This window comes from Glaesserella parasuis, assembly GCF_017352235.1.
Classification (GTDB): domain Bacteria; phylum Pseudomonadota; class Gammaproteobacteria; order Enterobacterales; family Pasteurellaceae; genus Glaesserella; species Glaesserella parasuis.
In genome coordinates, this window is sequence record NZ_CP071487.1 from 344,180 (window position 1) to 401,850 (window position 57,671).

Here is a 57,671-nt window from a genome sequence, read left to right on the forward strand (position 1 = left end):
TAACATTCGAGGATCTGCACTTCAGCACCTCGTGAAGTTGCTTGTTCAGCAAAAAATTCTCGCCCTGTATCTGCGCGTAAAATCAGCACATTTTTTCCAGACAACTGAGCCATTTCAGGCAGTGCCAGTAGCCCTTCACTGTTTTCTGATTGAATAGGGTAACGTACCGCTTGTTCAATTTGGGAAGCGAAATGGTTTGCTGAACGTTGCCCAACGGCAAAATAGAGTAAATCACTTCGCCAGTAAAATCCCGTTTGCTTTAAGGTTTCAGTTGCAAAATCAACGGCATTTTTTGACACGGCAAAAACATAATCACCCGAATTTAAACGAGATAAACTACTTGGCAACGTTGGCAGATCCGCCCCTGCTTCAACTCGAAACAGCGGTTGATGAATGGCAAAAATTTGCTGTTCTGCCAACATTTCAACTAATTGTAGCCCACGTTGATCGGGGCGTGTGACTAAAACATTCATACTATTCGCTTTGATAAACGGCTTTTAAAATGTGATCAGCCCCTTTTGCAAGTAACGCTTCTGCCACTTCAACACCTAATTTCTCTGCCTCTTTTATGTTGCCTTTTGCTGACGCTCTTACAATGGTTGAACCGTCTAATGAACCGACGAGGGCATTTAATTCAATTTCATCACCTGTTAATGTTGCAAAACCGCCGATAGGCACTTGGCAACCGCCTTGTAAACGGCTGTTCATTGCTCGCTCTGCTTGTACACAGTAAGCGGTCGGTTGGTGATTTAATTCTGCAAGATAGGCTAACACTCGCTCGTCATTCAAACGGGTTTCAATCCCAACTGCCCCTTGCCCACAGGCTGGCAGTGATGTTTCTACAGGGATAAAGGTGCGGATACGTTCGCTTAAGCCTAAGCGGATTAAGCCTGCTGAAGCTAAAATAATCGCATCATATTCACCATTATCTAATTTGCTCAGGCGAGTTCCGACGTTGCCTCGTAAGGATTTGATCTGTAAATGCGGATATTTTGCCATTAGCTGACATTGACGGCGTAGGCTTGATGTCCCCACAACAGCCCCTGCTGGTAAGGCTTCAAGGTTTGCATAGTGATTAGATACAAACGCATCTCTTGGATCTTCACGCTCACAAATGACCGCAAGCCCTAGCCCTTCAGGAAAAGTCATCGGTACATCTTTCATTGAATGGACGGCAATATCTGCTCGGTTTTCGAGTAAGGCTAACTCTAACTCTTTGACAAATAAGCCCTTTCCACCGATTTTTGCTAACGGTGTATCTAAAATGATGTCGCCTTTTGTTACCATTGTAACCAGCTCGACTGATAATTGTGGAAAACGCTGTTCTAATGCGTCTTTAACGAAATTTGCCTGCCAAAGTGCTAGAGGACTTTGACGAGTAGCAATGCGTAAAATCTCTTTCATTCGTTTACTTTTCTTTAAATAAAGATAGCCGTTATCCTACCACTATTTGCCCTTTCTTGCCAAAAAAATTGAACAGTGATCTTGACGACAATAAAAGAAACATTAAAATTCGCAACGCTTTAAAAAAGCAGTTCGGATGAAGATAGCTGGAGAGTGGGGAATAACCCTACACCGACGAGGTAAAATCTTTCAGGTGCGACAGCGAGGACAGCTATTGGACGAACCCTTGGAGAGATCCACTCTGCATAGCAGAAAATGGACGCCGAAGGCGAAAGCAATGAATGCGAAACGCTCAGGCAAAAGGACAGGGGAGAAAAGTAACCATCATTTCAAGCGGTGGGATTATATTTATTGCTTTTGTGTGAAACAGCATGGGGTCCCTACAGAATGCAAAAAATTCATCACATCATTCCGCTTGTCTTATTGCTTTTCTTTCCTTGTAAGTTATTTTTACGAGGAATTATTTATGTCAATTGACACTATTCTTAGCTCAATTAATAGTATCGTTTGGGGACCACCACTGTTGTTATTAATTTCAGGTGTGGGGATCTACTTCACCCTTAAACTCAAATTACTGCAATTTTTCCACTTACCTCGAGCCTTTTCTTATATGTTCAAATCAGAAAAAGGCGATAATCAATCAGGGGATATTTCTGCCTTTGGAGCATTAGCCACTGCACTTGCCGCCACTATCGGCACAGGTAATATCGTCGGGGTCGCCACCGCTATCCAAGCTGGAGGGCCAGGAGCGGTATTTTGGATGTGGATCATTGCCCTGTTTGGTATGGCAACTAAATATGCCGAATGTTTATTGGCGGTGAAATTCAGAGGCAAAGATAAAGACGGCTATATTGCTGGCGGGCCGATGTACTATATCGAAATGGGTATGGGGCAGAAATGGAAATGGCTGGCAAAACTGTTTGCGATATTTGGGGTAATGGTGGCTCTCTTTGGTATTGGTACTTTCCCACAGGTCAATGGAATTACCACATCATTGCAAGATACGTTCAACATTCCGATTAGCATTACCGCCGTTATCTTAACGCTTACCGTTGCGGCAATTACGCTCGGCGGTGTAAAACGTATCTCAAAAATTTCAATGGTGATCGTGCCTTTTATGGCGGTTAGCTATGTTGGGGCTTCCCTGCTGATTTTAGTGCTTCACGCCGATAAGGTGCCAGATACCATTGTCTTTATCGTAAAAGCAGCTTTTAACCCCGAAGCTGCATTGGGTGGTGTATTTGGTTTTACCGTATTACAAGCTATTCAAGCTGGGGTTGCTCGTGGGATTTTCTCTAACGAGTCGGGCTTAGGCTCTGCACCTATTGCCGCAGCGGCTGCACATACTAAAGAGCCTGTTCGTCAAGGGTTGATCTCAATGACTGGCACATTCCTTGATACCATTATTGTCTGTTCAATGACAGGCTTAGTGATTGTATTAACTGGGGTATGGACAGGTCCAACACAAGGGGCAGTTTTAACTAACTTAGCCTTCTCAGAAGGTTTAGCAAGCTCTATCGGAGCAATGATTGTCACCATCAGCCTTGTATTTTTTGCATTCACCACAATTTTAGGCTGGTGTTACTACGGCGAACGTTGTTTAGTCTATCTGACAGGCGGACGCACCAAAAGGATTAAACTCTACCGCTTGATCTTCATTATGCTGATTGCCGTGGCACCATTTATCAAACTCAATACGATTTGGACAATTGCAGATATTGTAAACGGCTTAATGGCATTCCCTAACTTAGTCGCTTTGATCGGCTTACGCCACGTTGTGATTGAAGAAACCAGAAGTTATTTTGAGAGATTGAAGAAAGGGTTGGTGGAGTAGTTATGATAGATTTTAAATATCTATAGGAATTTAAAGTCTTATGTGAAACGGGCTGTATTAAGGGAATACAGCCCGTTTATTATAATCTAATCAATTAGTTTACGCTTTTGCCTGCGTGCGTTTACCTAAAATCACCGTCACCACAAACGCAATACTTGCTGAAATTGCCATACCAACACAGTACATCGCAAGGCTTTCAGGTTTAATTGATGGAATACCTGGTAAACCTGTCGCACCTAATGCAATCGCTTTTACATTGAATAGTGCGATAAATGCACTTGATGTACCCGCTGCAATCATTGCTGCGATAAATGGATAACGGTAACGTAAGTTCACACCGAACATTGCTGGCTCTGTGATACCTAATAATGCTGAGATACCTGATGGAACAGCCATACCACGCACTTTCGCATCTTTCATCACGAATGCTGCACCTAAACACGCTGCACCTTGAGCAATGTTAGACATTGCAGCGATAGGGAAGATAAATGTACCGCCAGTGTTCGCCACTTCTGCTAATAATTGTGTTTCTACCGCAATAAAGGTTTGGTGCATACCTGTGATAACGATTGGTGCGTAGAATGTACCGAAGATCGCACCGCCTACAAAGCCTAAGCTATCGTATAACCAAGTTAAACCTGCAGAGATTAATGAACCTGCTTCACGACCTAATGGACCAATGATAGTGAACGCTAAGAAACCTGCGATGAATAATGAGAATAACGGCGTGATTAAGTTATCCAAGAATGATGGAACAACTTTACGGAAAGCTTTTTCTAAAGTTGCTAATACCCATGCAGAAACTAAAGTAGGGATAACAGTACCTTGATAACCTACTTTCTCAATTTCTAAACCAAGTACATTCCAGTACTGGATTTTGCCATTTGCAAGGGTTAATGCATAGTTCCAACCGTCTGCCAATGCAGGGTGAACTAATAACATACCCAGTGCGGCCCCTAAGAATGGGTTACCACCGAATTTAAGGGTTGCAGAGAAACCTAAAAGAACTGGCAAGAACACGAATGGTGCATTTGCGAAAGTGTTCATTAAGTCCACTAAATCTGCAATACCTGGGTACATATCAACAACGTTCACACCTTCTGCAAAGAAGCCTTTTGCAGTAAGCATTGAGTGAATACCCATTAACAAACCGCCTGCGACGATAGCTGGAATGATAGGTACGAAAATATCCGCTAAACCTTTTACAACGCTTTGTAAGAAACCTTGTTTGTCTGCACCAGCACTAGCAACTTCAGATGTTGTCATATCGCCAATACCTAAGATTTTCGTCAATTCAGCGTGAACTTTATTTACTGTGCCAGAACCAAAAATAATTTGGTATTGACCTGCAACCGAGAACTGACCTTTAACGCCTTCAATGTTCTCAATGCCTTCTTTATCGATTAAAGTTTCATCTTTAACCACCATACGCAAACGGGTTGCACAGTGTGCTGCGGCAGAGATGTTATCTTTGCCCCCGAGTTTATCAATCACTTGTTGAGCGATTTGAGGAAAGTTCATAGTTACCACCTATTTTTTGTGCATAGAAATACTAAAAATTAAACAGTGGTATTTTAACTAAAACGGTTTAGCTAAGAAAGTAAATTTTGCTAAAACGTTTTAGTTTTGTAATCTAGATCACATTTTTAGCAAGTTTAGCTATTATGAGAATAATGCGTCTGATAGCATATGAAGGATTTGTTATAATTGAACATTCTCAGTGTTACAAATTAGAGAGAACAAATATATTTTTTAGGAAATATGGAACTTATTTTTAAAATGCTTCTCTAATTTATGCAGAAGTTAATTCTATTTTCTTATAGAACAGGAGAAACAATGAAAAAATCATTATTAAGTTACAGTTTATCGTTAATCTTAGGCTTAGGAGCGGTGGCTTCCTTGCCTGTTTTTGCAAATTCTGCAACCCAACCTACCGCTATCACAAATACTCAACAGCAGTTAGGCTTTGAACTAATCAAAACAACCATCAATAAAAGCCCAACGGATAAAGCTATCTATCAAGGTATTCGCCTTGCGAATGGAATGGACGTGTTACTGATTTCAGATGACAAAGCAAATAAATCGCTAATGTCTGTCGGTTTGCCTGTCGGTTCAATGGACGACCCAGTTAAGCAACAAGGTTTGGCTCACTATTTAGAACATATGATTTTGATGGGGTCAAAAGCCTTCCCTGAAACCAACAGCTTAGATGGCTTTTTAACGAAAAACGGGGGCTACAATAATGCCTTTACTGCGTCAGATCGTACCGTTTATTATCTTGAAGTAAATAACAACGCCTTTGATGAAGCGGTGGCTCGCCTTGCCGATGCTTTTGCTCAACCGTTGTTATCTGAGACGAATGCTAAAAAAGAAGTGAATGCGGTTAATGCGGAGATGGTGCGAGCAAAATCCAACGATGGCTTTTTAATGCACGATGTTAATCTTGCTACCGCTAACCCGAACCACCCGATTACCAAGTTTGCCGTTGGGAATAAGGTCACGCTATCTGATAAAGCTGATAGTAAGCTACAAGATGAATTAGTGAAATTTTATCAACAATACTATTCCGCAAACTTAATGAAAGCGGTGCTTTATTCTAATCAACCGATTGAAAAACTGGCAAAACTTGCAGAACAGACCTTAGGCAAGGTTGAGAATAAAAAACTCACAGCCCCGACGGTGGATATGCCGTTTTTCCGTGCGGAAGATAAAGCGGTGATGATCCATTATAAACCGGTGAAACCAAGCAAGATGTTGGCGATTTCCTTTGATATGCCTGAAGATAAAGCTCAGTTTAAGCATAAAACAGGGGCGTATCTCGCTTATGTGTTCAATAATAATACCGATGGCACACTGTCTGATTATTTGATTAAGCAAGGACTGTCTGACAGCGGTGTTCAATCGGTAGCGAATCATGATGTTAGTCGCAACCGTGGTGATTTTACCTTTTATATTGAATTGACTGACAAAGGCTTAGCAGAACAAGACAAAATTATCTCGTTGGTTTTCCAGCAAATTGAAGCGGTCAAAAAAGCAGGTGTTCAACAGAGCTATTTTGATGAATTAAAAGAGAGCTTAAGCCAAGAGTTTCAACATCTGCAGACGGAAAAAAGTGGCAACTATGTTGCCGATTTGGTGAGCCAAATGATGAGTTATCCGCTCGAAAATATCATCGATCAGCCTTATGCTATTGAACAAATGGATACGCAAGCGATCAATGCAAAACTTGCTGAGATGACATTAGCTAACGTGCGTATTTTGCTTGTTGATGATAAAGCGAAAACCGATAAAAAAACCAAATATTTTGAAGCCCCTTATGCCGTGCATAAAATCAGTGAGCAACAAAAGGCAAAATGGCTTGATTTTAGCCAAAATCCTGAGCTTAAATTGCCAGCGTTGAACCCATATTTCGCAACGGATTTCAGCCTAAATGAAAGTGATAAATCTCGCTTAAAACCGCAACTGATTGAAGCAGAGCAAGGCACGCAAATCTATGCAATGCCAAGCCATTATTTTGCTAACGAACCGAAAGCGAAAATCTCGTTAGTGCTAGGTATTACGCCAAAAGTGGAAGATCTTAAACAAGCAGTCAGTGCAGTGTTGCTGGGCTATATGGGCGATTTAGTCCAAAGCAAAATTGATTTCCAAGCCTCTATTGCAGGAATGAGTGCGAGTGTATCAATGGCAGAAAATGGCGTTGTATTACAAGCGGATGGTTACACCCAAAATTTAGCAAAATTGCTGAAAGATAAAATGGTGTTATTCCAACAATTTACGTTAAGTGAAGATACCCTAGCTCAAGCAAAACAGCGTTATCTTGAAGCCTTAGATCGTGCAGAAAAAGAGAATGCTTTACGCCAAGCAAATGAAGTAATTACTCGTTTCTCCAGTTATCCCTATTTTGAAATGGCAAAACAACGTGCAATGATCGAACAGATCAACTTGGCGGATATTCAGCAAATGCGTGAAAAATTGCTGAACAAGGCGACATCATTACGCGTTCTTGCGGTAGGAAATCTTTCAGATAACCAAGTGAAACAGATTGCAACAGAAGTCGAAACGGTCTTTAACAATCAAAATAGCCAGATTGATTTAGGACGTTATCTCGACATTAATCAGAGCCAACGCAAGCTAAATCATATTAAACAGATTTCTCACGAAGATAACGCCTTAACAATCGCCTATTTTCCAAAAGGTTATGATGAGTTACAGGGATTAAGCCGTGCCAGTTTATTAAAAGATATTCTCTCACGTTGGTATTTTGATGATCTGCGTACAGATAAACAGCTAGGTTATGTTGTTTACGCCTATAACACCCGTATCGGCACAACATCAGGCTTGCAATTTTCGGTACAAAGCCCGACGGCTTCACCAAAAGAGATAATGCAACATAATGAACGCTTCTTCAAAGAAAGTTTGGCTAAACTCAACGCAATGAGTGCCGAAGAGTTTGAAAAATATCGAGCAAGCCTACTTGAAGTGTTACAACATAAGCCAGAGTCCTTAGATCAAGAATTTGCTGAATTTGTCACCGATTTTTCACGAGGCAACGGGCAGTTTGACCATAAGGCAAAATTGATTGAATTGATTAAACAGCTCACTAAACAAGATATTCTTGATTTCTATCAGCAGGCCATTATCGACCAAACAGGTTTTGTTTTTGCCAGCCAAGCCGTTGGTAAAAATCCGAAAATTAGCCAAGTCGCAGAACTAAAAGGCTTTGAGAAGGTTGAGAGTGTGGAAGCATTGCAGAAGGGGTTTGAGATTAAGCGGTATTAGTGTTTTGTAAGCCTTTAATGGCACATGTTTGATTAAGTAAAACATGTGCCATTGTAAGATAGGTATAGTTACCAAAGTGTTGGGAAGAAGGAAATTTTCTTTACAACGAGCCCATTTTAATATTATTACGGATACTACTCTTTAATTAAAAGGATTTATATAACTGTCGAGTATGTTCTAATAGCTTACGGCGTGAAAAGAAAAATTGCCAACGGCTACCGCCCATTTGTTGCCACAAAATCCCTGCACGGATACCTGCCAATAGCGACGCTCTTACCCGATTTTGAATATCAGGGCGAGAGAGGTAATCGTGCATACCCAAAACGTGAATGCGAGAACCTAGAGGGCTGATAATATCGCTATAAATACTCGCAATATTTGCAATCATCTGTTCGTGCAAAATATCGTTATCATAGAGAGCAAGCTGGCGTTCAAGTTGTTGCAAACGTTGTGCTAAATTCGCTTTTGCTTGGGGATTTTTAGCTAACTTTTGGCTTAACGCTAATATGCTGATCCAATAGCGACCAATTTCTGTGTCAAGTTTCCCATTCGCCCCACCAAATTGAGCTAATGCGGTTTCTAACCCTTGCTTCAAATGGGCTAAATCGCCCCCAAAAACATCAAGTGTTGAGTCAGGTTGGGTAATAAGTAAGCTAGAAAGAGAGTGTCTAAATGCATCACGATCCGCAAAGCCTTTATGTGCAAATTGTTGAACAAGGCTTGCAGACTGGCATACGCCAGCTAATGCGATGGAAATATCTTGATAGTGAGCCATTTTCTTGAAAAAATTTACAAAATTAGCAAGGAATATAGCATTTTTTCAGTAAGTTTTGAACGCTTTTATTTTATTGCATTTTCCCCCTTGTATTTCCTAAATCTACCCCCATAATGTACGAATTCTATTTTAGGAGAGCAATCCAATGGCAAGAAAAAAGAAACCTATTGAATTACCATTACTTCCACTGCGTGATGTGGTTGTGTTTCCTTATATGGTAATGCCGTTATTTGTTGGGCGAGAAAAATCAGTCCAAGCCTTGCGTGCGGCGATGAACACCAACAAACAACTGTTTTTAGTCACACAAAAAGATCCAAACAAAGAAGATCCTACGGCAGATGATATTTATGATGTCGGGGTAATGGCAAATATTATCCAAATGTTAAATCTTCCTGACGGCACGGTGAAAGTGCTGGTGGAAGGTCAAGTGCGTGGCAAAATTGAGCATATTCGTGATGATGAAAGTGGCTTTTGTGCTGGCGTTTCCCCAATGCCTTCTGATTATCAAGACGATAACGAAGAATTAAAAGCGATTGCAAAAACTGCACTCAACGAGTTTGAAAATTACGTTAAAAGCAATAAAAAAGTTCCTGCAGAAATTTTGCCGAAATTGCAAAAAATTACCTTTGAAGACCGCTTGGCAGATACGATATCTGCGAATTTGATTGCTTCGGTAAAACAAAAACAGACATTGTTGGAAGAAGCTAATCTTATTGCCCGTTTTGAAGCCTTGTTGTTAGCGATGGCAACGGAAATGGATACAATGGAAACAGAAAGCCGTATCCGTAATCGTGTTAAACAGCAGATGGAAAAAAATCAGCGTGATTATTATCTGAACGAGCAAATTAAGGCAATTCGTAAAGAGCTGGGTGGCGAAGAAGAAGCGGAACAGAGCGAGTTAGATAAGCTCAAAGAGAAAATTGCTGAAGCAAAATTACCAAAAGAAGTACAAGAAAAGGTGGATAGCGAGTTTAATAAGCTGAAAGCAATGCCACAAAGTTCTGCTGAAGCGACAGTTGTGCGTAGCTATATCGACTGGATTTTACAAATGCCGTGGCATAAGCGGTCTGTTGTGAAGAAAGATTTGCAAAAAGCTCAAGAAGTGTTGGATAAAGATCACTACGGATTAGAGCGTGTTAAAGAGCGTATTTTGGAATACCTTGCGGTGCAGAGCCGTTTGAACAAGCTCAAAGGCCCGATCCTTTGCTTAGTTGGGCCACCGGGCGTGGGTAAAACGTCACTGGGTCAGTCGATTGCCAATGCGACAGGCAGAAAATATGTGCGTATGGCATTAGGTGGCGTGCGTGATGAAGCGGAAATTCGTGGTCATCGCCGTACTTACATCGGTTCAATGCCGGGACAGTTGATGATGAAAATGGCAAAAGTTGGCGTGAAGAACCCGCTTTTCTTACTCGATGAAATCGACAAAATGGCACAAGATATGCGTGGCGATCCTGCGTCTGCACTGCTTGAAGTGCTTGATCCTGAACAAAATAAAGCCTTTAACGATCACTATTTAGAAGTTGATTACGATCTGTCTGATGTGATGTTTGTGGCAACATCAAACTCAATGCACATTCCACCTGCATTGTTAGACCGTATGGAAGTTATTCGCCTTTCGGGTTATACTGAAGATGAAAAAATGCATATTGCGAAAGAGCATTTGATTGCGAAACAGCAAGAGAATAACGGTTTAAAAGCGGGGGAACTCGTAATTGATGACAGTGCAATTTTGGGCATTATTCGTTACTACACCCGTGAAGCTGGGGTGCGTAGCCTTGAACGTGAGATTGCGAAAATCTGTCGTAAAGCGGTAAAAGCGTTAGTGATGGATAAGAAACTTAAATCGATCACCGTTAGCCAAGAAAACTTAAAAGATTACTTGGGCGTACAGCGTTTTGATTACGGCAAAATGGATAGCCAGAACCGTATCGGCGAAGTGACAGGTTTGGCGTGGACGGAAGTTGGCGGTGATCTATTGACGATTGAAACCTCTTCTGTGGCTGGTAAAGGGAAGTTCTCTTACACAGGTTCTCTTGGTGATGTAATGAAAGAGTCCATTCAAGCGGCAATGATGGTCGTGCGTGCAAGAGCTGAAAAATTAGGTATTGCGAGCGATTTCCACGAAAAACGTGATATTCACGTTCACGTTCCTGAAGGTGCAACGCCGAAAGATGGCCCAAGTGCAGGTATTGCAATGTGTACTGCATTAATCTCTAGCTTAACGGGCAATCCAGTGCGTGCAGATGTGGCAATGACAGGTGAAATTACTTTGCGTGGTAAAGTCTTGCCAATCGGTGGCTTAAAAGAGAAATTGTTGGCAGCACATCGTGGTGGTATTAAGACAGTGATTATTCCAAAAGAGAATGAAAAAGACTTGGAAGAAATCCCTGAAAATGCAAAACAAGCCTTAGAAATTCACGCTGTTGAAACCATTGATGAAGTACTGGCGATTGCGTTGCAAAATCCACCTGAAGGGGTTGAGGTTGTGTCAAAATCTATTCTACCAATTAAAGTGAAGAAAACAAAGACTCGTCCGGCTATGCAATAAATAGTTGATACTAGCTAAGGTGACTATGCCTCATTATTTAGAGTGTAATAGACAAATTTTCTGCTAAAAATGGTTTAAAGCCTTGTACTATACGGTATTATAGGCTTTAAGCCGTTTTTTAGCAGTCATTTTGTAAACTATGCCAAACAATTTCAAAATTAGAAAATCGCTCTACGCAAAATTTGAATTTCTACTATCTAAATAATCTTATTTACTAAAAACGTCAAAACTTCATAATGCGCCGTATGGGGAAACATATCGAATAGTTGGACTTTTTTGAGTTCATAATGGCTGAGTGAGGCAAAATCTTTTGCCATTGTTTCTGCATTACAACTGGAATAAATCAAGTAGGGTGAGCCGAGTTGATTGATAAATTCGGCTAACGGTTTGCCGATGCCCCGTCTTGGTGGATTGACAATCACGAGATCGGGCGTTGTTCCTTGTTCATTCAAGGCAAATTGAGCCGAGTCCAACGAAGCGAATTTGACGTTTTGTAAGCCAAGCTGTTGGGCGGATTTTGTGGCACTGGCGATGGCAGAGGCAGAAATTTCAATGCCAGTAACATTGGCAATTCACGCTCGACAAGCGGTCGTTTTAGCTCACTTCCTAGCACAAAGCGGATCATCAAAGATTGATTATGCTGACTTTGGGTAATCAAGATATATTTGAGTTCGCCCCGTTTTTTTGCCACGTTGTAAGGCACAAGCCCAGCCCGTCCGATAAAGGTTTTCAGAATAGGGAAAAGTGGTGTAAAGACTTGCGGATAGAGCGGACAGTCCGTTAAATCCGTGCCTGTGCCGTCGTCGTTTAAAATACCTAAAATCGGACGCTCAACGCTTCCTGTGACTACCATTTTGGCTTTGTTACGAAAATACGCCAAAGGTGATGTGACCGCAGGTAAAAATTCCGTGCTTTGCAAAAGATAAGGCGAAACTAACCGCTTAAGAACGGCAGTTTTCTCTGCTAGTTGTTCGGCATAGCTTTTATGAAGCCATTGGCACGAATTGCAACGGTTCTGTTCAAAATGGTGGCAGTTGAGTTTAGGCATTCTGGGCTTTCCATTCCAACCATTGATCTTGAAGTGTAGCAAGCTGTTGATGAGCCAGTTGCCAACGTGGGCTGGCTTCCAGCTCTGACCAACTGATCGAACGGCGTTTCATTAGGCTTAAGTGGCGTTCTTTCTGTGTTGGGGTAGGCTGATATTTCAGCTTATCTAACACTTGCACCACGCCGTCAGGCTCGTTGCAGAGTAGCAACAAATCACAACCTGCTTGTAAGGCTTTCTCGCTTCGTTCCACATAGTTCCCCATAAACCCAGCACCTTTCATTCCTAAATCATCAGAGAAAATCACGCCGTTAAATTGCAACTGCTTGCGTAAAATCTCTTTCAGCCAGTAACTTGAACCACTGGCAGGTTGGCTGTCACACTGGGTGTAAATAACGTGGGCAGGCATAATCGCCGATAATTTTCCTTTGGTGATCAGCTGTTTAAACGGTTGAATATCGTGATTAAAGATCCTTTCTTTTGGTCGATCATCAAAGGGCGTTTCAAGATGAGAGTCGGCAATAACGTGACCGTGACCAGGGAAATGTTTACCTGTGGTAGCCATACCGATTTCGCGCATACCGTCAATAAAGGCTTCAGCGACAGGTAGCATTGTAGCTACATCTTTCCCAAACGAGCGATCGCCGATTGCCTTGCTACAATGCCCTAAATCCAACACGGGGGCAAAACTTAAATCAATATCTAACGCAAACATTTCTGCGGACATTAGCCAGCCTGCCTCTTGAGCAAATTGCAAGCGGTCTAATTGTAAAAAAGATTGCATTGCAGGCAATTTGGTAAAGCCTTCACGGAAACGTTGTACTCGACCGCCTTCTTGATCAACGGTGATTAATAATGGCTTTTTCACTCGTTGGCGGACAGATTTAATAAGGGCTTGCAACTGAGCTTTATCGTGAAAATTGCGTGTAAAGAGAATAAGTCCTGAAACTAATGGATGTTCAAGTAACTCTTGTTCTTCTTGAGTAAGTTCGTAGCCAGCGAGATCGATAAGTAGCATGATAAACCTTTGTAAAAATTATTATTTTTCTTTTAAGAAAGTCAGTACTTTTGCCAAATCCCTTGTCCGTTTCGACGGCGGTAGGCTTTTCAAAAAAGTCGAGCCATATTGTCGCATCACAAGGCGAGCATCACAGATAATCACCGCTCCCCTGTCCGTCACATCTCGGATCAAACGCCCTACACCTTGTTTTAAGGTAATCACTGCTTCGGGAATTTGAATATCGTTAAAGGGATCGCCGCCTTGCAATTTACAATCTTCCATTCGAGCTTTCAGCAATGGTTCATCAGGTGCGATAAAAGGCAGTTTGTCGATAATCACCAACGACAACGCATCACCCCGTACATCAATTCCTTCCCAGAAACTTTGAGTTGCCACCAGTACACTATTTGGCTCTGCAATAAACTTCTCAAGCAGACGACTTTTACTGGTTTCCCCTTGCAGTAAAACGCTCAACGAACTCTGTTCTCGCAGAAAATCCGCTAAACCACGCATCATAAAATAGGACGTACAGAGTAAAAAACAACGCCCATTATTCGCTTCAATCACAGGTTTGAGCAACTGCCCTAATTCCGTTAGCGTATGGGATTTATTGGTATCAGGCAGATAACGTGGCACACACAGCAACGACTGACGAGCATAATCAAACGGACTTTGTAATACCATCTGTTCGGCATTCTCAATGCCTAGTCGCTGGCAGAAATGGTCGAACTTTCCGCCGACTTCAAGGGTTGCCGAGGTAAAAATCCAACCGACTTGATTTGCTCTCATCTGCTCACCGAATTTATCGGCAACTGTCAGTGGCGTAATGTGCAAACCGAACGAACGCCCATTGATTTCATACCAATAACAATAGCCGACAACACTAGTATCGCCCAATCTTTTTAACTGTGCTTTGACTTCTGCCAAACGTTCAAAGATTTTGTCCAAAGTTTCTGAACGACCGAGCGATTTTTTCACCACTTCGCTTAAAAAATCAATGTTCTCATTCAGCTTAGCAAAGCCTTCGACCACTTTCGGATCTTGCAAAATCTCACGCAAATTCCCCCGCTTGTTGCCGTCTCCCAACAACAAACGGAAATCCTGTACCACTTTTTGTAGATGATCGGACGCTTTACCCAACTGAGCAAGATCTTTCAACTCTGTACGATAAACAATGTTACTGTCTTTACAAATATCAAATAATTGACGAGAAGTCAGCGATTGCCCAAAGTACTGGCTGGCAATATCGGGCAACTGATGTGCTTCATCAAAAATAATCAGCTCTGCATCAGGGATTAACTCACCAAAGCCTGTTTCTTTCACAGCCATATCGGCACAAAATAGGTGATGGTTCACCACAACCACATCGGCTTCTAATGCCTTACGTCGAGCTTGAACCACATAGCACTCTTTATAATTCGGGCAATCTGACCCCAAACAGCTTTCTGCCGTCGAAACCAATTGCGGTAAAATCGGGCTATCTTCCGCAATGGTGATACATTCGCTCAAATCCCCAGTTTTTGTTCCCGTATGCCATTTCCGCACCTTCGCCAAATCCGCCAACACCGATTTATCGCCGACTACCCCCATTGCGATCACCTGATCTAACCGTTCCAAACAGAGATAATTAGCACGCCCTTTCAACAACGCCACTTTTCCCTTATATTTCAAGGCTTTTTGAATGGTCGGCAAATCACGGTTAAACAGCTGATCTTGCAGATTTTTAGAACCCGTAGAAATAATCGTTTTTTTGCCCGATAGCAACGCCGGCACAAGATAGGCAAAGGTTTTCCCCGTTCCCGTTCCAGCCTCAATCACTGCACTTTTGGCAAATTTCACCGCTCTCCCGACCGCTTGTGCCATTTCTAACTGAGCATCTCGCGGACGAAAACCGTGAATATTTTGGCTTAACGTGCCTGTGGGGCTAAAAGCGTCGGTGATTTTTTCGGATAGTTTCATTTGAATAAGTAACGTAAAGGATCTTACATCCATGTAAGAGATTTAACGATAGCTGAAGAATGGAAAATACATCAATAATCTGTACTCAGAATATTAAATTAACACTATTTTGTACCAAAAATCTTATCGCCAGCGTCGCCTAAGCCTGGGATAATATAGCCGTTTTCATTTAAATGGCTATCAATTGCAGCGGTATAGAGTTCAATATCAGGGTGAGCTTCTTCAAGTGCTTTAATACCTTCAGGTGCAGCAACAAGTACTAACACTTTGATTTGTTTACAGCCTGCAGCCTTTAAAAGATCAAGGGTAGCAATCATAGATCCACCTGTTGCTAACATCGGATCAACCACAATTGCTAAGCGTTCGCCTACATCGTTAGCTAATTTTTTGAAATAAGGCACAGGCTCTAAGGTTTCTTCGTTACGATAGATACCCACAACACTAATTCTCGCACTTGGAATATGCTCAAGTACGCCGTCCATCATACCTAAACCAGCACGAAGGATAGGCACAACGGTGACTTTTTTACCTTTGATACGTTCAATTTCAACTGGACCATTCCAACCTTCAATGGTAACTACTTCCGTTTCCAAATCTGAGGTCGCTTCGTAAGTTAAAAGGCTACCAACTTCCGTTGCTAAGGCACGGAAATCTTTAGTGCTTACATCAGCGGCACGCATTAAACCAATTTTATGTTTAATAAGCGGGTGTTTTACTTCAACAATTTTCATTTTTGGTCTCCGGTTATGTTTAAAAAATCGGGCTATTCTAGCAGAATTTAACAAAGAAAGTTTAATCTAGATCAGATAAAAGTTCCCAAAATGCACGAATGATCGGTTCTTGCAAACGCCGTTGCTGAACGCAAACACCTAACTCAAATGCATTAATTGGGGTTTCTAATTGAATATGGGAAATCTGATTTGCCACAGGGCTTTGTTGCACCACCACATCGGGGATCATCGCAACACCACAGCCCAAGGCAACCATCGGCACAATCGCTTCGTGTCCTTCCACTGTCGCATAAATTTTAGGCTCTTTAATTTTTTGCAATTTAAACCAATGTTCTATCCGCTTGCGAGCAGGTCCATCAACAGGCAAGATAAAAGGCATATTCTGCCAATCAATCGGTGTTTTCTGTAACAATTGCGTTGCAGTACAAGCAATGCGAGGGGCAACTAACGATAATTGAATATCATCAATATAGTGAAAAATAATGTTATTCGGCAAGTTTTCAGGCTTCCCTGCAAGCGAAATATCCGACTGCAACGATTGAACGCTATACAGTGCTTTAGCAGGATCGCCCGTACTCAATTTGATCTCAATCTTTGGGTATCGTTTCCTAAATGTCGCTAAAATGCGTGGCAAGTGGCTGTAAGATGCGGTTACCGAACAGAAAAGTTTAAGCTCACCTTCCAATTCAGTTTGCTCTGGAGAGAAATTGCGTTGCATTTTCTGCCACTCCGCCCAAGTCTGCTCCGCAAAATGTGAAAAACGTTCACCGGCTTCCGTCAAAATCACTTGCCGATTATCCCTTAAAAATAACGGCTGCCCAATCTCTTGCTCCATACGTTGAATATGGCGAGAAAGGGTCGAAGCACTCATATAGTTTTTCTCCGCTGTGCGAATAAAACTACGAGTTTGAGTGATGTCTAAAAAAAGTTTAAGGGATTGGAAGTCCATTTATTTTTACTTAGCTTGTAACCATTCGGTTTTAATTTGCGTAAAATCTATTTCATTAACACTTTTATGAAAGCGCAGAATATGTGTTTCTGCTTTATTATTTGGATGCCAATGTACAAAATTGTCTTGCCCTTGGCTATAAAATGCAATAAGTGGTTTCTCAAATGCCGCAGCTATATGCACGATAGATGTATCAGGAGAGATAACCATATCAGAATACTTAATCAATGCTATTGAGTGAAATACCGTTTTTGTTTGCTCGTAAATGAAAACTCTAGGATATTTCTTTGCTAAAGCATTTAGTTTTTCGATTACATCAGGAAACCCAAGCAATACTATATTCATAGTATTGCTTGTTAGATAATCTAACAAACTTTTTATAGATTCATCATTAAAACGGCGTGCTGAACCAGCCCCAAAAAAATTCAATGCAATATAATTTGATATATGGTTTTCTTGTAAAAAATCTTGAATATCTTTCTCACTTTGTGGCTCAAGAGGAACATCATAATTTGTTGAAATTTTATTAAAACCGATAATTTCTAATGCTTTTTGGTAAATTTCGGAATAATGAATATTTTTAGCATTTATATTCAAATTAAAGAGTTGATAACCTTCTTTCTGATATCCAACATAATTTTTAGCCGAAATAGTTCGCAAGAAAATGAGATCTCTATTTCTTAACACTATAGTAGGATCAATAACAACATCATATTTTTCTTGAGCAAGTTTTTTCCCACAGCGAATATAGTCACAAATATCCTTTGTTTTAACCAAATATAGTCGGTCAATATATGGATTTTGTTTAAATAAATAAGCATTTTTTTCAGAACAAACAACACCAATATAAGTTGATGGAGAAGCTTTTTTTATTTCTCTGAATGCAAAAGAGCTAACAATATAATCCCCTATTTTTCCATCGTGTCGGAGAAATAGAATTTTTTTAGGTTGAGTAAGTGTTTTTGAGATTGGTGTTTTTTTATCTATGATTTTCTTACCAATGTTTAAACGTAATGTTCTGAGAGTTGATTTTATGCTCATTTATAATCTCTATTATATTTGTTTTTTAAATAATGGTTAAACCAAGCTATTGCTGGAACTAAATCAAAATTTTCTGTTAGATTTGAATTACTTCCAACATCATCATTAGTAATAACGCGTAAATGTGGGATTGTTGGTGCTAGTAGAGGTTTCCAAGTCCCCATATTAGGTTGGCTTTTTGCAAAAAAGCTTAATAATGGTTTTTGAAACGCACAAGCTATATGTAGCGATCCTCCATCAACCGCAATAACAAAGTCTGCACTAGAAATTAAAGAGATATATTCTGATAATGTGGTTTTAGGTGATAAATTAATCTCGATTTTAGGTACTAAATTTCTTAGTCTTAGTGTATATTCATTGGCAGTATTGGTATAACCAACAATAATATCAATTTTATCTAGCAAAGGTGCTGGAATAGAATTATTCAGAAATTCTGCCAATTCATTTTCTGGTATTTGGCGTTTGCTACCTTGTGGGCATAAAAGAATCTTAAGTTTATCTTTTTTCCAATATCTAGATACTTTTTCATCATTGATAGGATTGGTTGTTAGTTTGCTGTGTGTTTCAGATAAGTAATTATTTCTATTTAATCCTGATTTGATTAGATAATGGCTCAAGCGTTCATTTTCTTTTTGTGGAAAATGAAAGTCGTAGTTCTTAACAATATCAAAATTATAATGTTTTTTTATTATACTTTCGGAATATAGCAATATATTTTGGATTTATAATCCTATCCATAAATAAAGATGATGAATTAAAATTATTCTCAAAATCTATGAGTAAATCCCATTTTTTGAAATTAAGGATATAACTAATAATACTTCTATTGACATAGGTATCTACTAACCCAGAATGTTCAAAGACTTCTTTATTTTGAGGAGTTACAACAACGCCTAATTTGCATTAGGAAATAGGTAACGAAGTTGCTGTAAATGTGCTGTATGAACGACCGCATCACCAATAGCATTTCCAAGAGGTCTAACTAATATAGAATTAACTTTCTTAGAAAATAAATTCTCAATATTAAGAATTTTTCTTTTTTCTATAAAAAACAAAAATAATTTTTTAAACAGCATTTTATTCCATCTTTGAAATTATAGAATTAATTATAACGATCTTCCATTTCATTTATTTCAGAATGAGATCCGCCAAATACGCAAGAAGGTTCAATACCATAAGCTCTTATATGTGTCATTTGTAATGATCCCGTTAAAAAGTCTGATGGCATTCTGATTGGATATGCATATTCTAATAATCTTTTTGCTCCAGCTTGAGTAATGATATATCCCGTAGTTCTAATAATAGTCCGTTTTGAATTTTTTGATGGTGAAATATATCTTGCTAATCTGTACCGCTCAACTAAATTTTTAGGAAATGGATAGATTTTAGCTTTTCCGTGATCTAAAAATAAAATTTCATATTTAGGTGAAATTTTATTTAAAGCATCTAAAATTATTTCTTTAAAGTAGAGAGAAACGATAGCATCGTCTTCAAGAATAATTGCGTTATCAATATTATTTTCTACGATATGTTCATATAATTTAATATGACTCATAGCACAACCAACTTCACCTAATGTCATCGCTTTTCTTGCGGCATATTTTTCAGGATAAAATTTAAAATCAATCTCTTTTAATTGTTCTTCTGATAAATCTTTTCCGTACACAGCATCAAAAAATTCAAAATTTAATTTTAGATCACTTAACCGTTTACTAATAAACTCTCTTCTTGGAGAATTTATCAAACTAATAACAAATATTTTAGGAAGATGATTCATATTTAATCCTTTTTAGCAGCTGAAAATAATACTTCACGCATATCCTTGGTAAAACGCGAAATGCTATGTATTTCTTTGATATACTGAACAGCTTGTTCTGCCAGTTGCTGACGAATTCTATCGTTTTCAATAAGATATTTTATACCCTGAGAATACTTATCAATAGAATCAAATCCGTCTCCAAGTACTTGACCTGTATACACTCCAAATTTTGATGTAAGATCCTCTGGATTTTGATTACTTACAATTAGTGTTCCGTAAGATAGAGCTTCTAAAAAAGAAATTGGTAATGCTTCGTGAATTGATGTATTTACCAGAATTTTTGCATTTTTTAAAAAATCATTTTTTTCTATACCATCAACGTGTCCAGCAAAGTGCAAGTTAGGTATGTCTTTATATTGTGATAAAATTTCGGAGTTTCTTTTTGCATCATAGAACGTTTGCCCTAACATATAAAACTCATATTCTGGACATTGTTTAGCAATTTCACAGAAAATCCATCCTCTTTTAACAGATTCTATTCTTCCTAAAAAAATAATGTGATTCTTTTTAGGGTATGTTTGAACATTAAAATCAGGATCAATTTCAATTGGGTTAGGTAGATATTGAATATCGACATCAGGGGCTAGGTTATATAATTCCTTTGCTTTATTATTTAAAAAATATCCTTGTGATATAAACTTAATCCGTTTATCTATGTATAATTTATGGACTCTATCATAGGCAGCTTGGTCATAATAACAAGGTTCAGGAAATAATTTTACTGTTTGGATTTCATCCCAATCACTCATTGGACGAGGATCCTGAATCCAAAAGACAAGTTTCTTATTTATATTTGGTTCTAATATGATAGGGAGATCAAAAGTAGTTTCAATGCTTAAATAAACATCATAATTTTGTTTTTTTAACCATCTAGTCGCAAACCATTTTTTCTTAGGTATTTCATAAACATTAATACCATCAACATTATGTTTTCTCGCAAACATACCTAATTTTCTAGAGGTTGTTTTTAGCAATACATCCACTTGAATATCGCTACTATTTATATATTTTGCAACTAATCTCCGAGCAAGAAATCCATAGCCACCAAATCCTGTGCCTATAGCTCCAAAATATTCATTAATCAATAATGCAACTTTAATTCCCATTGTTTGCTCCAGGTGTAGTGAGTTCTATTAAGAGTGTTATAAGTTTATTTTTTGTTTCAGTTTCAGAAAAAGACAGAATATGCTGGTTAATATGTTGTTTACATTCAATTGCTCTCTTGGGAGTATTCAAATATGTTAATACTTCGTCAATAAACTTTTGAGTATTACCCATTTCAATTAAAGCTCCACACTTCCCATTATCTAAGATTTCTCTTGGTCCAGTTGGGCAGTCCATTGAAATAACAGGTACTCCCAATACGAGACTTTCTAATAGAACTGTAGGTAATCCCTCTCTTTCAGAGGTATGTAAAAATAAATCTGCATTTCTCATATACGGATATGGATTACTTAGTTCTCCAAGTAACAAACACTTATATTGCAAATTTAATTTTATAATTAATTGTTCTAAATTTTCTCGTTCTGGACCATCACCAATAATTAGTAATTTATGATAAATCCCTTTTCTTACTAATTCAGAATAAATATATATTAAATCTTGATGTCTTTTTATCTTATCTAGTCTAGCAACTTGTATTAAATATTCTTTCTCTTGGATTTCATTATTATGAGTGTTAGATAATTCTCTAATCTTTTCTATATTTATAGGATTGTATATTGTAAATATCTTATGTTCTGGTAGATTAGTATCTTTGACGATTGCCTTCTTCATATCATCACATATCGAAATTATTTTTTGATATTGATTTAATATCTTTAACTGTTTTTTATCTATATGATGAATTGCTGAATGTTGCCATCTAATAATCGGTTTATTTATTTTTGAAAACTCTATATAGGGATCAAAGTGATCACTAAAATTTATAATAATATCATAATTGTTATTCTTAATAATGTTAGTTAGTTTTTTTCTTTTAAATATCTTTTCTTTGATGTTAAGATATTTATAATTTATTTTCTTTATAAGGCTATTATTTCTTTCTCTATATAATGTTGTTTTATATTCAAAATAATCGACATCAAAAAGATAAGTGATATTTATTTCTTTAGGAATTTCCTTACCAAAGACATTATCTTTTGTATTATAGTCGATTAAAACATCAATTTTTAAGTTTTCCTCTTGGCTAAGTATAGAAAGGTAATTTATTAAGATCCTTTCTATGCCACCCACTACAAGCCATTTATGTAGAAATAATATTTTCATTGATTACTCGATGATTAGTTTTTTTCTATTTAGCCTTACCACTCGATTATAAATTCGTTTAAATGGTCTAAGGATTTCCTTTAATATTCTAGAGAAAATATTTTTTGATTTGATATGAACTATTTTCTCATAGTTTAATGAACGTTCGTTCTCTAAACTACTTGGAAAGTTATTGTCACATTTATTTTTAATAAAATCCTGTATACAGAATGCAGGGAAAATCTGCATTATTTTATAGTTTGACTTTATCAATTTATCAAAAACTATAATATCTATAGGAGCTATGATATTTTCATTTTGTATATAAGTTATGATTTTTCTTGCAGCAGAATTAGTTATCACATATCCAGCAGATCCAAGATGTGAATCTTTTAATATATGTAAGGAAGAATTTCTCATTCTTATTTTATAAAACTTAGAAGCAAGGACTCTTTCTAAAGACTTTTCTAATTTTATGACATCAAAGTCAGTTGTAGATATTGATTCAATAGAATCTAGCATATCTTTAGCGCTACTTGATAAATAAATATCATCTTCAAAGATAGCAATTCTATCCAGGTTATTATCAATCATTTGCTTCCATAAAGTTAAATGGCTGAATAAACAAGATATTTCACCTTGAGTAAGTTTTGTATTGTCTAAATTAATCTTAAATAGATTTGCATATTGAGCGTTTTCATTAGGTGTAATAGCATCAAAAAATTCAAAAGGAATATTATGGCTCGAAAACTCATTTTTCATATGAGTTCTTCTTTTATCATTACTGTATTTCAAACTAATAACAAAACATTTCATTATACTATCTCCTAGAACATATTGACTTTAAATTATAATTTATTGTGTTCATCTTTTGGCATCAAAGCAAGTAATTCAGTATCTAACATAATCTTAGCGTAATTTTCAAACATAAAAAAACTACATTATTGTGGAGCTTTTCTCGATAAATTTCAAATCATTTTGTGCTTGAAACGTTGAAACGTTCAGGGTTACCATCTGTATCAATAATACAATGAATGAGTTAGATATAACTAGAAAATAGTCTATCCAATTCCATCTCTGAATTATCAGACACCAATATTCTTGGAGAGCTATATTGGATAACTCCTTCTTTTCTATCGGTATAGTTATAGAAAAATCTAATCATTTCATCATTATCTTTGAGATCAAAAGATTGATGGGTAATGTAATCCAATTCATTATTCAAAACATCTCGGATAATATTGAAATTTTTTTGTTTATTAAAAAAGTGATTTACTCTTTCATTGTTGGCTTCTACTAAACGATATTTTAATTCTTTTTTATCTGGATTACAGATTAAGATACCAACATTAGCAAATTCTTCTGTTTCAATATAAGGGCGGTAGCGGATAAAACTATATAGTAATCCTTCATTCATTTAAATTCCTCCCAAAATTCATCATTTTCTATTCTTTTTAATATTTGTGTTATATGTTTTAAATAATCTTCAAATGGTTTGGTATATCCCATTTGAGTTTGCCCAAGTATTGATATAATTTGAAGATCTTGCTTTTGATTCATTATTACTTTCCTAATTATCATATCATTGCCAGAGCAGCATTTTACTGGATACATTCTTTAGGCATAAAAAACCTCCACTATTGTGGAGGTTTTCCCGAAAAATTTCAAATTATTTTGTGCTTGGAATGCTGAAGCGTTTGTTGAAGCGTTCAACACGACCACCAGTATCAACAACACGTTGTTTACCAGTGTAGAACGGGTGGCAGTTGCCACATACGTCTAAGTTTAAATCTTTACCCGCTGTTGAGCGAGTTTTGATCACGTTACCGCAAGAACAAGTTGCAGTAATTTCTACATAATTTGGGTGAATACCTTGTTTCATTATAGAAAACCTCTAACGAAGCCATATCGCCACTAGAGCATACTACTCAGCTGTCTAGTACCATATGTATGAATAAAAAACTAGGCAGAAGCCTAGCACCAAAAAGAGTGAGCATTCTACTCGAAATTTTTGAAAATGACAATATTGAATCAAGATTGTAGACGATACTTGTACTTTTCGACCAGGGCAAGATCGCATCTTTCTCAAATTTATGATCTAATACACCTTAATTATCCATATCAAATCAGGTTGTAAAATGAGCGTTTTTCGTTTTTTTGAAAATTTATCCGACCCACGAGCCTATAATCAAAAACACCACTTTTTAGACATCGTTTTTCTCGTCGTCAGTGCCGTGATTTCGGGGGCAAACAGCTGGACTGAAATCAAACTTTTTGGCGAATTACATTTGGATTGGTTGCGAAAATATCGTCCTTTTGAGTGTGGCATTCCTGTCGATGATACTATCGCTCGTGTAATAAAACGCATTGAGCCACAAGCGTTTAATGAGGTTTTTCTTAATTTTATCAATGAGATACGCACACAACAAGGACGTGAGGTGATTGCGATTGATGGCAAGACACTTCGTCATAGTTTCAATCCGGAAACCCAAAGTGCTTTGCACAGTGTGACGGTGTGGAGCCAGTCTCGTGGTTTGATTTTATCGCAGAAAAAATCCTCGGGTAAGCAAAATGAGCAGCAGGCAGTGATGGAAATTATCGATAGTTTTTGCTTAAAAAATGCCGTTATAACGGTGGATGCGATGAATACACAGAAGAAAATTGCCGAGAAAATCATCGAAAAGAAAGGGGATTATGTGATGCCGTTGAAGAAAAATCACCGTCAATTTCAGTCGGAAGTGGAGGCGTATTTTCACAAAATCAGCCGAGATTGCCCCGAAATGTTTGAGACGTTTAAGGAGGTAAATGCGGAACGTAGTCGAATTGATGAGCGTTACTACCGTAAGCTGAAAGTGAGTGATTGGCTGAGCAAAGCGGAGGAATGGAAGGGGATAAAATCGGTGTTGGAGGTGTGTCGCAAGCGGTCAGATAATGACAAAGAATCACAAGAAAAAGTCTTTTATATCAGTAGTTTGGATGTTGATATTCAAATATTGGCGAAGTGCGTGCGAGGGCATTGGGAAGTGGAAAACAAAGCCCATTGGGTGCTAGATATGGTCTATAAAGAAGACGAATGTGCGGTGACCGATGAATGGGGTGCGGAAAATCTGGCAATTTTGCGTCGATTAGCGTTGAACTTGGCTCGATTACACCCGAAAAAGCAGAGTATGAAAGGGAAATTGACCACTGCTGGTTGGTCAGATGAATTTCGAGATGAGCTGTTGCTCGGCGTGTAGGTTGAAAAATGGACAACATATGCGGTTGCCCTGATGTCGTTTGTTTTTTTGTACTTAAAAGATCAACACGCTCTACTTACTCTGCTATAATGTCCCACTTTTATTACAAGCGGTACAATTTAATGGAAAATTTGCAAGAACAGCCTGACTGGAAACCATCAGCCTCTATTCAACACTTATTGAAACGAGCAAAAATTATGGCGGAGATCCGTCAATTTTTTACGGAACGTGGGGTATTGGAAGTTGAAACGCCTGCGATGAGTGAGTTTTCCGTGACGGATGTACATCTTTCAACCTTTAGTACTCAATTCTTATCGCCGTTTTCAAACCAAGCGAAAACCTTACACTTGATTACTAGCCCTGAATACCATATGAAACGCTTGCTTGCCTGCGGTAGTGGAGCAATTTTTCAGCTCTGCCGAGTGTTTCGCAATGAAGAAGTCAGTAAACGCCATAACCCTGAATTTACGATGTTGGAATGGTATCGTCCCCATTTTGATATGTACCGTTTGATTAATGAAGTGGACGATCTGTTACAACAGATTTTAGACTGTGAACCTGCGGAATCCTTTAGTTATCAATTTGTATTTCAAACCTACGTTGGCTTAGATCCACTCTCTGCCACTAAAGCTCAGCTGGTGGCTAAAGCGCGTGAACACGGCTTGCAATGTGATGAAGATGAACAGCGTGATACTTTACTGCAATTTTTATTTAGCGAAGTGGTCGAAGCGAATATTGGCAAAGAGCGTCCAACGGCTGTTTATCACTTCCCTGCAACTCAAGCGGCACTTGCTCAAATCAGTACGGAAGATCACCGTGTGGCTGAACGCTTTGAGTTTTATTACAAAGGGTTAGAACTTGCTAACGGCTTCCATGAACTCAGTGATGCTAAAGAGCAAATTCGCCGTTTTGAACAAGATAATGTGTTGCGTGAAGCGATGGGTTTACCGCCACAGCAATTAGACCGTCGTTTCCTTGAGGCGTTAAAAGCAGGTATGCCAAACTGCTCGGGTGTCGCCTTGGGGGTGGATCGTTTGATGATGATTGCGATGAATGCTGATAGTATCGATCAAGTGATGGCATTTGGGGTGGAAAGGGCGTAGCCAAAAAATTTGTAAATTTTTTACCATAAATGACCGCTTGTTTATAAATTTGATGGCACGAGCAAGACCCTAGTGCCAGCGTAAAACCAAGTAATAAAAAGGAACAACCTTGAACAATTTATTTATTATTGACTCACACTGTCACTTAGACTCGCTAGACTATGAAACTCGCCATAAAAATGTGGACGAAGTGATCGACAATGCCAAAGCACGTGGCGTGCAACAGATGATCTCGATTTGTACGACGCTTGGTCGCTTTGAAGCGATGAAGCGACTTACAGCTCATCGTAGCGAAGTGGCCCTCTCTTGTGGTGTTCATCCGTTGAACGTGGAAGATGAACCGTTTGACTATGATAAACTGGTGGCATTGGTGCAAGATCCTAGAGTTGTTGCTGTGGGGGAAACGGGGTTAGATTATCACTACACACCCGAAACCAAAGCTCTCCAACAATCGTTGTTTGAGCAACATATCGAGGTAGCAAAACAAGTGCAGAAACCGTTAGTGATCCATACCCGTTCTGCCCGTGAAGACACAATGCAGTTTTTAGAACAAGGGAATGCCGAGCAGTGTGGCGGTGTGTTACACTGCTTTACAGAAGACTGGGCAATGGCAAAGCGTGCATTGGATATTGGTTTTTATATTTCGATTTCAGGGATTATTACTTTCCGTAATGCGGAAGAATTGCGAGATGTGGTGCGGAAAGTACCGCTTGATCGTCTGTTAGTTGAAACCGACTCTCCGTATCTCGCCCCGATCCCTTATCGTGGTAAACCTAATCAGCCAGCTTATGTTCGAGAAGTCTGTGAATATGTCGCAACACTAAAAGGCGTATCTTTAGAAGAATTTGCTAACATTACCACGCAAAACGTGCGAAAATTGTTTAAAATTTAATGGCAATACACTCCGAACTTTCGGATAAGGATTTTTTATGAGAGCAATGTTTAAATACTTTCTGATCTTAGTGTCACTCTCACTACACATCGTATTAGTTGGTGGGGTAAATTATGCATTTCCTAGCTATGAGCAAACAATGGTCACAGGAATGGAAGTGCGTCGTATGGATAAAGATGGGGTAATCAGCAAATCAAATCCAGCCGATGGCGAAGTGCGTGACGTGTATTTTCTTTTCACCGAACACCCTGATACCAAAGCGGTAATGGTTTACCGTAATGAAGATACTGGCTGGGGATTACCGCTTTACTTCAAATTTGGCTCTGCCGATATTCAAGCAAAAGCACAAGCCTATGCGAACGAAAAACAGATGGTACAAATTAAGTACTACGGCTGGCGAATTAATTGGTTGAATGAATTTAGAAATATCGTGTCAATCACACCGCTTGCGGAAGGTGAGACTGTGTCAAAACCGTGGGTAAGCTATATTTTATATGCTTTCTTTGCATTGACTTTCTTTTTGTCTGTGCAGTTTATTCGTGGGTGGTTTGATAGTAGCAAATAATGAATAAGGACGCCAAGCGTGGCGTCCCTACCATTCTTCAATTCACCTTATTTATATTACATTTTGTAGGGACACCACGCTTGGTATCCCTAATGAATTATCACAATGACCACCTACTTTATCGCCGATCTTCATCTCAACGACAATCAACCCGAATTGACGGATCTGTTTTTGCAATTTATGACAGAAAAAGCACCGCTTGCTGAAGCAGTGTATATCTTAGGGGATCTGTTTGATTTCTGGATTGGTGACGATGAGCAATCGCCTTTGATTGATACAGTGAAACACGCTATTCGTCAGCTCACGGATCAGGGTGTTCCGTGCTATTTTATTCACGGCAATCGTGACTTTCTAATTGGTAAAGATTTTGCTAAAGCCACAGGAATGATCTTATTACCCGATTATCAACTGATTGATTTATATGGTAAAAAAACCTTAATTTGTCACGGTGATACCCTTTGTATTGATGATATTAAATATCAACAATTCCGCCAAAAAGTCCATCAAAAATGGCGACAATGGCTATTTCTCTGCTTACCGCTCAAACTGCGTATTCATATCGCTCAGAAAATTCGAGCCAAAAGCCGTGCAGATAAACAACAAAAGTCGGCTGAAATTATGGACGTTAATCCTGAATTTACCGCTCAAATTGTGAATAACTATCAAGCCGAATGGCTTATTCACGGACATACTCACAGGCAAGCGGTGCATTTTGACCAAAATTTTGCAAAATCTGACCGCTTATTTACTCGCATAGTCCTTGGCGACTGGGGAAAAACTGCGTCAATTTTAGCGGTATCACCGCAAGGTTTTGTTTTTAATGAGGAACGTTAAATGATCGATGTGATTATCCCGTGCTATAACGCAGAACAGACCCTTCAACGAGCGGTACAAAGCGTACTTAACCAAGCAGAATTAGGCACATTATGGATCATTGATGATGCTTCTACGGATAACACCTTTGCCCTTGCCAAACAGTTTGAAGCACAGGTTCCCCATAAGATTAAAGTTGAACAGATGCCACGAAATAGCGGTGTTGCAAAGGCACGGAATTGGGGAGAGTTACAAAGTGATGCGGAGTTTATCGCTTTTCTTGATACCGATGATGCTTATGAAAACGGAGCGTTGCAAGTTGCCGAAGCGATTTTCCATTTCCGCCCTGAAGCAATGGTGGTTCGCCTAGCCTTAAAACCTGTCGGCATTGCAGAACGCTATGCTTCTCACCCTAATTTTGAGTATACGTGGCAACATATGCGAATGACCTGTGGTGGAAATATGGTCTTCCGCCGAGCATTCTTCCTTGGCTGTGGCGGTTTTCCACAACATCAACTGTTTAGAGAATTGGGCGGTGAAGACGGTGCTTTAGGCATTGCAACGACCAAAATCAGCTATGTCGCAACGGCATTTACTGAAGTGGGCGTATTACATTACTGCCGTGACGGTATGCACGCAGAACGTTTGCTTGACGCAGTTCTCTTTAATAAACACCCTGAAAATGTAACAGAAGAGAAAATGGCTCAAGCCAATGCGGTGACAGACAATATTTGCCAACAAATCACCGCATTAGTCCACCATCTTAAGCAAGAACAGGCAGGAATATATCCGCTTGTGTTAACTCGTGAGGATATTGCTTAGATTGAAGTTAGGTCATTGCTCTAACTGCCTTGACAACCCCAACAAGATGACTAAGTTTAGTTAAAATCTCAGTAAGATGTGTTCTGTCTTTCACGCTGACCAATAATTTCACTTGATACACACCACCTTCTCGCTGTTGGCTGTGAATATCAAGGATATTGCTGTTCATTTTGGCAATCGTAGAAGTAATCCCTGCTAGAATGCCTTGTTGGTTGAGAATATCAACCACGATTTCTGCTTCAAATTCAACGGATTTATCTTTAGCAATTTCCCAGCTTACCGGCATATAGTGACGGTGATCCGTCGCAGCTTCTTTCACATTGCGGCACGTTAAGCAGTGAACCATTAGCCCTTTGCCCGAACTGATATGCGCAATAATTTCATCACCAGGGACAGGTAAACAGCATTTCGCAAAGCTAATCAAACCGCTATCTACGCCTTGAATTGCAAGAGATTGATTATTTTCAGGATTACCGTCTGTATCAATTTCTAAGGTCTTACTAGATAAGCGTTGAGCAATCACTCCACTAATTTGATTACCCAAACCGATTTCGGCTAATAGGTCATCAAAATTGGATAATTGTAGATCTGTTAGCAGTGCCTCAATTACAACGGGATCAAGATGTTCAAAATTAGAGGTATTAAGTGAGAGCAATAATTGTCGTCTTCCAAGAGAAATTGCCTGTGTACGTTGCTGGTTTTTTAAGGTGTTACGAATACAAGAGCGTGCTTTTGCCGTGACAACAAAGTTCAGCCACAATGCATTTAACCGTGGACTTTCTGCCGTTTGAATTTCAATGGTTTGCCCTGATTGTAACGGCTGAGAAAGTGGATACGGCTGATGATCGACCACTGCACCAATACAGCGGTCGCCCACATCAGTATGTACCGCATAGGCAAAATCCACTGCAGTCGCATTGGCTGGAAGCTGTACGATACGACCTTTCGGAGTAAAGACATAAATGTCGCTTGAAAACAGATCAGATTTAACGTTTTCGATAAACTCTGCCGAATTTCCTACATTTTGTTGCATTTCCACAATACTTTTTAGCCATTGTTGCGTTCTGAGTTGAACACTCATATTAGCTTGTTCTTGATAGCCCCAATATGCAGCAACACCAAAACGAGCTGCTTGATCCATCTCTTCAGTACGAATTAATACATCAACAGGTACACCTTTAGGACCAATCATTGAAGTATGTAAAGATTGATAGCCATTTGTTTTAGGAACCGCAATATAGTCTTTTAGTTGGAAAGGACGAGGTTTATATAGACTATGCATCTGCCCTAATACTCGATAGCAATTATCCACACTATCTACAACAACTCGGAAAGAATAAATATCCAAAATAGAATTAAAACGTTGTACTTTTTGCAGCATACGTCCATAAAGATAATAGAGATGGCGTTCCTTACCATACACACGGGCTTTAATCCCTACTTCATCAAGGCGAATTTGAATTTCCTTTGAAATTTGTTCAATCAGCCCTTGACGGCTTCCTCTAGCCATATCGACTGCTGCTTTTAACACCTTATAACGATAAGGATACATTGCTTCTAAACAGAGATCTTCCAATTCATTTTTGATATGTTCAATGCCTAAACGGTGAGCCAACGGCGTATAGATTTCAATAGTTTCTTTCGCAATACGTTGGCGTTTATCTGGACGCAATGCCCCAAGGGTTTGCATATTGTGGGTACGGTCAGCCAGTTTAATCAATACAACTCGCACATCTTTGGTCATCGCCAAGATCATTTTTCGGAAGTTTTCTACCTGTGCTTCTTGGCGAGTACGGAACTTTAATTTATCCAGTTTTGATACACCTTGCACAATTTCTGCGGTGCTTGTGCCAAACTCTGCGGCAAGCTGTTCTTCGGTGTAAGGTGTATCTTCAATTACATCGTGTAGAAGTGCCGCCATTACCGCTTCGTGATCGAGTTTCATCTCGGCGATAATACACGCCACAGCGACAGGGTGAGTAATGTAAGGTTCGCCACTTGAACGGAATTGCCCCTCGTGTGCATCACGAGCCACAACAAATGCCCGCTTCACAATATCAATTTGATCCGCAGGTAAATAACCTTGAATAATGGTATTAAGACTTTCAAATAACTGCACTTTACACCTCACACAACAAAAACTGAGATTTCGTAATGTATAACGAAAAATGGACAATGAAAAGGGCAAATTACCCTTTTGATTGTCCATTTTTAACAAAATTTGATCTAATTATGAATTTGCTTGCACATCAGCCAAGAATGAAATAGCTTCTTTCTCTGCCACTTCTTGCACGATTGCATCAAATTTCTCTTGTTGATCCATAATTTGATTATTAATCAAACCTTCTTCAATTTCACGCAATGCGATAACCGTTGGTTTATCGCCCTCTTCAGCCACAAGCGGCTCACGAGTGTGAAGTTGAAGCTGTCTTGCACGGCGTGCTGCCGTTAAAATCAAATCAAAGCGGTTACCAATTTTCTCTACTGCATCTTGAACGGTTACACGAGCCATTGTTTACTCCAAATTTTGCAAAATTCTGAACTTGTAAAAGGGTGAAGATTATACAGAAGTTGTATAAGGCTGGCAATGATAGAGAGGGAAATCTTTATAGAGATAATAGCTCTATTTGTAAATAATTTTGCTGTAGTTAAATTTTGTAAAAGATATAAACTCATATAGCCTATTTTATCTCTCCTCGCTGTTTTCTCATTTTAGTGTATCTTAGGTTATCGGTTTTCATTGGAACGAAAATTGTAGGAATATCATTGCTCCACTATTTTCCTCTATCAGATAATTGGAGAGAACCATATTTGTCATATCGAATCAAATAAAAGCCCCGATTATATTTCGGGGCTGTTAATCTAAAGAATAATTAGAACTTCGCTAAAAGCATTGCTTCTAATTTCTCTTGGTCAATCGCAAATTTACGGATACCTTCCGCTAATTTCTCAACTGCCATTGGATCTTGGTTATGTTCCCAATAGAATTCAGCTTCTGTCATTGGTGCTGGACGAGCTTTCACTTCACCTTTGTACTCTAACTTACGCACTAACGGTGCTTCGCTTTCTTGTAACTCTTTTAATAGTGCTGGTGCAATTGTCAAGCGGTCGCAACCTGCTAATTCTGTGATTTCACCTGCGTTACGGAAACTTGCTCCCATTACCACCGTGTTATAGCCGTGTTGTTTGTAGTAGTTATAGATTGAAGTCACTGAAACCACACCTGGATCTTCTGCTGGTGCATACTCTTTCTTATCAGAATTTGCTTTGTACCAGTCAAGAATACGACCTACGAATGGCGAAATTAAGTAAACGCCAGCTTCTGCACAAGCACGTGCTTGAGCCTGAGAGAATAATAGCGTTAAGTTACAGTTAATTCCTTCTTTTTCTAATTGCTCTGCCGCTTTGATACCCTGCCAAGTTGAAGCAATTTTAATTAAGATACGGTCGTTGCTGATCCCTGCTTCGTTATATAACGCAATCAGTTTGCGAGCTTTCGCGATAGTTTTTTCCGTATCGTAAGAGTAGCGAGCATCAACTTCTGTTGAAATACGACCTTTCACCACTTTTAAAATTTCTAAACCGATATTTACCGCTAATTTATCTTCTGCATCGATCAGTTGTTGTGCCTTATCATTGCTTTTAGCTTTTGCATAAGCAATCGCTTCATCAATTAATGGAGCATATTGAGGTAGTGCAGATGCACTTAAAACTAATGATGGGTTTGTTGTTGCATCTTCTGGTTGATACGCTTTGATTGCATCAATATCACCAGTATCCGCAACTACGACAGTCATTTGACGTAAAGCATCTAGTTGGTTCATAAAAAGTTCCTCTATAATATAAAAAACACCGCCTGTAATAATAACAGTAACTGCTTAAAGCACCTAGTATGAATTAAGTAACGAGATTATATTTTACAATATGTTAACTGGGTACTATTTCTTTTCATTCCAAGGTGCTACCCAAAACAAGCATAACATTCCTGGAATCGCTAAGAAAAAGCAGATCCAATAGAAATGGTAGAAGCCAACGCTCTCAGCTAATGCCCCAGATGTCGCACCAATCAATTTACTTGGAATCGCGGTTAAGCTGGTGAAAATCGCAAATTGTGTCGCTGTATAAAGTGGATTTGTTTCACGAGAAATATAGGCGACAAAACAGGCTGTGCCTAAGCCAATTCCGATATATTCACCAATAATAACCGCAGATAAAGCGAAGCGTTCGTAAGTACCGATTGTTTCAAACCTACCGTGACTTGCAAGCCACGCAAAGCCGAGTAACATTAGCATTTGGAACACACCGAAAATCCATAAAGAGCGATTTACGCCAATACGCAACATCAGCACGCCACCCACCATGCCCGCCACAATAGAAGCCCATAGTCCGTTGATTTTTACCGCTGTACCTAAATCGGTGCGGCTAAAGCCCATATCCAGAATAAAGGCACTTTGTAAGGTAGCCGCAAAGGAGTCGCCTAAGTTATAAAGCAATATAAAAGTGAGTGTGCCAACCGCCGGCCATAAACCTTTACGTTGAAAGAACTCTTTGAATGGAATAACAAAGGCTTCGTGGAAAGGAAGATTGCGGTTATCTTGTAAAATTGTTGGCTCTTTCGCTAAGAATAAACTCAGAATAATCCCAGGGATCATAAAGAGTGCGGTAAACAAAAAGACTGTTTCCCAAGGATAGTGGTCAGAAACAATCAACGCTAACCCACCTGGAATTAACCCAGCAATACGATAGCCGTTAATATGAATAGAGTTACCTAAACCCAGTTCTTCATCAGACAAAATTTCACGGCGATAAGCATCAACCACAATATCTTGTACCGCAGACACAAAGGCAACTGCAATGGCTAACATCATTACGGGTTTAATATCTTGTGCTGGATTGAAGAAGCCGAAGCAAGCAATTAACCCCAATAGAGCTATCTGCGTGAAAAACATCCAGCTACGGCGACGACCAAGGAAATTTGGGTAATAGCGGTCAAACAGTGGAGCAACTAAAAATTTCCAAGTGTAAGGCAAACCAACGATAGCAAAAAAACCAATGGTTTTTAAATCTACCTGTTCAGAGCGAAGCCACGCTGGAATTAATTGATAGATAAAATATAACGGCAAGCCAGATGTAAACCCTGTAAATACGCAGAGCAACATTTTGTAACTGAAAATTTGCCGCCAAAGAGAAACCTTTACTTGCTCGCTCATTTTTACCCCTTATACCCATTTGGATTATTTTTTTGCCAATTCCAAGTGTCTTTCATCATTTGCGTTAAATCGTATTGCGTTTTCCAACCTAGCTGTTCAAGAGCTTTTTGTGGATTAGAGTAACAGACCGCAATATCGCCAGGGCGACGTTCAACCAATTTATAAGGCACTTTAATGTCGTTTGCTTGTTCAAAGGCGTTCACCATATCTAACACAGAATAGCCAGTGCCTGTACCTAAATTATAGACGTGGAAACCTGCATCATCTTGATGTTTTTCCAACGCTTTTAAATGCCCAATTGCCAGATCAACAACGTGAATATAATCACGCACGCCAGTGCCGTCGTGGGTTTCATAATCACAACCAAACACAGACAGTTGTTGCAATTTGCCTACGGCAACTTGGCTGATATAAGGTAATAAGTTATTTGGAATACCGTTAGGATCTTCGCCAATCAGACCGCTTGCGTGAGCTCCAACAGGATTGAAGTAGCGTAGTACGACTGCACTAAATTGTGGGAAGGCTTTCGCTGTATCTTCTAGGATACGCTCTACCATATATTTTGATGTGCCATAAGGGTTGGTTGTTCCACCGACTTCACAAGCTTCCGTAATCGGAATTTCTTTCGGATCGCCATAAACCGTTGCTGATGAACTAAACACAATCGTATTGACATTGGCTTTTAACATCTCTTCAACCAACACAATGGAACCTGTCACATTGTTTTGGTAGTAACGCAACGGCTCTCGAACACTTTCGCCTACGGCTTTTAAGCCCGCGAAATGGATAACCGAATCAATCTGATTTTCTGCGAAAATGCGACGTAACATTTCACGATCTAAAATATCGCCTTGATAAAAGCGAACGGATTTTCCCGTAATCTGTTTAACTCGCTCTAAAGAGATTTCAGATGAATTAGATAAGTTATCTAACACCACAATCTCTTTGCCTTGATTTAATAATTCTACTACGGTATGTGAGCCGATATAGCCAGCTCCGCCTGTTACTAAAATTGCCATATGTTATCCTTGTTATGAATTTTTGTTGATTATATTCTAATATAGTACAAATTTTAATTAAAATTTAATGATTTACTGTTCTCAATTTTAATTTTTTAAATAAGAGCTTCTTTTGAATATTATCTAAAATTAAATATTCTCCAGGAGCCAGAGAACCTAGTTTGAAGTAACTGACTCCAACCCTAACTAATCTTAATGTTGGAAATCCGATATGAGCAGTCATTCTCCTTACTTGGCGATTTTTACCCTCAACAATTTTTAGTTCAATCCATGAGGTAGGAATATTTTTTCTTTCTCGAATTTTGGGGGCACTTTGCCATTTAAAATGAGGATCTGGGATAATTTTAACTTTAGCTGGCTTTGTTAAGCCATCCTTTAATATTACACCACTAGCTAATCTATTAAGATCTTCTGGTTGAGGAATGCCCTCAATCTGAACCCAATATGTTTTTTCTTTTTCAAACTTAGGGTTTGCTAAACGATGTTGAATTTGACCATTATTAGTCAGTAATAATAGACCTTCGCTATCTTTATCTAAACGTCCAATAGGATAGACATTTGGAATAGAAATAAATTCTTTCAGGGTTTTGCATGCCTGATTGTTAGTAAATTGAGATAGGACCCCGTAAGGTTTATTAACTAAAACAACTATTGTTTCATCAAAAGTCAGTTTTGCGTTATTAATACGTTGTACTGGTCTAATTAAGGCAGATTTGAGTTTAAACATAATGATTTTTAGAAAAGTTTTAGAGAAGTTGCTGGATTCTATTCATACTAAGCTATTAAAACAATAGAAAGCTGAGATCCAATTTTATCACTTGCGCCGACTAAACTGCTTCAGTAGAATGTCAATTATTATTCTTTTATTAATATCTAATGGGGTCATAACATGTTTGGAAAAGGTGGCTTGGGCGGCTTAATGAAACAAGCTCAGCAAATGCAAGAGCGTATGCAAAAAATGCAAGAAGAGATCGCACAATTAGAGGTAACTGGCGAATCAGGAGCTGGCTTGGTGAAGGTGACAATTAATGGGGCGCATAATTGTCGTCGTATCGAAATCGATCCATCGTTAATGGAAGATGATAAAGAAATGGCGGAAGATTTAGTTGCAGCTGCATTCAACGACGCAGTTCGCCGTGCTGATGAAATGCAAAAAGAGAAAATGGCAAGTGTTACTGCGGGTATGCAATTACCACCAGGAATGAAGTTCCCATTCTAATTATCTAGTTAATCACTTTAAAAGTAGGGGCAAATTGCCCTTGCTACTATTTATATCATATCACTTATGCAAAGTAGCCCTTTACTTGAAAATCTTATGGAAGCCCTGCGTGTATTGCCAGGGGTTGGTCCAAAATCTGCACAACGTATGGCGTATCATCTTTTACAGCGTAACCGCTCAGGCGGTGTGAATTTAGCTAAAGCATTGAGCGAAGCAATGACTCACATTGGACATTGCAAATCTTGCCGAACTTTTACTGAAGAAGATGAGTGTGCTATCTGCCAAAACTACCGCCGCCAAATCAGCGGACAACTTTGTGTGGTTGAAATGCCTGCAGATATTCAAGCGATTGAACAAACTGGGCAATTTTCAGGGCGTTATTTTGTATTAATGGGACATCTATCTCCTTTAGATGGAATAGGACCTTGCGAAATTGGTTTAGATTTATTACAAAAACGCTTAGAAGAAGAATCTTTTCAAGAAGTGATTCTGGCAACCAATCCAACGATTGAGGGGGATGCGACCGCAAATTATATCGCTGAGATGTGTTCTATTCACAATATTAAAGTTACTCGTATCGCGCACGGTATTCCTGTCGGAAGTGAATTAGAAATGGTTGACGGAACAAGCCTTTCTCATTCATTTGTCGGAAGACGGGATATTTCTTTATAAATAATTTCTTACTAGCCTATCAGGACGTTTTGCTGTAAACTACGCTCCCGTCCTGATGGTTTATTCCATTCCGAATTTCAACTCTATTTATCACATAAAAGGCAGACAAAATGGCAACGAATTATATTTTCGTGACGGGCGGCGTTGTTTCTTCTTTAGGGAAAGGCATTGCAGCGGCGTCGTTAGCATCAATTCTTGAAGCTCGTGGCTTAAATGTCACTATTATGAAGCTCGATCCTTATATCAATGTCGATCCAGGTACGATGAGTCCAACGCAACACGGTGAAGTATTCGTGACTCAAGATGGTGCAGAAACGGATTTAGACTTAGGTCACTATGAGCGTTTTATCCGTACCAAAATGACCAAAGCGAACAACTTTACAAGCGGTAGGATCTACTCAGAAGTTTTGCGTAAAGAGCGTCGTGGTGACTATTTAGGTGCAACGATCCAAGTTATTCCACATATTACGAACGAAATCAAAGTACGAGTGATTGAAGGTGGTAAAGGTCACGATGTTGCAATCGTTGAAGTGGGTGGCACTGTAGGCGATATTGAATCACTGCCGTTCTTAGAAGCATTACGTCAATTAGCCGTTGATGTGGGGCGTGAAAAAACATTGTTTATGCACTTAACCCTTGTGCCATATATCCCAACGGCAGGTGAAGTGAAAACTAAGCCAACACAGCACTCAGTGAAAGAGTTGCTCTCTATCGGTATTCAACCTGATGTGTTGATCTGCCGTTCGGATCGTATGATCCCAGCAAATGAACGTGCGAAAATCGCGTTATTCTGTAATGTGCCTGAGCGTGCGGTTATTTCTCTTAAAGATGTTGATTCCATCTACCGTATTCCAGCGTTATTAAAATCGCAAGGTTTAGACGATTTCGTTTGTGATCGCTTTCGCTTAACTTGCAAAGAAGCAGATTTATCTGAATGGGAACAAGTGCTGTACCAACAAGCAAACCCAACGGGTGAGGTGACTATCGGTATGGTCGGTAAATATGTTGAGTTACCGGATGCTTACAAATCGGTCAATGAAGCATTAAAACACGCAGGCTTGAAAAATCGTTTAACGGTAAACGTTAAATATATTGATTCACAGGATGTAGAAACCAAAGGCGTGGAAGTGTTACAAGGGGTTGATGCGATTTTAGTCCCTGGCGGTTTTGGCTATCGTGGTGTGGAAGGGAAAATCCGTACTGCACAGTATGCTCGTGAAAATAAAATTCCATACTTGGGTATTTGTTTAGGTATGCAGATTGCATTAATTGAATATGCTCGTAATGTTGCAGGTTTAACTCAAGCGAACTCATCAGAATTTGATAAACACTGTCCACAACCTGTCGTGGGTTTAATTACCGAATGGCAAGATGAATCAGGCAATGTTGAGACTCGCTCAGATGAATCAGATTTAGGTGGTACAATGCGTTTAGGCGCACAGCAATGCCACTTAATCGAAGGTACAAAAGCACGCGAAGTGTATGGGGCTGAAACGATCGTTGAACGCCACCGCCACCGCTATGAAGTAAACAATACATTACTTCCACAAATTGAAGCAGCAGGCTTGAAAGTGAGCGGTTTATCGGCAGATCGTAAATTAGTCGAAATTATTGAAGTACCAAACCACCCTTGGTTTATCGCAGCACAATTCCATCCTGAATTTACCTCAACTCCTCGTGATGGACATCCGTTATTTGAAGGATTTGTAAAAGCGGCAAAAGAGCATCAAGGTAAAAATGCTTAATGATTTTAGGGCATAGTAGACAAAATGGTTGCTATGCCCTTTTGTCTACTATGCCGCCAAATTCCCCTCTAAAAGTCATTTTTCTTTCAACTTTTAGAGGGAAAACAACAGCTAGTATAAAACCCTAGCCCTAATAGTTCCATCAATCTCTTTCAAGCGTTTTAATGCCTCGCCCGTTTGTTCTGTTTCAACGTCGATAACCACATAACCAATCGTCGGATCGGTTTGTAGATATTCTGCGGCAATATTCACATTCGCATCAACGAAGACTTTATTGATTTGATTTAAAATACCTGGGCGGTTTTCGTGGATATGCAGTAAACGTTTTGTGCCTTTATGTTCTGGCAAGGAAACTTCTGGGAAATTGACTGCAGATAATGTAGAACCATTATCGGAGTATTTCACAAATTTACTTGATACTTCAGTGCCAATATTTTCTTGTGCTTCTGATGTAGAACCACCAATGTGTGGAGTTAAGATCACATTATCAAATTCGCAAAGTGGCGACTCAAACGGATCGCTTGCAGAAGCTGGCTCTTCAGGGAAAACATCAAGGGCTGCACCACGCAGTTTGTCCGTTTTTAATACCTCAACTAGTGCATCAATATCTACCACCGTTCCTCGTGCCGCATTTACTAATACTGCACCTTCTTTCATCTGGGCTAAACGTTTTGCATCAATTAAATTTTTTGTTGAAGCATTCTCAGGAACGTGTAACGAAATCGCATCACAGGTTGAAAGCAGTTCTTCAAGGGTTGCGACTTGTTGAGCATTCCCAAGCGGTAGTTTATTTTCAATATCATAAAAATACACTTGCATACCGATAGACTCGGCAATAATGCTTAGTTGAGAACCGATATGCCCGTAGCCGATAATCCCTAGTTTCTTACCACGCACTTCATTTGAACCTGCGGCAGATTTATTCCAAATGCCACGATGCACTTCCGCATTTGCTTTTGGCACTTGACGCATTAACACAATGATTTCACCTAACACCAATTCGGCAACGGAGCGAGTATTTGAGAAAGGAGCATTAAAAACAGGGATCCCACGGCGCTTTGCTGCCTCTAAATCAACTTGATTGGTTCCGATACAATAACAGCCAATAGCGACCAATTTTTGAGCCTGTTGCAAGACTTCATCTGTTATAAAAGTACGCGAACGGATACCAACAAAATGTGCATCTTTAATCGCATCAATTAGCTCTTGACCATCAAGCGCTTTTTTATGGTATTCAATGTTGGTATAACCTGCATTCTTCAGGACATCAATCGCATTTTGATGAACGCCTTCCAGTAGCAAAAATTTAATTTTAGATTTATCTAAAGAAACTTTGGTTGTCATATTGCCTTCCTTATACAGAAGAGAGTTGAGTAGCACCCCCAACTCTCCGTAGTGATTTTTCTTATTCAATAATTTTCGCACCATCAGGCGTACCTACGATGGTCACATTCGCATAACGTTGTGCAAAAATACCATTGGTAACAACGCCTGCGATATTATTGATGGTATGTTCCATTTTTAACGGCTCAAAAATTTTGAAGTTATACACATCTAAAATCACATTGCCATTATCTGTCACAACCCCTTCACGATATTCAGGCGATCCCCCTAAGGCGACTAATTGACGAGCAACATAAGAACGAGCCATTGGGATCACCTCAACAGGCAGAGCGAAAGTAGAGCCTAACACATCTACTTGCTTACTTGCATCAACAATACAGATGAATTTTTTTGCAAGTGAACTCACAATTTTTTCACGCGTTAATGCCGCACCTCCGCCTTTAATCATATAACCTTGGGGGGTAATTTCATCAGCACCGTCAATATAGACATCAAGCTCAGTCACTTCATTGGCACTAAATACCTCAATACCCAATGCTCTTAAACGTTCTTCTGAAGCTTTTGAAGCTGCGACTGCCCCTTTGATTTTATCTGCCATTTCACCTAAGGCATCAATAAAACAGTTTACAGTTGAGCCACTTCCCACACCAACAATAGTGTCAGGTTTAACATATTGCAAAGCGGCACGCGCTGCAATTTTCTTCATTTCAAGTTGATCCATAGCGTTCCCCTTAAAGCAAACGTTTGCGTTATTATAATTTAAAAAAGATAAAGCGGTAAGATCCTTGCAAAATTTTGCAGAAATCTTACCGCTTGCGATTAGTTACGTTTCACTGCTTCTGCAATTTCTTGCGCACAGCTTTGTGCTAAAGCACCGTCTTCGCACTCTACCATCACACGAATTAACGGCTCGGTGCCCGATTTACGCAATAAGATACGACCTTTGCCTGCTAAACGTTGTTCAACATCTTTTGCAACAGCTTTAACTTCATCACTGTCTAATGGGTTTGCACCACCAGCAAAGCGAACATTGATTAACACTTGTGGGAAAAGTGGCACAGCTTTCGCTAGATCATTCAGGCTTAATTTATGTGATGCCATTGCAGCCAATACTTCAAGTGATGCGACAATGCCATCACCTGTGGTATTTTTGTCTAACACGATAATATGCCCTGAGTTTTCGCCGCCGAGTTTCCAGCCTTTTTCTTTTAAGACTTCAAGCACATAGCGGTCGCCCACATTTGCTCGTGCAAATGGAATTGCCAACTCTTTTAAGGCAAGCTCCAAGCTCATATTGCTCATTAATGTACCAACGACACCACCGTGTAATTTGCCTGAAGGCAATGCTTCACGTGCAATAATAAAGAGAATTTGGTCGCCATCAACCTTGTTACCTAAATGATCAACCATAATTAAGCGGTCGCCGTCGCCATCATAAGCCAAGCCGACATCTGCACCAGCTTCAACCACCACTTGTTGTAAAGCTTTAATATCCGTTGCACCGCATTTCTCATTGATATTCAAGCCATTCGGGTGTGTACCGATTTCGATCACTTCTGCCCCCAATTCACGCATAACACTTGGGGCAATGTGGTAAGTTGCACCATTCGCACAATCCACCACGATTTTATAGCCTTCAAGGCTTAAATGTGATGGGAAAGTGCTTTTACAAAATTCGATATAACGTCCTGCAGCATCATTAATACGACTTGCACGACCTAATTCTGCAGATTCGACACAGTCCATCGGTTGATCAAGCATTGCTTCAATCGCTTCTTCGACTTCATCTGGTAATTTTTCACCGATTGCAGAGAAAAATTTGATCCCATTATCATCATAAGGGTTGTGAGATGCTGAAATTACAATTCCTGCTTCTGCACGGAATGTACGAGTTAAGTAGGCAATCGCAGGGGTTGGCATCGGGCCTGTAAAGGCGGCAGATAAACCTGCTGCAGCCAAGCCAGCTTCGAGTGCAGACTCAAGCATATAACCTGAAATACGGGTATCTTTACCAATTAATACCTGTTTAGAGCCTTGAGTAGCAAGCACTTTACCTGCTGCCCACCCCAATTTCAATGCAAAATCAGGCGTAATCGGAAATTGCCCCACTTTGCCACGCACTCCATCGGTGCCAAAATATTTACGTTCTGCCATAAATAATTACCTTAAAAAATATTGATATGCTGGGCTATCATTAACATCTTGATAGCGGTAACCTAATCGGTCTAAATCTTGTTTAAACGCCTCTTTTTCACTGCTGTTCACAACAAATGCCGCCAAAATGTCACCATAATCTGCACCGTGAGCACGGTAGTGGAACAGCGAAATATCCCAATCAATTAACGTTTGCAAGAACTTCAACAACGCCCCTTTCTGCTCTGGGAACTCAAAACTGTATAATTCTTCTTGCTGAATAGAACTTGGGCGACCGCCGACCATATAACGAATGTGGGTTTTCGCGATGTCATCATCGGATAAATCGGTAACTGGATAGCCATTTTGTTGTAAATCTTTAATGATCTCTAATTTTTCAGCATTCCCACTAATACGCACGCCCACAAAGATACAGGCTTGCTGATCGTCTGCGTGACGATAGTTAAATTCTGTGACCGCACGATTACCAATAATTTGACAGAACTTGAGAAAAGCGCCTTTTTGTTCAGGAATAGAAACGGCTAAGAGTGCTTCGTGTTTTTCGCCGATTTCACAACGCTCTGACACATAACGTAGTGTGTGGAAGTTAAGGTTTGCCCCCGATAAAATACAGGCGAGATTTTTACCTTCAGGATTGTGTTGAGCGACATATTTTTTCAGTCCAGCTAAAGACAATGCCCCCGACGGCTCTGCTACCGCACGCACATTCTCAAACACATCTTTCAATGCCGCACAGATTTCATCGTTATCGACTAACACGACATCATCAACATACTTCTGACATAAACGGAATGTTTCATCGCCAACACGTTTAACCGCAACACCATCAGCAAATAAACCGACACGTTCTAAATCAACAGGTTGCCCTGCTTGCAAAGCATAAAATAGACAAGCGGAATCTTTAGACTCAACCCCAATTACTTTAATTTCAGGCATTAATTGCTTAATCAGCACGGCAATGCCCGCAATCAAACCACCGCCACCGACAGGCACAAAAATATAGTTCAGATCGGCATTTTGTTGCAATAATTCCATACCAATAGAGCCTTGTCCTGCAATCACTAACGGGTGATCGAACGGGTGAACAAAGGTCATATTCAGCTCTTGGGAAAGCTCAATCGCTTTGGCTTTGGCTTCATCAAAATTTGCCCCATAGAGCAACACTTCCCCACCAAAACCACGCACCGCATCGACTTTGATTGACGGCGTATTTTGTGGCATCACAATTAACGCTCGCAAACCGAGATGTTTTGCAGACAAAGCAACCCCTTGAGCGTGATTACCAGCAGAAGCCGCAATCACTCCTGCATTTTTCTGAGCTGGAGAGAGATTAGAAATCATCGCATAAGCCCCACGCAGTTTAAAACTATGCACTGGCTGGCGATCTTCACGTTTAATGGAAATATGATTACCCAAACGCTCTGAGAGCTTTTCCATTTTTTGCAATGGTGTAACTTGGGCAAGATCGTAGATTTTAGAACTTAAAATGGCACGGAGGTAATCCGTGCCTGATTGTAATGGGGTATCACTCATCGTTCAACCAACCTTTAATTAGTGATTGCAGCCGCAACCGCCGTGTCCGTGATGGTGGTGATGATCGTGACCACAGCAACCGTGATCTTCTTCATCGTGATCGTGACCACAGCAACCACCTTCTTGATGAACGTGACCGTGAGCAATTTCTTCTAATGTCGCTTCACGCGTTGCAACCACTTCCACAGAGAATAATAATTCTTGACCTGCTAACATATGGTTACCATCAACAACGACTTCGTCGCCATCAACTTCAGTGATCACCACAGGTAATGGACCTAAATCCGTATCTGCGATAAAACGCATACCCACTTCTAATTCATCAACGCCCATAAACACATCTTTTGGCACACGTTGCACCATATTTTCATTATATTCGCCGTACGCTTCTTCTGGTTTAACACGCACTTCAAAAGTATCGCCAACCGCTTTACCTTCTAACGCATTTTCTAAACCGATAACAAGATTGTTGTGACCGTGTAAATATTCTAATGGTTGCTCAACAGGTGCTTCATCTACTAATACGCCATCTTGAGTACGAACTTGGTATGCAATGCTAGGCACGACATTTTTAGTAATTTTCATTTAAGTATCCTTATTTTATTAGGTAAAAAATTCTAGGCATTGTAGCTTGTTATAGAGGATTTGCAAATGTTAGTAACAAAATGACCGCTTATTCTTACAAGCGGTCAAATTTTGCAATTAATCCACAATATCAGGCGTCACCGCATCAACCACATCAACAGCAGTTCCAACGACACCACTGACAACAGAAGTGACTAAACAACCACTTACCGAAGTACAAAGTAAGGTAAGACCGAGCAACTTAATCCACTTTTTCATTTTAATCCTTATCTTTCAAATTTCACCTGCCCCGAGGCAAAAGCAGAAATAGTGGCTTTGCCTGCTTCAAGTGGAATGTCCACATCTGCCTCTTTAGCATAACTTGCAGATCTTAATGCAACTGGACGGTTATAATGCTCTTGTCCGTTAGGGGTTTCTAACTGAACATTGCTGATAATATAACGTTTCGCATTTAGCCCTTTTTGAATAACTTCCGCTTTACGCTGAAATTGAGCAATAATGTCTAATGTCATTTCATCTTCAAGAGAAGCTAATTTTTCAGGCGATACACTAAAATGAATTTGCCCAATAGCCACGTCCTCGCCTAAATTCTCAAGCACCTTCGCCATCGCTTCAAAATTTTTACTTTTCAGTTGCAGACGACCTTCTGCAAACCAGCCTGTCACCTTACCTTTATTATCGTACTCTGGATAATTACTAATGCCATCTGCCGATAACTCAATGCTTTTATCTTGCTTCGCTAATTCGATCACTTGATTGAGATGGGCAGAAACTTGCTTTTTCAGTTCATTCAGGTTTTTACCTGACATTCTGCTATATACCTCAGCTTTCATCAGATCTTTATCCACCGCACGACTTACTTGCGTTGAAAACTGGAAAGTCGAGTTGGTATCAAAGGTATTTGGCTCTGCCGATACAGCCAATGAAGTAAATACAAGCGGTAAAATGGCTAAATATTTTTTCAATGTCATTCTCTATTCCTTTTATATCAGGGCGTAAAACACCACTTAGAACGTATTTCTCTAGATTAGTTCAATGTTTAAAATATGGGCAAGATCCTGTCGCACCTTATCTATCTGCCAAGTCACGTTATAGCCAGCCAAGTGCATACCATAAATTCGCTCACTTGGTTTACCTTGCTGATAGGCAGGTCGAGGGTCTTGTGCAACCACATCACATAAAAATTGCACAGGATCTTCAATACCAAATTTCGCAAAGTTCTGACAAGATTTGACCGCTTGTAATGCTTGCTCGGTCAAAAGCACTTGTAATTTCGCCTCAGGTTTATCTTGAGCAAACCCCGATAACGCATTCGGTTCACTATCAGCATAAGCAACGTAAGGTTTAATATCCAAAATAGGCGTGCCATCAACTAAATCAACACTGCCTAAATGTAAATAAACTTCGCCCTCTTTAACCTCAATACGATCTAATGCTACTTTCGACAAACCTAACGGATTTGGGCGATGTGTCGCACGGCTGGCAAATACACCGATACGTTCATTCCCCCCTAAACGAGGAGGGCGAACAGTAGCGTGCCATTCCCTTTCGGGAATTTGATGAAATTGAAAAATAAGCCAAAGATGACTAAATTGCTCAAGACCCCGTACTGCATCAGGTGTATTATAAGGTGGCAACAAACGCAAAATGCCTCGCCCTTCACGGACTAAATTAGGCTGACGAGGAACGGAAAATTTTTCCCCATAAGGTGTCTGTATCGTTCCAATAGGAGAAAGAGTTAAAGAGGACGGATTTGTCATAAAAAGGCAAATTTTCTGTTAAAAATCAAAACATATAAGAACATTTTGTAATAATATACACAGTTTTAAAAGAAAAACTTCATTAAAGTGACTAATTTATTGATATGAATAAAGGTTCTATGTTCTCTATTTGGTTTTCAACGGCTCGCCCAAAAACCTTACCGCTTGCATTAGCGTCTATTCTAATCGGCTCGGCTTTAGCGGCTTGGCAAGGAAAATTTGATTGGCTAACTACCTTACTTGCTTTTATCACAACGATTTTGTTACAAATTTTATCTAACTTTGCCAATGATTACGGCGATCACATCAAAGGTTCAGATACTTCAGAACGAATAGGGCCTTTACGTGCAATTCAACACGGGGCAATTACGGGTGAACAGCTTAAAAAGGCCTTAATCTTTGTTGCGATACTCTCTTTCATCTCAGGCTGTGGATTAATTGGTTATGCTTATCAAAGTTGGCAAGATCTTGTAGTTTTTGCACTACTTGGCATTTTAGCGATTGTTGCAGCAATCACCTACACCGTAGGAAAAAAACCGTATGGCTATTTAGGATTAGGCGATATTTCCGTACTCATTTTCTTTGGTTTTTTAGCCGTTTTAGGCACATTCTACTTGCAAGCCCATACTCTGCAGTTTGATCTATTACTCCCTGCTTTTGGCTGTGGTCTATTATCTGTAGCTGTATTAAATATCAATAACTTACGCGATATTGAGCAGGATAAACAAGCGGGTAAAAATACCCTCATTGTCCATATCGGTAGCCAGAATGGACGCCGTTACCATCTTCTTTTACTCAGCTTAGCTGTACTATCCTATCTTTTATTCACCCTAATGAATTTTGCTCATTGGTACAATTTCCTATACTTATTGGCAATCCCTTTGCTAGTCAAACACGGTTTATTTGTTTACCGACACAAACACCCAACAGAACTTCGCCCTATTCTTGGGCAAATGGCAGGATTGGCATTGATAACAAATTTGCTGTTTGGGTTGAGCATCATGTTATAAATATGGGATTAACTGGCTTACAGTTTATATATCTTTATAGCTTCTCCGCTTTCTCTGGCAACAACACAGGAATGCCATTTTCAATTGGGTAAGCGACATTCGCCGAACGGCTAATTAAACGGTTGTTTTCTTTATCCCACTCTAATTTTGTTTGAGTGATTGGGCAAGCGATAGTATTAAGCAGTTTTTCGTTCATTCTGTTTTCTCACTAATTCAAGGACGGGTTCTAATAAACAAGCGGTATCTTGTGCTGAAAATTTTGCAGAAACAGGCACATACCACCAATTTGGTTGAGCAAAACTACGGCATTTTACCGCATCTTTTTCGGTCATTAATAGCGGTAAGCCGTCTTTCTGTAAAGGTTCGATTATGTTTAACGCGTAAGGTTGATGATCAGCAAAGCCATAACTTTCTTTAAGTTGAATGCCAAGCTCTTGCAACATCATAAAAAAACGAGACGGATAGCCAATGCCTGCAAGGGCAATCGCCGACTGATGATAAAAATCGGTTATCGGTTTTTTCTCGCCTGTTTTTAAATTGATTACCCATTCAGGTTCTAACTGCATTAGATGTTCGCCTACTTGTGCAGATTTTCCGTTGCAAATCACCGCTTGCACTGATTTTAAACGGCTTGGAAGCTCTCTCAATCCACCTGCCGGCAAGACAAAACCGTTGCCAAAACGACGCTCGCCATCGACAACAACCCACTCCATATCTCGTTCAAGGGCGTAATGTTGTAAGCCATCATCAGTAATAATGAGATCCAACTCAAATTGGCTCAATAATAGTTCAATGCTTTGTCGGCGGTTCGGCGAAATGGCGACTGGAGCGAGTGTTCGTTGCGCAATGAGTACAGGCTCATCACCCATTAATTCGGGATTGCTATCGGCTGTGACTAACTGTGGATATTGCTTGTTTTTTCCACCATAACCACGGGAGATAACACCAACTTTCACGCCACTCTGTTGAAGCTGTTCTACCAACCACACGACCACAGGTGTTTTGCCGTTTCCGCCAACAGAAATATTTCCCACCACTAAGACTGGCACTGGCGAGCGGTAAGATGTTAGGATTTTTTTGCGGTATAACATCACTCGAATTTGGCTAATCAACCAAAAAAGCAGGGAGAGAGGGGCAAGTAGCCAAGTGACGAGGGATTTTGTTTGCCAGATGTTCATAGTTGTTATACGTAAAGTCATTTATATGTTTCTATGATGTACTGTCCATTCTATGGCATCAAATAAGTAATGTCTAAAAAATAAATTATTTTTGTAAGCATAGGGCGTGTTGATCTTTTAAGTACAAAAAACAAACGACATAGAAATTTGGTATAATTTAGTTCGCCAAAACCTAACCATCCCATACAAACTATGTCGCTTAGAACTATTTTAACAGATAATCTTTGGAAACGCCTAGCTTATTTACTCGACCGTACAGGACGTGTTTATAATAAACCTGAACATCGTAATACAGTGGAAGGGATTTTATATCGCATTCGTAAGGGATGCCCTTGGCGTGATTTACCTGCTGAATTTGGCTTGTGAAACACGATTTAGCGTCGGTTCAATCTTTGGTCTAAAAAGGGTGTTTGGCAAGAAGTGCTAAAATCATTTAGACAATATATTGATTCTGAATGGATTTTTATTGATAGCAGTGTCATCAAGGCTCACCAGCATTCAACAGGCACAAGCGGTCAAAATCTGCAAGCGATTGGTAAAAGTAGTTGATTCCAGCATAGCATGACTATAAAATAAATAATAATCATTATCAACTTATACATAACAACATGAACTCTTATAGACAACAAATCACCCAGCTTCTTGCTGAAAACCCGAATATGATTACCCTTGAAATTGCGGAAAAGTTAGATCTCCCAGAAGGGCAAGTGCTTTGCAATTTACCAAGTGAATTTGTCCGCTTGTTCTCTGCGGATAGAGCAGAAGAGATTCTACAAGCGATCAGTCAATGGGGAACATTTACAACTATCATCGAAAAAGAAGGTTCAATTTTTGAAATCAAAGACCGTTTTCCAAGCGGGATCTTTGCTCGAGGTTATTACAATTTGAATATGAAAGAGCAAGAAGGCGCGCTACACGGGCATTTAAAGCTTGATAATATTGCCCATATTGCCTTTGTTAGTTTGCCGTTTAGAGGGAAAGAAAGCTACAACATTGCTTTTATTGCACATAACGGGCAAACCATTTTCAAAGTGTATCTCGGTCGAGATGAGCAGCGACAACTCTTCCCAACACAAGTTGAAAAATTTAAGACATTTCAATAAAAAGGAGCGATAAATGTCAAATCGTCAAGAAGTATTACAAAACCGTTTAGGACCAGAAATTCAAGAATTTAAAGCAAAAATGAAAACATTGGTGCTTGCCACTGTGGATAAAGAGGGAACCCCTAATGTGAGTTATGCACCATTTGTGATCAATAATGGTGAATATCAAGTATTGATTTCCACCATTGCCCGCCACGCACGCAACCTACAGGAAGTGCCGAAAGTGTCGTTAATGTTGTTGGAAGATGAAAGTCAGAGCCGTGAAATTTTTGCTCGCCGCCGTTTGACCTTCGACGCAACCGCTCGCATTGTCGAACGCCACAGTGAAGAGTGGAATGATGGCATTGCCAAATTAAAAGCCCGTCACGGTGATTTAGTCGATGAGTTAGCAACCTTACAAGACTTCAAGCTGTTCTGCTTTAAACCACAACAAGGATTATTTGTAAAAGGGTTTGGTAAAGCGTTCCAAGTAAGTGCTGATGAATTAGTGAATTTTGTTCATCTTGATGAAGGGCATAATAAAGAAATCGGTCCGCACGAGAAAGAGGCATAAAACACAAGCGGTCAGTTACAGTAAATCCTTTACCATAACTGACCGCTTGTCTATTGATGGAAACTACTCAGCGTCTTCTTTCGCCCATTCTAATGAACGTTTCACCGCGCGTTTCCAACCTTTGTAGCGTTTTGCACGTTTTTCTTCATCGCTGTCAGGTGAGAAGGTTCTTTCGATTTCTGCTTTACCACGTAACTCTTCCAAGCTGCTCCAGAAACCTGTCGCCAAGCCTGCAAGGTAAGCGGCTCCAAGTGCGGTTACTTCTAGCACTCTCGGACGTTCTACTTTGGCATTGAGAATATCTGCTTGGAACTGCATTAAGAAGTTGTTCGCAACTGCACCGCCATCTACGCGTAAAGTTTCTAATTTCGCACCGCTATCCGCTTGCATTGCGTCTAACACTTCACGGGTTTGGTAAGCGATAGATTCTAATGTTGCACGCACAATGTGGTTACGGTTTGCACCACGAGATAAGCCCACGATAGCACCACGCGCATAAGGATCCCAATATGGCGCACCTAAGCCTGTAAACGCAGGAACAACATATACGCCATTTGTACTGCTTACTTTCGTTGCAAAGTACTCTGAGTCACGAGCGTCGTGGATAATTTTGAGTTCATCACGCAACCATTGAATTGAAGCACCAGCCATAAAGATTGAGCCTTCTAAGGCATAGCAAGGTTCACCTTTGGCGTTACACGCAATGGTGGTTAATAAGCCGTTTTTCGATTCAACCGCTTGATCGCCAGTGTTCATCAACATAAAGCAGCCTGTGCCGTAAGTATTTTTTGCTTGACCTGCTTCGACACAAAGATGTCCGTAAAGTGCCGCTTGTTGGTCACCAGCAATCCCTGCAACAGGAATACGCACGCCACCCATACCGCCAATGTTGGTTTGTCCGTAGATTTCAGATGAGTTTTTCACTTCAGGCAACATTTCGCGTGGAATATCTAATAATTCCAACATTTTGTCGTCCCACTGTTTGGTATGAATGTTGAATAACATCGTACGAGAAGCATTGGTGTAGTCAGTGACGTGGCTTCTTCCTTGAGTCAATTTCCATACTAACCAAGTATCGACCGTACCGAATAGTAATTCACCTTTTTTCGCACGTTCTCTTGCACCCTCTACGTTATCCAAAATCCATTTCACTTTTGTGCCTGAGAAGTACGGGTCAACCACTAAACCTGTTGTTTTACGAATATAGTCGGCGTGACCTTCTGCTTTTAATTTTTCACAGAAATCAGATGTACGGCGACATTGCCATACAATCGCATTGTAAATCGGTTTACCTGTTTCTTTTTCCCAAACAATCGTGGTTTCACGTTGGTTGGTAATACCAATAGCCGCAATTTGATCGGCTTTTACCCCAGCTTTTGCAACGACTTCGTTTAAAGTTGAACTTTGGCTTGCCCAAATTTCCATCGGGTTATGTTCAACCCAACCCGCTTGCGGATAAATTTGAGTAAATTCACGTTGAGCCACTTCAACGATATTTGCATTTTTGTCTAATAACACCGCACGAGAGCTTGTTGTACCTTGGTCTAAGGCAATGATGTATTCTTTAGTCATAGGATCACCTCTGAAAATTATTTACAGTTACACGGTAAATTTTTACCAATAAAACGAGTATAGATAAAGCCACCTAATAAAGACCAAAAATAGGTACTAGGAAATAAGGAATATCACGTCCGCCGGTGAGTGCTATATCGCCCCAACCAGCTAAGAATGCAAAGAGTTTTGAGCCAAAATCACGAGCAGGGTTCATCGCAAAGCCAGTTAATGGCCCCATTGCACCACCAATAGTCGCAATGAGTAAACCGATAAGTAAAGGAGCCATTGCACCTCTTGGTAAACCGTTACCATCATCCGTTAAAGCAAAAATTAATGCCATTAATACGGCGGTAATCACCACTTCAACAAAGAAGGCTTGTAATACGCTGATATGTGGATTAGGATAGGTCGAGAAAACACCTGCAAAGCCGACACCTTCACCACGCACAATATTTTGTGCCGCTTCACTGGCAGCAAAAAGATCTTTATATAAGAAGTACACTAATGCTGCTGCACAGAAAGCACCGAGCATTTGAGAAAGAATGTAAGGCAGAATCTTTTTGCCATCAAAACAAGCGAATTTCCATAACGCAATAGTAACAGCAGGGTTTAAGTGAGCACCAGATAACCCCGCAGAAGCATAAACAGCCATTGCGACCGCAAGTCCCCACACGATTGAAATTTCCCACAAGCCGAATGTGGCACCTGCAACCTGTGCTGCGGCTACACAACCTGCCCCAAAAAAGATAATCAAACCTGTACCAATAAATTCACCAATACAAGCAGCTTTTAATGATTTGTCCATAAATTTCCCCTAAGGAAATTAAATTAGAAAGCAAAAGCGTTTGAAAACGAAAGTTTTCAAGGGTGAGATATAAATAAAAGAACATTTTACGCAAACGATTAAATGAAAATTTGTGAAGTTGCTCACAATTTTTTTAAAAAAGAAAGTGATTTTTGTGAAATGTTAATATGTATCCCAAATACGTTACAAACTTTATAGCCGTTTTGTTAGATAAAAATAAGCATATTTCATTAATCTCAACTGTCGTTTCCAGCGAGTAGGCTGATGCAAAATACGAAACAACCACTCTAAACCTAAATTTTGCCAACATTTAGGAGCTCGCTTAACCTTACCGACAAAGACATCATAAGTGCCTCCTACCCCCATATATAGTGCATCAGGATAAAGTTGCTGAGCTTTTTGCATAAATTTTTCTTGTTTTGGCGAGCCCATCGCCACGGAAATAAATTTCGCACCACTCGCTTTTATTCTCTGGATAATTTCTTCTTCCTGCTCTTTAGCAAAATAACCATTTTGTGTTCCTACCACTTTTACTTGCCATTCCTGCAATTTCATTGCTGTTGCTTGTAAGGTATCCTCTGAGCTTCCGACTAAGAAAACAGGTAAACGGCATTCTCCCAACTCAGCCATCAACCTCTCCCACAAATCAGCGCCTGCAATGCGTTCAATTTTCGAATACTTCGGATATTTAGATCTGATAGTACAAACTACACTTATTCCATCGGCATATTTATATTCAGCCTCCTCTAATAGCCTTTTCATTTCATTATCTTCTTGATAAATCATAATTTTTTCAGCATTTATTGCTATCAATTTACCTGTTAGAAGAACTCCATTATTCAATAAATAGGCTACCAAAGTTTGCTGATTTTCAACGGCTAATAACTCAACTCCACCAACTGATACTTTATTCATACCACTCTCTCACCCTATTTATCAAATAGGCTACTATATAAGCAAATACAAAAATCACACTAAAGAAGCAGAACCGTGAAATAAAAGCATCTATGCCTTCTCGTATCAATACAATCAAATTGAACAAATTTGCCAAACAATAACTTTGAATAACTGCAGAATTTTTTCCATAGGCAAAAAAATTATCAAAGATACGTATTAAACCACCAACCACCGCCATTCCTATAGCAATCATTGGTATCCCCCCCATAATATAAAAAGAGCCTAATAACGTTGGCGACATAGCTAAACCAGAAAAGTTACCTAATACACTTTTCGTGAAATAGTTTGCTGTATTCCACACGATGTCTGGGCGTTCCTCCCATAATGATTGAGGAATATACACATAAAAATCACGCACGATAGGCATTAATCCTTGAAACTCAATCTCTGCATCCATTATTTTTGCTACATTTTCCCAAGGCGAAAAGGTATCACGTGTCAAATAAAGAAAAGTGTAAAATGCTTCCGAACCTTGTACATTAAGCCGATACCGCCATAATGCCAACAAAAACATTGCAATAACTGTCAAAAGCCCTGCCCTCACCAGCCATTTAAATGATAAAAACCTCCGCAAATACCCCAACAGCATAAACATAACAAAGGCTAATGCAAGGTTAGCTCGTGTGCCCCCAACAGCTAGGTAACTCAACACCCCAAATGTCATTCCAGCTACCAAAAATAGCCACCAACTTTCTTTAGTAGGCTTTAAGAAAAACCAAATTAACAAGGCGGGTAAAAAGAAATAAAAGAAACGTTTTAAAGCCACACCACTAACTTGAGCAGAAAAAATGTGGCTATATTTTTCTAATTTGAATAACAATAGCCCTTGATTTAACAACATAAATCCTAATAGGCTCAGTATTGCAATCATCATTAAAATCCAAGCGGTCAGATCAGCTAGCGATTTTACCTCCACCGCATACCTTGGTATTTGCTTATTTCTCCCTATGTAAAGATAACTTACGTAATAGATAAGATAGCCGCCTAAAGCTATTGCTAGTATGTTCCACAACATTGAGATGGCAGGAAGGCGATATTCAAATAGCTCTGCCATCGTCATCGAAAAAGGAAACCCACCGAAAAAGGTAATAAGATAGATGCCACTAAACAGCAAATGGAATGAAAAGCCTTGCTGGCGATAATCTCGTTGAATTATCCAAACCAACACACTTATAGCGATTACATAAAAAAGGATTAATCCCGCTAACATGATAATGTTCCTTAAACAAGGTGGGTAATTTTTACTGAAATTAGACCGCTTGTAAACCAAGAGAATGTAAACAGTTCAGCCACTCTTGTTTATAACTTAGGGGGAAAAAAGTAATTTTACTTTTATCAAGTAAAGCCAACTGGGATTTAACTCGTATAATCTCTGAATTACTGATTTCATCTGCGAAAAGAAAGCTAATTCCCTCCGCTTGTAAATCTTGTTGAAAAGGATTTGCTCTATGAATGGCTATCGGGATGTTCATCTGTATGAGTAAACACATCGTTCCGATCCCTTGCTGACGCTCAAAAGGAAAGTAACCAAGATCACATTGAGACAGTAGATCCAAATAAGACTCAAATTCTAATTTCTGAGTAAGAATGTTCACCTGCCCTTGTTGGAAGTCTTGTTCTGCTTGTTGGCGAACTTGAGCAATATATTTTGAATTACCTGCGGGATACCCCATCGGCACGACTATTCGTACATTTTCGCCAAATATCTCTCGAATTTGCTTTAATCCAAGTAAATGTTGATTGCTCGGATCGCCAGAATTTCCTAACAAAATTGTCCGTTGATATGAACATTTTTTAGTCGGAAAATTCGTAGGCATTCTAGTTGGGAAATAAAGCCGTTGATCAAGAGAGCTCTTACGTTTTAATTGTTGATAAGCGTGATTTAAATCTCCTAAAGTTCCCCACAAGCGTGCTATTTTACGTTGTGCAAGTCTTCGCAATGGATAAAACAATCTAAACTTTAAAGAAGAAGAGAGCTCATAAAGATCTGCTCCCCAAATATGCCAAACACAACGATTTGCTGGGACTAATCCTAACAAGATAGCTAACCACAACGATGCATTGAATTGCCCATGTAGCACAAACCAAGCGGTTGGTTCCTTTCTTGCAATTTTGATAACTTCTTGAGTGAGTAAATATTCATCTGGATATGAATTAATATCTAATAATGTAAAAGTTTCAGACAAATCACTACGACTAACAACATAAAAATGAAAAGCATTCGGTAGTTCATCCAATAATTCATTTTGGAAGAAATTTAGTATTGTGTGATTGTGATGGGGAATATTAGCCCCTAAAACATGGATTATATTTGCCATATTCCATCTATACCATATTAAAAAGAATAGTCTTGATGTGACATATAAATCACTATTTAAATGTTGCCAAGTGTTCCTATGATATTTAATCCTTTGACCCATGCTTTAATATTCATTTCACATTAATGACATTATCTATAATTTTTGGTAAATATATTGAGCAACAATAGAGAAATATACGTGAGATTTGAAAATTTTCCTGTAAAATTTTACCTCATAAGTTGAATAATTATAGCCAGCCATAATGTTAAATACAAAAGAAAAACAGAAAGAACCCATAGCGAAAAAGCCCTACTTTATCCCAACTTGCTTAAAACTAGCTCTCTTAGCCACTTGCTATGTTGGGATATACGGCATCTATTTAGATGGAAAAATTCGTTCTAAAATGGACGGACAAATTTGGCAATTGCCTGCCGAGGTCTATAGTCGTATCGAAAGTATTCGCCTTGATGACAATCTTACCCTTGAGCAAGTCAAACTCACCTTGTTAGACAATGGCTATCGTGAAGTTTCATTAATTGCAACACCAGGTGATTTCAAAATCGAAGGTGACAATCTTGTTTTGCTTCGCCGTGCTTTTCCTTTCCCTGAAAATCCTGAAGCTCAACGTGTGTTACGTTTACGTTTTGTCAGCGATAAACTCGCCCGTATTGAAGATTTAGTGCAACTTAAAGATGTCGAGGAATTTCGTCTTGACCCTAAAATGATTGCAATGTTGCATTCGGATAACGATGAAGAACGTCAAGCGTTACGTTTGCAGAATTATCCTCGTCTGCTTATTGATGCGTTGCTACTTACCGAAGATAAGCGTTTCTATCAACACGAAGGAATTAGTCCACTGGGGATTGCTCGAGCCTTTTTGACAAACTATCAAGCAGGCAGAACAGTGCAAGGGGGCAGTACTTTAACTCAGCAATTAGTTAAAAACCTCTTTCTAAGTAATGAAAAAACCTTAGTGCGTAAAGTAAATGAAGCGTTAATGTCGCTGATTTTAGATTTTCGTTACGATAAAAACCGCATTCTCGAAACCTATCTAAATGAAATTTATCTTGGTCAAAATGGTAGTTATCAAATTCACGGTTTTGCTCTGGCAAGTCAATTCTATTTTGGTCGTCCTATTCAAGAAATTAATCTAAATCAAATCGCTCTGCTAGTGGGAATGGTGAAAGGTCCGTCCCTCTATAATCCGTGGAAAAATCCAGAAGGGGCATTAGAACGCCGTAATGTTGTGTTGCGTGTATTGCTAGAACATAAGGTGATTAATCAAGAATTGTATAATTTACTTAGTAAACAACCGCTTGGCGTGAAAGAGAAAGGGAATATCTATCGTCAGCAACCTGCGTTTATGCACGCCTTAAATTTAGATATTAAAAGTCAGTTGGGTGAG

54 protein-coding genes, 4 pseudogenes and 1 riboswitch (2 of these 59 running past the window's edge) are annotated in these 57,671 nt (G+C 39.5%); of the genes and pseudogenes, 17 read left to right on the forward strand and 41 right to left on the reverse strand.

Annotated elements, in window-relative coordinates; translation table 11 throughout:
• Nucleotides 1–473, reverse strand: partial view of a uroporphyrinogen-III synthase gene (locus tag J1G47_RS01750; protein ID WP_015939564.1) — the 5' portion only. Its footprint begins 286 nt before the window's first position; the window shows 473 of its 759 coding nt (coding positions 1–473); the start codon lies at nucleotides 471–473; its stop codon lies beyond the left edge, outside the window.
• Between the two features lies 1 nt (nucleotide 474).
• Nucleotides 475–1,404, reverse strand: a complete 930-nt coding sequence (gene hemC, locus J1G47_RS01755) for a hydroxymethylbilane synthase (RefSeq protein WP_015939565.1) — start codon at nucleotides 1,402–1,404, stop codon at nucleotides 475–477.
• A 216-nt stretch (nucleotides 1,405–1,620) separates the two neighbouring features.
• A riboswitch (glycine riboswitch) is annotated at nucleotides 1,621–1,722 on the forward strand.
• 148 nt (nucleotides 1,723–1,870) lie between these two features.
• Between hemC and J1G47_RS01760 the strand changes: the two genes are divergently transcribed.
• Nucleotides 1,871–3,238, forward strand: a complete 1,368-nt coding sequence (locus J1G47_RS01760; protein WP_207326713.1) for an alanine/glycine:cation symporter family protein — start codon at nucleotides 1,871–1,873, stop codon at nucleotides 3,236–3,238.
• Between the two features lie 99 nt (nucleotides 3,239–3,337).
• Here the strand turns inward: J1G47_RS01760 and J1G47_RS01765 are convergent, their stop codons facing one another.
• Nucleotides 3,338–4,759 carry a sucrose-specific PTS transporter subunit IIBC gene (locus tag J1G47_RS01765; RefSeq protein WP_207326714.1) on the reverse strand — a complete coding sequence of 474 codons (1,422 nt, stop codon included), beginning with the start codon at nucleotides 4,757–4,759 and terminating at the stop codon, nucleotides 3,338–3,340.
• Between the two features lie 315 nt (nucleotides 4,760–5,074).
• On the opposite strand from J1G47_RS01765, the gene ptrA reads away from it, so the two are divergent.
• Nucleotides 5,075–8,017, forward strand: coding sequence for a pitrilysin (gene ptrA, locus J1G47_RS01770; RefSeq protein WP_207326715.1), 2,943 nt, complete (start codon nucleotides 5,075–5,077; stop codon nucleotides 8,015–8,017).
• 145 nt (nucleotides 8,018–8,162) lie between these two features.
• Here the strand turns inward: ptrA and hflD are convergent, their stop codons facing one another.
• Nucleotides 8,163–8,792: a high frequency lysogenization protein HflD gene (hflD, locus tag J1G47_RS01775; RefSeq protein WP_005711655.1), complete on the reverse strand. Its 630-nt coding sequence runs from the start codon at nucleotides 8,790–8,792 to the stop codon at nucleotides 8,163–8,165.
• A gap of 145 nt (nucleotides 8,793–8,937) precedes the next feature.
• Here hflD and lon point away from each other — a divergent pair, with 145 nt between their 5' ends.
• Nucleotides 8,938–11,343 (forward strand): endopeptidase La, encoded by a 2,406-nt coding sequence (gene lon, locus J1G47_RS01780; protein WP_207326716.1) that lies wholly within the window; start codon nucleotides 8,938–8,940, stop codon nucleotides 11,341–11,343.
• Nucleotides 11,344–11,540: 197 nt separating this feature from the next.
• Here lon and rumB read toward each other — a convergent pair.
• The 15 genes and pseudogenes from rumB to rpmE all read right to left on the reverse strand — a co-directional run bounded on the left by rumB (nucleotide 11,541) and on the right by rpmE (nucleotide 24,016).
• Nucleotides 11,541–12,391 (reverse strand): annotated as a pseudogene (rumB, locus tag J1G47_RS01785) (23S rRNA (uracil(747)-C(5))-methyltransferase RlmC).
• Nucleotides 12,384–13,406 (reverse strand): beta-N-acetylhexosaminidase, encoded by a 1,023-nt coding sequence (gene nagZ, locus J1G47_RS01790; protein WP_075592607.1) that lies wholly within the window; start codon nucleotides 13,404–13,406, stop codon nucleotides 12,384–12,386. Before nagZ ends, rumB begins: the two are co-directional and overlap by 8 nt.
• 21 nt (nucleotides 13,407–13,427) lie before the next feature.
• Nucleotides 13,428–15,347 (reverse strand): ATP-dependent DNA helicase, encoded by a 1,920-nt coding sequence (locus J1G47_RS01795; RefSeq protein WP_207326717.1) that lies wholly within the window; start codon nucleotides 15,345–15,347, stop codon nucleotides 13,428–13,430.
• Nucleotides 15,348–15,451: 104 nt separating this feature from the next.
• The gene (gene upp, locus J1G47_RS01800) at nucleotides 15,452–16,078 is read right to left on the reverse strand and encodes a uracil phosphoribosyltransferase (protein ID WP_010787093.1); all 627 of its coding nucleotides are present in this window, start codon (nucleotides 16,076–16,078) and stop codon (nucleotides 15,452–15,454) included.
• Between the two features lie 61 nt (nucleotides 16,079–16,139).
• Nucleotides 16,140–17,027: an HTH-type transcriptional activator IlvY gene (gene ilvY / locus J1G47_RS01805; protein WP_207326718.1), complete on the reverse strand. Its 888-nt coding sequence runs from the start codon at nucleotides 17,025–17,027 to the stop codon at nucleotides 16,140–16,142.
• Nucleotides 17,028–17,033: 6 nt separating this feature from the next.
• Nucleotides 17,034–18,068, reverse strand: a complete 1,035-nt coding sequence (locus J1G47_RS01810; RefSeq protein WP_207326719.1) for a glycosyltransferase family 9 protein — start codon at nucleotides 18,066–18,068, stop codon at nucleotides 17,034–17,036.
• Entirely contained in the window at nucleotides 18,065–18,778 is a 714-nt protein-coding gene (locus J1G47_RS01815) for a glycosyltransferase family 9 protein (RefSeq protein WP_234924166.1), read from the reverse strand. Before J1G47_RS01815 ends, J1G47_RS01810 begins: the two co-directional genes overlap by 4 nt.
• Nucleotides 18,779–18,961: 183 nt before the next feature.
• Nucleotides 18,962–19,144: a hypothetical protein gene (locus J1G47_RS11710; RefSeq protein WP_051141837.1), complete on the reverse strand. Its 183-nt coding sequence runs from the start codon at nucleotides 19,142–19,144 to the stop codon at nucleotides 18,962–18,964.
• A gap of 26 nt (nucleotides 19,145–19,170) precedes the next feature.
• A complete protein-coding gene (locus J1G47_RS01820; protein WP_010787090.1) occupies nucleotides 19,171–19,845 on the reverse strand; it encodes a glycosyltransferase family 25 protein in 675 nt (224 codons plus the stop codon).
• Nucleotides 19,846–19,847: 2 nt separating this feature from the next.
• The gene (locus J1G47_RS01825; RefSeq protein WP_010787089.1) at nucleotides 19,848–20,993 is read right to left on the reverse strand and encodes a glycosyltransferase family 4 protein; all 1,146 of its coding nucleotides are present in this window, start codon (nucleotides 20,991–20,993) and stop codon (nucleotides 19,848–19,850) included.
• Nucleotides 20,983–22,155 carry a glycosyltransferase gene (locus J1G47_RS01830; protein WP_010787088.1) on the reverse strand — a complete coding sequence of 391 codons (1,173 nt, stop codon included), beginning with the start codon at nucleotides 22,153–22,155 and terminating at the stop codon, nucleotides 20,983–20,985. Before J1G47_RS01830 ends, J1G47_RS01825 begins: the two co-directional genes overlap by 11 nt.
• Before the next feature lie 3 nt (nucleotides 22,156–22,158).
• Entirely contained in the window at nucleotides 22,159–22,950 is a 792-nt protein-coding gene (locus J1G47_RS01835) for a glycosyltransferase family 25 protein (RefSeq protein ID WP_015939578.1), read from the reverse strand.
• A gap of 223 nt (nucleotides 22,951–23,173) precedes the next feature.
• Nucleotides 23,174–23,551 (reverse strand): DUF3037 domain-containing protein, encoded by a 378-nt coding sequence (locus J1G47_RS01840; protein WP_010787086.1) that lies wholly within the window; start codon nucleotides 23,549–23,551, stop codon nucleotides 23,174–23,176.
• Entirely contained in the window at nucleotides 23,548–23,694 is a 147-nt protein-coding gene (locus J1G47_RS01845; RefSeq protein ID WP_010787085.1) for a hypothetical protein, read from the reverse strand. Before J1G47_RS01845 ends, J1G47_RS01840 begins: the two co-directional genes overlap by 4 nt.
• 109 nt (nucleotides 23,695–23,803) lie before the next feature.
• Nucleotides 23,804–24,016, reverse strand: a complete 213-nt coding sequence (rpmE, locus tag J1G47_RS01850; protein ID WP_005711684.1) for a 50S ribosomal protein L31 — start codon at nucleotides 24,014–24,016, stop codon at nucleotides 23,804–23,806.
• Between the two features lie 256 nt (nucleotides 24,017–24,272).
• Between rpmE and J1G47_RS01855 the strand changes: the two genes are divergently transcribed.
• The 6 genes from J1G47_RS01855 (at nucleotide 24,273) to J1G47_RS01880 (ending at nucleotide 29,565) form a co-directional block, all read left to right on the forward strand.
• Nucleotides 24,273–25,370 (forward strand): ISAs1 family transposase, encoded by a 1,098-nt coding sequence (locus J1G47_RS01855; protein WP_207326720.1) that lies wholly within the window; start codon nucleotides 24,273–24,275, stop codon nucleotides 25,368–25,370.
• A gap of 122 nt (nucleotides 25,371–25,492) precedes the next feature.
• On the forward strand, nucleotides 25,493–26,473 hold the full coding sequence (gene epmA, locus J1G47_RS01860) for an elongation factor P--(R)-beta-lysine ligase (protein ID WP_160413189.1): 981 nt from the start codon (nucleotides 25,493–25,495) through the stop codon (nucleotides 26,471–26,473).
• Nucleotides 26,474–26,582: 109 nt separating this feature from the next.
• Complete coding sequence (locus J1G47_RS01865) at nucleotides 26,583–27,365, forward strand: TatD family hydrolase (protein WP_010786292.1); 783 nt, start codon at nucleotides 26,583–26,585, stop codon at nucleotides 27,363–27,365.
• Nucleotides 27,366–27,402: 37 nt separating this feature from the next.
• Nucleotides 27,403–27,930, forward strand: coding sequence for a DUF1523 family protein (locus tag J1G47_RS01870; RefSeq protein ID WP_010786291.1), 528 nt, complete (start codon nucleotides 27,403–27,405; stop codon nucleotides 27,928–27,930).
• A 105-nt stretch (nucleotides 27,931–28,035) separates the two neighbouring features.
• Complete coding sequence (lpxH, locus tag J1G47_RS01875; protein WP_075592382.1) at nucleotides 28,036–28,764, forward strand: UDP-2,3-diacylglucosamine diphosphatase; 729 nt, start codon at nucleotides 28,036–28,038, stop codon at nucleotides 28,762–28,764.
• Nucleotides 28,765–29,565, forward strand: a complete 801-nt coding sequence (locus J1G47_RS01880) for a glycosyltransferase family A protein (RefSeq protein ID WP_207326721.1) — start codon at nucleotides 28,765–28,767, stop codon at nucleotides 29,563–29,565.
• 7 nt (nucleotides 29,566–29,572) lie between these two features.
• Here the strand turns inward: J1G47_RS01880 and spoT are convergent, their stop codons facing one another.
• The 6 genes from spoT to J1G47_RS01910 all read right to left on the reverse strand — a co-directional run bounded on the left by spoT (nucleotide 29,573) and on the right by J1G47_RS01910 (nucleotide 36,521).
• Nucleotides 29,573–31,684: a bifunctional GTP diphosphokinase/guanosine-3',5'-bis pyrophosphate 3'-pyrophosphohydrolase gene (gene spoT / locus J1G47_RS01885; RefSeq protein WP_021111043.1), complete on the reverse strand. Its 2,112-nt coding sequence runs from the start codon at nucleotides 31,682–31,684 to the stop codon at nucleotides 29,573–29,575.
• A gap of 111 nt (nucleotides 31,685–31,795) precedes the next feature.
• Complete coding sequence (gene rpoZ / locus J1G47_RS01890; protein WP_015939584.1) at nucleotides 31,796–32,077, reverse strand: DNA-directed RNA polymerase subunit omega; 282 nt, start codon at nucleotides 32,075–32,077, stop codon at nucleotides 31,796–31,798.
• A 361-nt stretch (nucleotides 32,078–32,438) separates the two neighbouring features.
• Nucleotides 32,439–33,389, reverse strand: a complete 951-nt coding sequence (gene tal, locus J1G47_RS01895; RefSeq protein WP_010786288.1) for a transaldolase — start codon at nucleotides 33,387–33,389, stop codon at nucleotides 32,439–32,441.
• 114 nt (nucleotides 33,390–33,503) lie between these two features.
• A complete protein-coding gene (locus J1G47_RS01900) occupies nucleotides 33,504–34,775 on the reverse strand; it encodes an AmpG family muropeptide MFS transporter (RefSeq protein WP_010786287.1) in 1,272 nt (423 codons plus the stop codon).
• 2 nt (nucleotides 34,776–34,777) lie between these two features.
• A complete protein-coding gene (galE, locus tag J1G47_RS01905) occupies nucleotides 34,778–35,794 on the reverse strand; it encodes a UDP-glucose 4-epimerase GalE (protein WP_021109812.1) in 1,017 nt (338 codons plus the stop codon).
• 64 nt (nucleotides 35,795–35,858) lie between these two features.
• Entirely contained in the window at nucleotides 35,859–36,521 is a 663-nt protein-coding gene (locus tag J1G47_RS01910; RefSeq protein ID WP_005712071.1) for a pseudouridine synthase, read from the reverse strand.
• Nucleotides 36,522–36,683: 162 nt separating this feature from the next.
• On the opposite strand from J1G47_RS01910, the gene J1G47_RS01915 reads away from it, so the two are divergent.
• The 3 genes from J1G47_RS01915 (at nucleotide 36,684) to pyrG (ending at nucleotide 39,430) form a co-directional block, all read left to right on the forward strand.
• Nucleotides 36,684–37,013 carry a YbaB/EbfC family nucleoid-associated protein gene (locus J1G47_RS01915; RefSeq protein ID WP_015939587.1) on the forward strand — a complete coding sequence of 110 codons (330 nt, stop codon included), beginning with the start codon at nucleotides 36,684–36,686 and terminating at the stop codon, nucleotides 37,011–37,013.
• A 66-nt stretch (nucleotides 37,014–37,079) separates the two neighbouring features.
• Nucleotides 37,080–37,685, forward strand: coding sequence for a recombination mediator RecR (gene recR / locus J1G47_RS01920; RefSeq protein ID WP_207326722.1), 606 nt, complete (start codon nucleotides 37,080–37,082; stop codon nucleotides 37,683–37,685).
• Nucleotides 37,686–37,795: 110 nt separating this feature from the next.
• Nucleotides 37,796–39,430, forward strand: coding sequence for a glutamine hydrolyzing CTP synthase (gene pyrG / locus J1G47_RS01925; RefSeq protein ID WP_010786284.1), 1,635 nt, complete (start codon nucleotides 37,796–37,798; stop codon nucleotides 39,428–39,430).
• Nucleotides 39,431–39,541: 111 nt separating this feature from the next.
• On the opposite strand, the gene serA is transcribed toward pyrG, so the two are convergent.
• The 9 genes and pseudogenes from serA to tsaA all read right to left on the reverse strand — a co-directional run bounded on the left by serA (nucleotide 39,542) and on the right by tsaA (nucleotide 46,806).
• On the reverse strand, nucleotides 39,542–40,774 hold the full coding sequence (serA, locus tag J1G47_RS01930; protein WP_010786283.1) for a phosphoglycerate dehydrogenase: 1,233 nt from the start codon (nucleotides 40,772–40,774) through the stop codon (nucleotides 39,542–39,544).
• A 61-nt stretch (nucleotides 40,775–40,835) separates the two neighbouring features.
• Nucleotides 40,836–41,495 (reverse strand): ribose-5-phosphate isomerase RpiA, encoded by a 660-nt coding sequence (gene rpiA / locus J1G47_RS01935; RefSeq protein WP_010786282.1) that lies wholly within the window; start codon nucleotides 41,493–41,495, stop codon nucleotides 40,836–40,838.
• Between the two features lie 98 nt (nucleotides 41,496–41,593).
• On the reverse strand, nucleotides 41,594–42,928 hold the full coding sequence (glmM, locus tag J1G47_RS01940) for a phosphoglucosamine mutase (protein WP_075605672.1): 1,335 nt from the start codon (nucleotides 42,926–42,928) through the stop codon (nucleotides 41,594–41,596).
• 6 nt (nucleotides 42,929–42,934) lie between these two features.
• A complete protein-coding gene (gene ilvA / locus J1G47_RS01945) occupies nucleotides 42,935–44,461 on the reverse strand; it encodes a threonine ammonia-lyase, biosynthetic (RefSeq protein ID WP_207326723.1) in 1,527 nt (508 codons plus the stop codon).
• 14 nt (nucleotides 44,462–44,475) lie between these two features.
• Nucleotides 44,476–44,556, reverse strand: a complete 81-nt coding sequence (gene thrL / locus J1G47_RS12175) for a thr operon leader peptide (RefSeq protein WP_223300060.1) — start codon at nucleotides 44,554–44,556, stop codon at nucleotides 44,476–44,478.
• A pseudogene (gene slyD, locus J1G47_RS01950) lies at nucleotides 44,549–45,046 on the reverse strand (peptidylprolyl isomerase); the annotation flags it as partial. The gene thrL and the pseudogene slyD, both read right to left, overlap by 8 nt.
• 117 nt (nucleotides 45,047–45,163) lie before the next feature.
• Nucleotides 45,164–45,304, reverse strand: a complete 141-nt coding sequence (locus J1G47_RS01955; protein ID WP_010786278.1) for a hypothetical protein — start codon at nucleotides 45,302–45,304, stop codon at nucleotides 45,164–45,166.
• An 8-nt stretch (nucleotides 45,305–45,312) separates the two neighbouring features.
• On the reverse strand, nucleotides 45,313–46,017 hold the full coding sequence (locus J1G47_RS01960) for an SIMPL domain-containing protein (protein ID WP_075620849.1): 705 nt from the start codon (nucleotides 46,015–46,017) through the stop codon (nucleotides 45,313–45,315).
• A gap of 51 nt (nucleotides 46,018–46,068) precedes the next feature.
• Nucleotides 46,069–46,806 carry a tRNA (N6-threonylcarbamoyladenosine(37)-N6)-methyltransferase TrmO gene (gene tsaA, locus J1G47_RS01965; RefSeq protein ID WP_010786276.1) on the reverse strand — a complete coding sequence of 246 codons (738 nt, stop codon included), beginning with the start codon at nucleotides 46,804–46,806 and terminating at the stop codon, nucleotides 46,069–46,071.
• Nucleotides 46,807–46,910: 104 nt separating this feature from the next.
• Between tsaA and J1G47_RS01970 the strand changes: the two genes are divergently transcribed.
• On the forward strand, nucleotides 46,911–47,816 hold the full coding sequence (locus J1G47_RS01970; protein ID WP_035492176.1) for a 1,4-dihydroxy-2-naphthoate polyprenyltransferase: 906 nt from the start codon (nucleotides 46,911–46,913) through the stop codon (nucleotides 47,814–47,816).
• 34 nt (nucleotides 47,817–47,850) lie between these two features.
• On the opposite strand, the gene J1G47_RS01975 is transcribed toward J1G47_RS01970, so the two are convergent.
• Both J1G47_RS01975 and lpxK read right to left on the reverse strand, forming a co-directional pair.
• Nucleotides 47,851–48,012, reverse strand: coding sequence for a Trm112 family protein (locus tag J1G47_RS01975; RefSeq protein WP_010786274.1), 162 nt, complete (start codon nucleotides 48,010–48,012; stop codon nucleotides 47,851–47,853).
• Nucleotides 47,993–48,994 carry a tetraacyldisaccharide 4'-kinase gene (lpxK, locus tag J1G47_RS01980; protein ID WP_207326843.1) on the reverse strand — a complete coding sequence of 334 codons (1,002 nt, stop codon included), beginning with the start codon at nucleotides 48,992–48,994 and terminating at the stop codon, nucleotides 47,993–47,995. The genes J1G47_RS01975 and lpxK overlap by 20 nt, the downstream gene beginning before the upstream one ends.
• 192 nt (nucleotides 48,995–49,186) lie before the next feature.
• Here lpxK and J1G47_RS01985 point away from each other — a divergent pair.
• The 3 genes and pseudogenes from J1G47_RS01985 to hutZ form a co-directional block, all read left to right on the forward strand.
• Nucleotides 49,187–49,537: pseudogene (locus J1G47_RS01985) on the forward strand (IS5 family transposase); the annotation flags it as partial.
• Nucleotides 49,538–49,602: 65 nt separating this feature from the next.
• Nucleotides 49,603–50,097 (forward strand): heme utilization cystosolic carrier protein HutX, encoded by a 495-nt coding sequence (hutX, locus tag J1G47_RS01990; protein ID WP_010786271.1) that lies wholly within the window; start codon nucleotides 49,603–49,605, stop codon nucleotides 50,095–50,097.
• Nucleotides 50,098–50,110: 13 nt separating this feature from the next.
• Nucleotides 50,111–50,650, forward strand: a complete 540-nt coding sequence (gene hutZ / locus J1G47_RS01995; protein ID WP_005712043.1) for a heme utilization protein HutZ — start codon at nucleotides 50,111–50,113, stop codon at nucleotides 50,648–50,650.
• A gap of 63 nt (nucleotides 50,651–50,713) precedes the next feature.
• Here the strand turns inward: hutZ and glpK are convergent, their stop codons facing one another.
• The 5 genes and pseudogenes from glpK to J1G47_RS02020 form a co-directional block, all read right to left on the reverse strand.
• Nucleotides 50,714–52,222 carry a glycerol kinase GlpK gene (gene glpK / locus J1G47_RS02000; protein ID WP_207326724.1) on the reverse strand — a complete coding sequence of 503 codons (1,509 nt, stop codon included), beginning with the start codon at nucleotides 52,220–52,222 and terminating at the stop codon, nucleotides 50,714–50,716.
• A gap of 17 nt (nucleotides 52,223–52,239) precedes the next feature.
• Nucleotides 52,240–53,009: pseudogene (locus J1G47_RS02005) on the reverse strand (MIP/aquaporin family protein).
• Nucleotides 53,010–53,201: 192 nt separating this feature from the next.
• Nucleotides 53,202–53,924 carry a lipopolysaccharide N-acetylmannosaminouronosyltransferase gene (wecG, locus tag J1G47_RS02010; RefSeq protein ID WP_160403148.1) on the reverse strand — a complete coding sequence of 241 codons (723 nt, stop codon included), beginning with the start codon at nucleotides 53,922–53,924 and terminating at the stop codon, nucleotides 53,202–53,204.
• On the reverse strand, nucleotides 53,917–55,176 hold the full coding sequence (gene wzyE / locus J1G47_RS02015) for an ECA oligosaccharide polymerase (RefSeq protein WP_207326725.1): 1,260 nt from the start codon (nucleotides 55,174–55,176) through the stop codon (nucleotides 53,917–53,919). The genes wecG and wzyE overlap by 8 nt, the downstream gene beginning before the upstream one ends.
• Nucleotides 55,177–55,216: 40 nt before the next feature.
• Nucleotides 55,217–56,284, reverse strand: coding sequence for a TDP-N-acetylfucosamine:lipid II N-acetylfucosaminyltransferase (locus J1G47_RS02020; RefSeq protein ID WP_035512159.1), 1,068 nt, complete (start codon nucleotides 56,282–56,284; stop codon nucleotides 55,217–55,219).
• 244 nt (nucleotides 56,285–56,528) lie between these two features.
• Between J1G47_RS02020 and mrcB the strand changes: the two genes are divergently transcribed.
• A protein-coding gene (mrcB, locus tag J1G47_RS02025) for a penicillin-binding protein 1B (RefSeq protein WP_207326726.1) crosses the window boundary here: on the forward strand, nucleotides 56,529–57,671 show its 5' end (the start). Its footprint extends 1,242 nt past the window's final position; the window shows 1,143 of its 2,385 coding nt (coding positions 1–1,143); its start codon is at nucleotides 56,529–56,531; its stop codon lies off the right edge, out of view.

Coding starts and splice junctions, on each gene's coding strand:
- J1G47_RS01870 (WP_010786291.1), top strand. CDS start 27,403: ATGAGAGCAATGTTTAAATACTTTCTGATCTTAGTGTCACTCTCACTA.
- wzyE (WP_207326725.1), bottom strand. CDS start 55,176: ATGTTAGCGGGATTAATCCTTTTTTATGTAATCGCTATAAGTGTGTTG.
- J1G47_RS01820 (WP_010787090.1), bottom strand. CDS start 19,845: ATGAATCATCTTCCTAAAATATTTGTTATTAGTTTGATAAATTCTCCA.
- J1G47_RS02020 (WP_035512159.1), bottom strand. CDS start 56,284: ATGGCAAATATAATCCATGTTTTAGGGGCTAATATTCCCCATCACAAT.
- hemC (WP_015939565.1), bottom strand. CDS start 1,404: ATGAAAGAGATTTTACGCATTGCTACTCGTCAAAGTCCTCTAGCACTT.
- J1G47_RS01845 (WP_010787085.1), bottom strand. CDS start 23,694: ATGAATCAAAAGCAAGATCTTCAAATTATATCAATACTTGGGCAAACT.
- ilvY (WP_207326718.1), bottom strand. CDS start 17,027: ATGGACTTCCAATCCCTTAAACTTTTTTTAGACATCACTCAAACTCGT.
- J1G47_RS01955 (WP_010786278.1), bottom strand. CDS start 45,304: ATGAAAAAGTGGATTAAGTTGCTCGGTCTTACCTTACTTTGTACTTCG.
- recR (WP_207326722.1), top strand. CDS start 37,080: ATGCAAAGTAGCCCTTTACTTGAAAATCTTATGGAAGCCCTGCGTGTA.
- thrL (WP_223300060.1), bottom strand. CDS start 44,556: ATGAAGAAGATCACGGTTGCTGTGGTCACGATCATCACCACCATCACG.
- lon (WP_207326716.1), top strand. CDS start 8,938: ATGGCAAGAAAAAAGAAACCTATTGAATTACCATTACTTCCACTGCGT.
- J1G47_RS01810 (WP_207326719.1), bottom strand. CDS start 18,068: ATGAGCATAAAATCAACTCTCAGAACATTACGTTTAAACATTGGTAAG.
- hutZ (WP_005712043.1), top strand. CDS start 50,111: ATGTCAAATCGTCAAGAAGTATTACAAAACCGTTTAGGACCAGAAATT.
- J1G47_RS01795 (WP_207326717.1), bottom strand. CDS start 15,347: ATGAAACTATCCGAAAAAATCACCGACGCTTTTAGCCCCACAGGCACG.
- J1G47_RS01915 (WP_015939587.1), top strand. CDS start 36,684: ATGTTTGGAAAAGGTGGCTTGGGCGGCTTAATGAAACAAGCTCAGCAA.
- rpiA (WP_010786282.1), bottom strand. CDS start 41,495: ATGGATCAACTTGAAATGAAGAAAATTGCAGCGCGTGCCGCTTTGCAA.
- J1G47_RS01765 (WP_207326714.1), bottom strand. CDS start 4,759: ATGAACTTTCCTCAAATCGCTCAACAAGTGATTGATAAACTCGGGGGC.
- lpxK (WP_207326843.1), bottom strand. CDS start 48,994: ATGAACATCTGGCAAACAAAATCCCTCGTCACTTGGCTACTTGCCCCT.
- J1G47_RS01960 (WP_075620849.1), bottom strand. CDS start 46,017: ATGACATTGAAAAAATATTTAGCCATTTTACCGCTTGTATTTACTTCA.
- hflD (WP_005711655.1), bottom strand. CDS start 8,792: ATGGCTCACTATCAAGATATTTCCATCGCATTAGCTGGCGTATGCCAG.
- lpxH (WP_075592382.1), top strand. CDS start 28,036: ATGACCACCTACTTTATCGCCGATCTTCATCTCAACGACAATCAACCC.
- tsaA (WP_010786276.1), bottom strand. CDS start 46,806: ATGACAAATCCGTCCTCTTTAACTCTTTCTCCTATTGGAACGATACAG.
- ilvA (WP_207326723.1), bottom strand. CDS start 44,461: ATGAGTGATACCCCATTACAATCAGGCACGGATTACCTCCGTGCCATT.
- J1G47_RS11710 (WP_051141837.1), bottom strand. CDS start 19,144: ATGCTGTTTAAAAAATTATTTTTGTTTTTTATAGAAAAAAGAAAAATT.
- J1G47_RS01840 (WP_010787086.1), bottom strand. CDS start 23,551: ATGAATGAAGGATTACTATATAGTTTTATCCGCTACCGCCCTTATATT.
- tal (WP_010786288.1), bottom strand. CDS start 33,389: ATGAACCAACTAGATGCTTTACGTCAAATGACTGTCGTAGTTGCGGAT.
- J1G47_RS01975 (WP_010786274.1), bottom strand. CDS start 48,012: ATGAACGAAAAACTGCTTAATACTATCGCTTGCCCAATCACTCAAACA.
- glmM (WP_075605672.1), bottom strand. CDS start 42,928: ATGGCAGAACGTAAATATTTTGGCACCGATGGAGTGCGTGGCAAAGTG.
- glpK (WP_207326724.1), bottom strand. CDS start 52,222: ATGACTAAAGAATACATCATTGCCTTAGACCAAGGTACAACAAGCTCT.
- wecG (WP_160403148.1), bottom strand. CDS start 53,924: ATGAATAAAGTATCAGTTGGTGGAGTTGAGTTATTAGCCGTTGAAAAT.
- ptrA (WP_207326715.1), top strand. CDS start 5,075: ATGAAAAAATCATTATTAAGTTACAGTTTATCGTTAATCTTAGGCTTA.
- serA (WP_010786283.1), bottom strand. CDS start 40,774: ATGACAACCAAAGTTTCTTTAGATAAATCTAAAATTAAATTTTTGCTA.
- rpmE (WP_005711684.1), bottom strand. CDS start 24,016: ATGAAACAAGGTATTCACCCAAATTATGTAGAAATTACTGCAACTTGT.
- J1G47_RS01835 (WP_015939578.1), bottom strand. CDS start 22,950: ATGAAATGTTTTGTTATTAGTTTGAAATACAGTAATGATAAAAGAAGA.
- J1G47_RS01855 (WP_207326720.1), top strand. CDS start 24,273: ATGAGCGTTTTTCGTTTTTTTGAAAATTTATCCGACCCACGAGCCTAT.
- J1G47_RS01910 (WP_005712071.1), bottom strand. CDS start 36,521: ATGTTTAAACTCAAATCTGCCTTAATTAGACCAGTACAACGTATTAAT.
- J1G47_RS01970 (WP_035492176.1), top strand. CDS start 46,911: ATGAATAAAGGTTCTATGTTCTCTATTTGGTTTTCAACGGCTCGCCCA.
- epmA (WP_160413189.1), top strand. CDS start 25,493: ATGGAAAATTTGCAAGAACAGCCTGACTGGAAACCATCAGCCTCTATT.
- J1G47_RS01900 (WP_010786287.1), bottom strand. CDS start 34,775: ATGAGCGAGCAAGTAAAGGTTTCTCTTTGGCGGCAAATTTTCAGTTAC.
- J1G47_RS01760 (WP_207326713.1), top strand. CDS start 1,871: ATGTCAATTGACACTATTCTTAGCTCAATTAATAGTATCGTTTGGGGA.
- upp (WP_010787093.1), bottom strand. CDS start 16,078: ATGAAAATTGTTGAAGTAAAACACCCGCTTATTAAACATAAAATTGGT.
- rpoZ (WP_015939584.1), bottom strand. CDS start 32,077: ATGGCTCGTGTAACCGTTCAAGATGCAGTAGAGAAAATTGGTAACCGC.
- J1G47_RS01830 (WP_010787088.1), bottom strand. CDS start 22,155: ATGAAAATATTATTTCTACATAAATGGCTTGTAGTGGGTGGCATAGAA.
- pyrG (WP_010786284.1), top strand. CDS start 37,796: ATGGCAACGAATTATATTTTCGTGACGGGCGGCGTTGTTTCTTCTTTA.
- J1G47_RS01825 (WP_010787089.1), bottom strand. CDS start 20,993: ATGGGAATTAAAGTTGCATTATTGATTAATGAATATTTTGGAGCTATA.
- nagZ (WP_075592607.1), bottom strand. CDS start 13,406: ATGCTACTTATCGATCTCGCTGGCTACGAACTTACTCAAGAAGAACAA.
- hutX (WP_010786271.1), top strand. CDS start 49,603: ATGAACTCTTATAGACAACAAATCACCCAGCTTCTTGCTGAAAACCCG.
- galE (WP_021109812.1), bottom strand. CDS start 35,794: ATGGCAATTTTAGTAACAGGCGGAGCTGGCTATATCGGCTCACATACC.
- J1G47_RS01880 (WP_207326721.1), top strand. CDS start 28,765: ATGATCGATGTGATTATCCCGTGCTATAACGCAGAACAGACCCTTCAA.